Genomic DNA, 56,378 nt, shown 5'->3' with positions numbered 1-56,378 from the left:
AAGGTAGCCGAGCGCATTCGCGCCGAAATCGCCCAACTGCCGTTTGCCGTTGGCAGCGAGGGCAAAGCGATCGAAGTCACCGTCAGCGTCGGCGTGTCGTCGGTGCTGAAAGGGGTGGATACGGTCGCTGCGCTGATGAAACGCGCCGACCTCGCGCTCTACGAGGCCAAGAGCGGCGGCCGCAATCGCGTCGTCGCCAAGGCGGCATAGCCCGGACACCAATTAGCCAGTCAACGCGACAAGGTTACGAATTTACCTTAATCCAAGCGATTTGCGAGGCTTGGTTAAGAAACTGTTGATTTTCATAAGTTGGTGCGCAAATGTGCAGCCCTTAGACGTAACCGGCACGAGGCTAGATCGCCGGTTCGACCCGAAGAATACCCCATGATGCTCAGGTCCGCCGCATCTCCTGGGTCCGTGGGGTCGGCCGGCCGGCGCTGGCACATAGTGGCCTCCTCGTACCGCTGCCAAACGCCGGCCGGCCCCCAATTTCAAAACACATCAGGACTCTGTGTCAGCATCCAGAAAATGCTGGCTTTTTGCCGTGACAGGTAGGCCGCCTTTTGATCAGCACGCTGGGGGCGGTACGCATGTGCCTGCAGCCGATTGACAGAGCCTGTCTTCTATGCAGAAATTGGTTGGACCATTGAGCCATTTTTGGTGACCCGTTGGCATGACCGAATTCGGCCTTTCGCCCATACAGGCAACTGCTCGCGACGACGCGGTGCTCAAGGCCCTGGCCGGCTTTGTGATGCGGGAAGCCCTCGGGCCCGGCCAGAGACTGCCGACCGAACGCATCCTTGCCGAGCGCCTCAAGGTGAGCCGCAACACCGTGCGCGAGGCGCTGACGCGCTGGGAAGGGCTCGGCCTGGTCGAGCGGCGGCAAGGCAGCGGCACTTATCTCAAGGGAGTGGTGTCGCTGGACATGCTGCACATGCCGCTGACGCTGGCCGGCGGCAATGATTTCACCAGCCTGATGCAGACGCTGGAAATCCGCCGCGCGCTGGAGGCGGAAGCAGCCGCCCTTTGCGCCGTTCGCGCCGGCCAGGCAAATCTCGTCGAGATCGGGCGCAAGCTCGACATTATGGAGCAGGCCTTCCACACGCGCGCCGGCATGTCGGCGGAGGAGGACTGGGAATTCCACCAGTCGATCTACCGCGCTTCCGGCAATCCGCTGTTCGAGCAGATCATCGCCGCCATGCACGAGCTGTTCCACCGTTTCTGGGAACATCCGCTCGGCGTGCGCGACTTCGGCCACGCCAGCTTTCCTTACCACCGCACCATCTACGAACGCATCGCCGCGCACGATCCGGAGGGAGCCCGGGCCGAGGCGCTGAAGCTGATCGCCACCGTCGAGGACGATCTGAAACGCGGTGCGGCCAAACTCAAACTCTCAGGCCAGAAATGAACGACCATCCCGCCGGTTTCGAAAACGACTATCTCGCCGAGGCTGCGACGCTTCTCGCCCATGACGAGCCTTTTCCCGGCGGTGCGGTGGTGCCGCCGATCTACCAGACTTCGCTCTTCACCTTCGCCAATTATGCCGAGATGGCCGACACATTCGCCGGCAGGCGACGCCAGCCGATCTATTCGCGTGGCGACAACCCGACGGTCATGGAGTTCGAGGCGCGTGTCGCGGCTCTCGAAGGCGCGGAAGCCGCGCGCGGCTTTTCCAGCGGCATGGCGGCGATCAGCGCCACGGTGCTTGCTTTCGTCGGTGCCGGCGAGCGCATGGTTGTCGTGCGCAATTGCTACGGCGATGCCTACCGGCTGTTCGAACGGCTGTTGCCTCGGCTCAACATCAAGGTCGACTATGTCGACGGTTCCGATCCGGACGCGGTCGCCGCAGCACTTCCCGGCGCCAAGCTGCTCTACCTGGAAAGCCCGACGTCGATGATGTTCGAGCTCCAGGACATAACGCATCTGGCACGGCTGGCCAAAGAGCAGGGCATCGTCACCTCGATCGACAATTCCTGGGCGACGCCGGTGTTCCAGAAGCCGATTTCACACGGTGTCGACCTGGTGCTGCATTCTGCCTCGAAATATCTCGGCGGCCACAGCGACACAGTCGCCGGCGTGGTGGCCGGTTCGGCTGCCCATATCCGACACATCAACGAGCAGACCTATTCCTATCTCGGCGGCAAGCTTTCGCCTTTCGAGGCCTGGCTGTTGCTGCGCGGGCTGCGCACATTGCCGCTGCGGTTGCCGCACCACATGAAGAGCGGGCTGACCATCGCCGAGCGGTTGAAGGCGCATGGCCATGTCGAGCGGGTCAACCACCCGGCCTATTCCAACCATCCAGGCAAGGCGACGCTTGCCGGCTATGCCGGGCTGTTCTCATTCGAAGTGACGGAAGACGTCGACATCCCGGCTTTCGTCGATGCGCTGAAACTCTTTCGCATCGGCGTCAGCTGGGGCGGCCATGAGAGCCTGGTCGTTCCGGCAAAGGCCTCGCTCGAGCAGACGCCGGGCCTGAATTCGATGGCGCGCTTCGGCGTCAGCCCGCGAACCATCCGCTTCAGTGTCGGATTGGAAAGTGTCGAAGACCTGTGGGCGGATGTCGCCCAGGCCTTCGACAGAGCAAAAAGATAAAAGGAGCCGTTCAAAATGGGAGTGCTGAACATGAAAAAACTGAGCATCCTTCTTGGTGCCGTCGCGGGTCTCGCGATTTCCGCCGGCAGCGTGCTGGCCGATTCCACCATCAAGATGGTCGAGGTCATTACCAGCCCGCCGCGTACCGAATTCCTCAAGAAGCAAATCGCCGAGTTCGAGACGGCCAATCCGGGCGTCAAGGTCGAGCTCGTGTCGCTGCCTTGGGGCCAGGCGTTCGAGAAGTTCCTCACCATGGTGCAGGCCGGCGACACGCCCGACATCGTCGAGATGCCGGAACGCTGGATGGGCCTCTACGCGACCAACGGCCAGCTCGAGGACCTCGGGCCATACATGGCCAAATGGGACGATGCCAAAACGCTGGGCGAGCGCGCCAAGCAGTTCGGCTCGACGGTCGACAACAAGCAGTACATGATCCCTTACGGCTATTACCTGAACGCGCTGTTCTGGAACAAGAAGCTGTTCAAGGAGGCCGGCCTGGACGGTCCGCCGTCGACGCTCGACGAATTCGTCGAGGACTCCAAGAAGATCTCGGCGATACCGGGCAAATACGGCTACTGCCTGCGCGGTGGCCCGGGCGCCTTCAACGGCATGCACATGTTCATGAACATTGCCGCTGGTAAGGGCGGCTATTTCAACGAGGACGGCACCTCGACCATCAACGAGGAAGGCTCGGTCAAGGGCCTGCAGATGCTCGCCGACATGTACAAGAATGGCCTGGCGCCGAAAGATGCGGTGAGCTGGGGTTTTAACGAGACCGTCACCGGCTTCTATAGTGGCACCTGCGCCATGCTGAACCAGGATCCCGACGCGCTGCTCGGCATCGCCGACAAGATGAGCGCCGACGACTTCGCCGTGGCGCCGATGCCGGTCGGGCCGAGCGGCAAATCCTATCCGACGCTCGGTTATGCCGGCTGGGCGATGTTCGCCAATTCCCAGCACAAGGACGATGCCTGGAAGCTGATGGCGACGCTGTTGTCGCCCAAGGACAATCTGGAATGGGCAAAGGAAGTCGGCGTCATTCCGATCCACAACGGCGCCGACCAGGACGCTCACTTCAGGACCGAGCAGTTCAAGGGCTGGTTCGAAGAACTGAACAACGGCGACAAATACGAGATGGTGACGCCGCCGACGCATCTGGAAAACCTCGGCAATTTCGTCGACCAGGTGGCGATCAAGAATTTTCAGGAAGTGCTGCTTGGCCAGAAGGCGGCCAAGGACGTGGCCGACGAATGGGCCAAGTTCCTGACCAAGGAACAGCAGGACTGGCTGGCCAAGAACAAGAAATAGCTTTTCTTCCTTCTCCCCGTTCACGGGGAGAAGGTGTCACAAAGTGACGGATGAGGGGCGGCGCCAACCCGTCGTGGCTCGTGCTGGCTCTCATCTGCCTGCCCGTCCTCCGCAGCAGCTGCGCTGCAGCTGCGGAGGGTGGACCGGCATCTTTTCCCGTAAACTGGGAGAAGGGCGCTGTCCTCGACGCTGCTTCAGGAGACAATCCAGCACCAATGACCTATGCCGTGTCCGAAATACGATCCGCCGGCAGACCGCGAAAGAAGCGGCTATCCCATGCCGCGATCGAGCCCTGGCTCTATCTCAGCCCGGCTATCGTGCTGCTGGTCGTCGTGCTCCTGGTGCCGCTGGTCATCGGTATCGGCTACTCGTTCCGCAAGTTCTCGGCATTCAAATCCGAATATGTCGGGCTTGGGCAGTATCAGGCGATGCTGTCGGATCCCGTGCTCGCGCAGGCGCTCGTCAACACGCTGTGGTGGACGGCAGCCAGCCTGTTCTTCCAGTTCTTCCTCGGCCTTGGCCTGGCGCTGCTGCTCGACATGCCGTTCCGGGGCAGAAAGATCGTGCAGGCGGTGGTGTTCCTGCCCTGGGCGGTGCCGTCCTTCCTGTCAGGCCTGACCTGGGCCTGGCTGTTCAATCCGATCATCGGGCCGCTGCCCCACTGGCTCTATGCATTGGGGCTGAAAGCCGAGCCGACCAACGTGCTCTCCGATCCCTCGACAGCCATGTGGGGGCCGATCGTCGCCAATGTCTGGTTCGGCATTCCCTTTTTTGCCATCACACTTTTGGCGGCGTTGAAGTCGATACCCTCGGAATTGCATGAGGCGGCGGCGATCGACGGCGCCTCGCCGTGGCAGCGCTTCACCAAGGTGACGCTGCCGTTCCTGGCGCCGACCATCGTCATCACCGTCATGCTGCGCACGATATGGATCGCCACCTTCGCCGACCTGATCTTCGTCATGACCGAAGGCGGGCCTGCCGGTTCGACCGCCACAGTGCCGGTCTATATCTACGTCAGCGCGTTCAAGTCGCTGGACAAGGGCTATGCCTCCGCAGTGGCGGTGCTGCTGCTTGTGCTGCTCATCGTCTATGCGATTGCACTGATCGGCATACGCCGCTCGCTGGTGAGGCACGTCTGATGATTGCAGGACGCTCCGTCTCCTCGCGCGTTCTCGGCGGCATCGGCCTCTACGGCGCCATCGGCGCCTATATGGCCTTCGCGCTGTTCCCGATCTTCTGGACGTTGAAGATCTCGGTCACGCCGGAGCGGCTGCTCTACTCCGAAGGCATCACTTTCTGGCCGTCGCAAACGACGCTGCAGAACTTCGTCACCGTGCTCGAAGCCACCGATTTCCCGCGCTACTTCCTGAACAGCGTTATCGTTTCGGTGTCGACGGCGGCCTTCGTAACGGTCATTGCCACGCTGGCCGGCTACGCCATGTCGCGATTTTCCTTCCGCGGCAAGGCGACCCTGGCCATTCTGCTTCTGCTCACCCAGACTTTTCCGCTGGTGATGGTCATTCCGCCGATCTACCGCATCATGGGGCAGATCGGCCTCATCAACAGCTTGACCGGCCTCGTCATCATCTACACCGCCTTCAATACGGCCTTTGCAACCTTCCTGATGCAGTCGTTCTTCGATGGCATTCCGCGAGACCTGGAAGAGGCGGCGATGATCGACGGCTGCACGCGCCTGCAGGCGATGCGCAAGGTGATCGTGCCGCTGACGCTGCCCGGCATGGGCGCGACGCTCGGCTTCGTCTTTACCGCCGCCTGGAGTGAGTTGCTGTTTGCGCTGATGCTGATTTCCAGCGACGACCAGAAGACCTTCGCGGTCGGCCTGCTCACCTATATCGGCAAATTCGCGGTCGACTGGGGACAGATGATGGCCGCTTCCATCCTGGCGCTGATCCCGGTCTGCATGTTCTTTGCCTTCCTGCAACGCTACCTCGTCACCGGCCTTACCGCTGGTGCCGTCAAGGGATAGATCGATGGCCTCCGTCACTCTCGACAAAGTCCGCAAAGACTATGGAGCCGTGCGCGTCCTGCACGCGGTCGATCTCGAAATCGCCGACGGCGAGTTCGTCGTCCTGGTTGGGCCATCCGGCTGCGGGAAATCGACCCTGCTGCGCATGATCGCCGGGCTGGAGGAGGTCTCCGACGGCGAAATCCATATTGGCGAGCGCCTGGTCAACGACATCGCGCCAAAGGACCGCGACATTGCCATGGTATTCCAGTCCTACGCGCTCTATCCGCATATGGACGTGTCGAAGAACATGGGTTTCAGCCTGATGCTGAGGAAGGCCGGCAAGCCGGCGATCGATGCAAGGGTGGACGGTGCCGCCAAGCGGCTCGGGCTCGATGCGCTTCTGCAACGCTTGCCGCGGCAATTGTCCGGCGGCCAGCGTCAGCGCGTCGCCATGGGCCGGGCCATCGTCCGCGACCCGAAAGTCTTTCTCTTCGACGAGCCGCTTTCGAACCTCGATGCCAAGCTGCGCGTCCATATGCGTGCCGAGATCAAGGCGCTGCACCAGCAATTGAAGACCACTTCGGTCTATGTCACCCATGACCAGATCGAAGCAATGACAATGGCCGACCGTATCGTCGTCATGCATGACGGCCTCGTCCAGCAAGTCGGTGCGCCGCTCGATCTGTATGACCGGCCGGTCAACATGTTCGTCGCCGGGTTCATCGGCTCGCCCGGCATGAATTTCCTGCCTGCCGTGGTTGAAAAGACCGCCAAGTCGGATGCCGGACTGGCCGACGGCCAGAAGCTGCGGCTGCCGGACGGGTTGCCGCTCAGGGATGGCGATGCGATCACCGTCGGCTTACGGCCGGAGCATATCCGGCTTGCCGACAATGGCGCGCTGAAAGGCGAGGTGGGCGTAGTGGAGCCGCTCGGCCTGTCGACTCAATTCTACACCAAGCTTGCCGGCCAGCAGGTGTGCGTCTTCGCCATGGGTCGGGCCAGTGTGAAACCGGGTGAGGCCGTGCGCCTGTCGGCCGACCCGGCGTCGCTGCATCTGTTCGATCCGGCAAGCGGTGATCGCATCGGCTAGTCCTGCATCCCCGAAACGAAAAACGCCGCCCGGAAGGCGGCGTTTCGGTACTGCGAGAGAAAACCGGATTACTTGATCTTGGTTTCCTTGAACTCGACGTGCTTCTTGGCGACCGGGTCGTATTTGCGGAACGACAGCTTGTCCGTCTTGGTGCGGCTGTTCTTGCTGGTCACGTAGAAGAAACCGGTGTCGGCGGTCGACAGAAGCTTGATCTTGATGTTTGCGGCTTTGGCCATGATGTTCGTCCGTTAATGTTCGTGGAGTTTTGGCCGCTGGAGCACGGGGAAACACCCGGACGCGGGAAACTTGCCGCGACACATAAAGAACGCGCCCGGAAAGTCAACCCTTGTCCAGGTTCAAGCGTCTTCCGTGACTGGCAGCGCCTTCTTCCAGTCTCCAGTCGTGTTCCACCAGCGGTTCGGGTTGGCGCGGTCGTCGAGACCCTTGGAGCGGCTGGCAAGCAGCGGCTGAATGCGGATCACCGGCTCCTGATAACTGTGAACCTGGTAAATCGCTTCGACGACGCGAGCGGCGAGCTTCTGGTCGTCGGGCAGTTCGAACGACACCTCGACAGTGCCCGGCCGCCTGCGCAATTCCGTCTCGGCGCCGGCGGCGGCACCTTCAAGCGGCCGGTAGCGTTCGATGCCGTCCGCTGACTGAAAGGCATTGCTGTCATATTTGCCCATTCTGAGCGGCGCGATCGCGACCACCGCCTCCATGATGCGGTCGACATCGGCGGCCGGTGCCTGAAAGGTCACCAGCAGCAGCAATTCCATCCGCAGCGATTTCGTCTCAAAGCCACTGTCGATCATCCGAGGTCTCCCTGCTTATGCACTTTGAGGGAGCATATACGCGAGCGCTCCTGACATGGTGGTGTCAGTAGTTAGTCAGCAGTGGGAGCAATGTCGGCAGCGGGCCCACTCAGAGGATTTTGCGGAGCAGCCTGGTGCCAACCAGCACGATATAGCAGGCGAAGAACAGGCCGAGCGCCCAACCGAAGCCCGACGGCCCGAAAGCATCCATGCCGATGCCGATTGCCTGCGGGCCAAGCACCATGCCGACACCGTAGCAAAGCACGAAGGCGGCGTTGGCGGAGGCCAGTTCGTGGCCGGAAAGCTGGGAACCGAGATGCGCCAGACCGATCGTGTACATGGCGGCGACCACGCCGCCCCAGACGAACAGAAGCGCTGCCATCAAGTGCCAATTCTGCGCGAAGAACGGCATAAAGACGGTGCCGACAAGCCCGACCGTGGCACAGGCCATCAGCAGATAGCGGCGGTCGCTGACGCGGTCGCTGATCATGCCGATCGGGATCTGCAACAGCACGTTGCCGAGCCCGATCATAGTGAGCAAAAGAGCTGCGTCGGCCTCGGAGTAGCCGATGCGGTTGCCGTAGACCGGGAACAGCGCAAAGCCGCCGGTCTCGACCGCACCGAACACCAGCACGGCCGCGGTCGCCGTCGGCACCAGCCAGATATAACGCAGGAAATTGCTGGTTTCGCCGTCGGCGACGATCGTCGGGCTCTCGTTGCGTGCTGCCAGAACCGGTATGGCAGCGAGCGTCACCAAAGCGATGGTGACGCCGAAGGGCAGGAAGCCGCTGCTGCCGAGATGAGCGAACAGCCATGGCCCGGCGGCAAAGCCGAGAGACAGCACGGTGGCATAGATGCCGAGGACCAGTCCGCGCCGGTGTGGCGGCGCCGAGGTGCTGATCCAGAATTCTGAGAGGATGAACAGCACCGTCAGCGCGACGTGCAGCAGGACGCGCAGCGGAAACCACATCCAGAAAGCTGGCGCGAAATGGAAACCGACAAAGGCCAGCGCCCCGGCGACGATCATGGCAAGCATCGTCCAGGCGACCCCGAACCGCATGGCAAGCGGGGTGGCGAGCGGCGCGCCGGCGATCGAGGCGAGGCCGGCGACCGCGGTATTGAGACCGATCATCGACGCCGAATGACCACGCGTTTCCAGGATGACGCTGAGCAGCGGCATGCCGAGGCCGATGGCGATGCCGACGACGCTGATCGAAGAGATCGCCGCGACCATCGGCAGCCAGTGTACGCGTTCCTCGCTCTGCGGCTGGGTATCGACTGTCATGGAATGCCTGGCTGCTCTAGAGAATTTCGCGGACGAAGCGATTGCGGACAAGCCGATAGAACGGCACGGGACCGCCGGGCCTCAGCAGCGGATCCTGGGCGAGCCGCGTTTCCAGCTCCTCCAGGACCGTGCGCGTGATGTCTGGAACGTCGGCTTGACTGGCCTTGGCCAGCGGCAGCCAAACGACGTCTTCCAACTCGTTGGTCGGACCGCCACCCGGCAGTTCCACGGCGACGTCGTCGCGCCATGCGGCGAGAAAGCGCGTATCGAAGCGGCGCACCCGGTTGGGCGGCGTGATGGCGCGTGCGACGAAGCGCAGCGCTTGCAGTGATGGAATAACACTGTGTTCGACAAAGCCCTGCCAGTCGCGCTTGGCGGTCGCGAAGGCGCCTTTTTGGCCAATCAGCAGCCCGGCCTCCTCATAGGTTTCGCGGATCGCCGACAAAGCAATGGCACGGGCGCGGGCAGCGCTGGTGCGGCCGATGCCCGCGGTCAATCTCGCTTCTTCGTCAGGGTGCAATGCAGTGGCTACGGGGATACGGCTGTCGGCCGGATCGGTGCGGCCACCGGGAAACACGAATTTTCCAGGCATGAAGGCGTGGCGGGCATGGCGACGGCCCATCAGCACCAGCAACTCACCGTCCTTGCGGTCGAGCAGGATCAGCGTCGCGGCGTCACGGGGGCGTATTGGCTGGCTGTCGAGCGCGATTGCGCTTCGCTCAACCTTGTCGACTTCCGCCTTGGTCATGCCGTCCATGCGCTCGACCTAGCGGAATCTTCTCTCATGCGAAAGTGGGCTTCATCCATAGCCGATTGCGCCAGTGATGGCTTCAAGCCTCGGGATGCGACTCGATCAGGTCTTCTTCGCCACCAAAGCCGTGCATATAAAATGCCCATTGCAGGCCGATGACAGCGCCCTTGACCGGCTGCAGCAGGACGACGGCTAGAATGATGGTCAATGGCACCCAGATTGCGATGTGCTGCCAGGTGGAGAGGGTCGAGGTCGCCTCGACACCCATGAAAGCGCCGAGCACGATGTGGCCGACGATGACCACCACAAGATAGGCCGGCAGATCGTCGGCGCGATGGTGATGGAGCTCGTCGTCGCAATGATCGCATTTGTCGACGGTCTTGACGAAGGCGCGAAACAGCTTTCCCTCGCCGCAATGCGGGCAGCGGCCAAGCATGCCGCGCTTCATTGCCGTCCATAGCGGCCGGGCGGTCCGGCCGGAGTGATGCTCGCCGCCGAAAACCAGTTCTTCCACCTGCAGTTCTTTTGGCATCACCGTCTCCTGCCGCGCGAGCCGGTACGCGATTGCGACGCCCGGGCGCGGCCTTTGGCCTTGTGGAACGACCGTTTGGAGCCGGGCAGCGGCTTTGGTTCGGTCAGCATCTCGAAACGCATCGCGCCGGCCATCGGCGCCACCTCGATCAGGCGAACCTCGACGCGGTCGGCAAGCTGATAGCCCTTGCCGGTGCGTTCTCCGAAAAGCGATCGGGCAGTTTCGTCGTATATATAGTAGTCGCCGCCCAGCGTTGAAACCGGAATGAAGCCATCCGCGCCGTACTGCGGCAATTGGACAAACAGTCCCGATTTGGTGACGCCCGAGATGCGGGCGTCGAAACGGTCGTCGATGCGCTCGGCGAGATAGGCGGCGATCAGCCGGTCGACCGTGTCTCTCTCGGCGGCCATCGCGCGGCGCTCGGTCGCCGAGATCAGTGCTGAGACCTCTTCCAGCCGTTCCGCCTCGTCCTGCGTCAGGCCGCCCGGACCAAGGCCGAGTGCGGCAATCAGCCCACGATGCACGATCAGGTCGGCATACCGGCGGATCGGCGAGGTGAAATGCGCGTAGCGCTTCAGGTTGAGGCCGAAATGGCCGATATTGGCAGGCGAATATTCGGCCTGGCTCTGCGAGCGCAGCACCACTTCGTTGACCAGTCCCTCATTATCGGCGCCGCGCACGCGAGCGAGGATGCCGTTGAACTGGTTCGGCCGCATCTGCGCACCGCGCGCCAGCGACAGGCCGAGCGTCTGCAGGAATTCGCGCAGCGATTCCTGCTTGGCGAGCGAGGGCGCATCGTGGATGCGGTAGACCAGCGCCTGCCGCTTCGCCTCCAGCGTCTCGGCGGCGGCGACATTGGCCTGGATCATGAACTCTTCGATCAGCTTGTGCGCGTCGAGCCGCTCCGGCACGACGACCTTGTCGACGGTGCCGTCCTGCTTGAGCAGGATCTTGCGCTCCGGCAGATCGAGCTCGAGCGGCTGGCGCGTGTCGCGGCCGCGCTTCAGGATCGCGTAAGCGTCCCATAGCGGCCTCAGCACCGCATCGAGGATCGGGCCAGTCGTGTCGTCCGGTGCGCCGTCGATCGCCGCTTGCGCCTGCTGATACGCGAGTTTCGCCGCCGACTTCATCATGATGCGATGGAAGGAGTGCCTGAGTTTGTGGCCATCAGCCGAGAAAGTCATGCGCACCGCTATCGCCGGACGATCCTGGGCCTCGCGCAGCGAACAGAGGTCGTTCGAGATGCGCTCCGGCAGCATCGGCACGACACGATCGGGGAAATAGACCGAATTGCCGCGCTTCAGCGCTTCGCGGTCGAGCGCCGTGCCATAGCGCACATAGGCGGCGACATCGGCAATGGCGACGGTGACGATCACGCCGCCGGCGTTCGTCTCGTCGGTGTCGGGCATGGCGAACACCGCGTCGTCATGATCCTTGGCGTCGGCCGGATCGATGGTGAGCAGCGGCAGCTCGCGCCAATCCTCGCGGCCGGCAAGCGTCGCCGGCTTGACCGCCTCTGCCTCGGCGATGACGTCGGCGGGCAAAATATGCGGAATGTCGTGCGCGTGGATGGCGATCATCGAGACCGCCTTTTCGCTGGTCAAGGAGCCCAATACCGCCAGCACCTTGGCTCTCGGCAGCCCGTAACGGGAGGCCCGCGCCGGCTCGACCTCGACCAGGTCGCCATTCTTGGCGCCGTTCTGGAATTCCTTGTCGACGACCAGCTCCGGCTGGCGCCTTTCCACCGGCTCGATGCGGAACGTGCCGTCCTTCAGCACACGGAAAACGCCGAGAACCGCATCGGTGCGCTTCTCGAAGATCTTCATCACCCGGCCCGTATAGGCCGGGCCTGCCGGATCGTCGGTTGGAAAGGTCTTGGCCAAAACCCGGTCGCCGATGCCAGGCGTCGGGCCATTGCCGCCGCGCGACACGCGGATCGCTATGACCGGAGGTTCGCCATTGCCGATCGCTTCGGTCGGATGCGCCAGCAGCACGCCGTCGGCGTCGCGGCTAAAGATGTCGAGCACCGCGACGTGGGGCAGGGCCCCGACGCGGGCAAGCCGCTTGCGCTCCTTGGTCAGCAGGCCTTCGTCCTGCAAATCGCGCAACATGTCCTTCAGCCAGATACGGTCTTCGCCGCGCAGCGCGAACGCCTTGGCGATGTCGCGTTTTCCGGCGCGGTCCGGATTTTCTGCGATGTAACGCAGTATCTCGTCACGCGAAGGCCGGTAATTGTCCCTGACCTTGGCACGGGTATCGGCGGTGCGCAGATCGCCGTGGCTTCTTCCGGAGACTTTGCGCGCCAACCCGTCCTATCCCTTTTTCCTGGCCGCCGGTTTTTTGGCCGCTGCCGCTTTCTTCACAGGCGCGGCCGCTTTGCGGAACGGCTTTCTGCCGCCATTGCCGCCCTTGGCTTCCTTTTCCGCAATCAGCGCCACCGCATCCTCGACCGTCACCGATTGCGGATCCTTGCCCTTCGGCAGCGTCGCGTTGACCTTGCCGAAATTCACATAAGGCCCGTATTTGCCGTCACGCACGACGATCTTGCCGCCGCCGGCAGGATGCTCGCCAAGCTCCTTCAGAGCAGCGGGCGTGCCCCCATTGCGGCCGCCCTTGCCTTTCAATTGCTTCTCGGCGATCACCGAGACGGCGCGATTGAGGCCGATCGAGAACACGTCCTCGATGCTGTCGAGATTGGCGTAGGTGCCGTCATGCAGCACGAACGGCCCGTAGCGCCCCAGCCCGGCCGAAATCATCTTGCCGGATTCCGGATGCTTGCCGACGTCGCGCGGCAGCGACAGCAGGGCGAGCGCCTTTTCGTGATCGATCGAATCGACAGTCCAGCCCTTGGGCAGGCTGGAGCGCTTGGCATCCTTGCCGTCGCCGCGCTGGATATAGGGGCCGAACCGGCCATTGCGCAGCGTGATCTCCTCGGCGGTATAGGGATCCTTGCCGAGCACCTTGGTGCCGTCTTCGCCGCTGCCGTTCTCGCCATTGGGATTGGCTGCGTCGCCGAGCTGGCGGGTGAAGGAGCATTCGGGATAGTTCGAGCAGCCGACGAAGGCGCCGAATTTGCCGAGCTTGAGCGACAGGTTGCCGGTGCCGCATTTCGGACATATGCGGGGGTTGGAGCCATCCTCGCGCGTGGGAAACACCAGCGGCGCCAGTTCCTCGTTCAACGCATCGAGGACGTCGGTGACGCGCAACTCCTTGATGTCGGCGACGGCGCCGGAAAAATCCTTCCAGAAATCGCGCAGCACATCCTTCCAGGCTAGCTTGCCGTCGGAGATTTCGTCGAGTTTCTCCTCGAGCGAAGCGGTGAAGTCGTACTCGACATAACGCTCGAAGAAGCTTTCGAGGAAAGCCGACAATAGCCGGCCCTTGGCCTGCGGCACCAGCTTGCGCTTGTCGATGGTGACGTAATCGCGATCCTCGAGCGTCTTCAGGATCGCCGTATAGGTCGACGGCCGGCCAATGCCCAGTTCTTCCAGCTTCTTGATCAGCGACGCCTCGGAATAGCGCGGCGGAGGCTCAGTGGTGCGCTGGGTGGCGTTGATCGACTCGCGGGTGAGCTGCTCGCCGGCGCGGATCTCGGGCAGGCGGCGGCTTTCCTCGTCTTCCGAATCTTCTTCCTTCTGCTCGATGTAAGCGGCTAGGAAGCCGTCGAAGCGAATGACCGAGCCGACAGCACGAAGCTCGGCGGTACGCGAACCGTTGATCGCCTCAATCTCGACCGTGGTGCGCTCGATCTCGGCCGGCTGCATCTGGCTGGCGATGGCGCGTTTCCAGATCATCTCGTAAAGCCGCGCCTGGTCGGCGTCGAGATACTGCCTGACGGAAGCCGGCGTGCGCATGAAATCGGTCGGACGGATCGCTTCGTGCGCCTCCTGGGCATTCTTGGCCTTGGCGGAATAGACGCGCGGCTTTTCAGGCAGGTATTTAGGGCCGAATTCCTTGGCAATCGCATCGCGTGCGGCAGAGATCGCCTCCGGCGCCATCTGCACGCCGTCGGTTCGCATATAGGTGATCAGGCCGGTGGTCTCGCCGCCGATCTCCATGCCCTCATAAAGCCGCTGCGCCACCTGCATGGTGCGGTTGGCCGAAAAGCCGAGACCCGATGAGGCTGCCTGCTGCAGCGTCGAGGTGGTGAAGGGCGGGCCGGGATTGCGCCTGGTCGGCTTGGCTTCGACCGACACTGCCTTGAAGCTGGCGCCTTCGAGCATCGCTTTGATGTCGTCGGCCTGCGCCTTGTTGGAAATGTCGAGCTTTTGCAGCTTCTTGCGCTCGAAGGCGGTCAGCCGCGCCTCGAAATTTTCCTTGCGCGGCGTGCCGAGGATGGCGGCGACCTGCCAGTATTCCTCGCGAATGAAGCGCTCGATCTCGGATTCGCGGTCGCAGACCAGACGCAGTGCCACCGACTGGACGCGGCCGGCCGAGCGGGCGCCGGGCAGCTTGCGCCACAGCACCGGCGACAGCGTGAAGCCGACCAGATAGTCGAGCGCGCGGCGGGCGAGATAGGCATCGACCAGCGGCGCATCGATCTGGCGCGGATTGGCCATCGCCTCCAGCACCGACGCCTTGGTGATGGCATTGAAGACGACGCGGCTGACCGGCTTGTCCTTCAACGCGCGCTTCTGTTTCAGCACTTCCAGGACATGCCAGGAGATCGCTTCGCCCTCACGGTCCGGATCGGTGGCGAGGATCAGCCCGTCGGCGTCCTTGACTGCCTTGGCGATATCGGCGAGACGCTTTCCAGACGCGGTGTCGACGGCCCAGGACATGGCAAAGTCCTCATCCGGGCGCACCGAGCCATCCTTGGCCGGTAGATCGCGGACATGGCCGAACGAGGCCAGAACCTTGTAGTTCTTGCCCAGGTACTTGTTAATTGTCTTCGCCTTGGCCGGCGATTCGACGACGACGACGTCCATACGGTCTCATATCAGTTGTGATGCGGCAGAAGAATTCCGCTGCGCGCGACGAAATCTCATTCAATGTGTCGCTCACATGGCCGCGCTTTTGCATCCGGTCAAGGCCAAGCAGTCAAAATGCGGCCCTGCACCGAATGCGCAACCCAACGGCGCGCCTTGCGATTTCCGCAATCCTGGACAAGGGAAATGGGCAGCCTATCGCTGGACAAACCCGGCAATTGATCCTGGAGAACGGGACAAACTCTCCCGCGGATATAAGAGAAACATCGAGCACGCGCCAGCCCTGCTTGAACAGACGCTGTGAACTGCGCGCGCGGAACAACGCGCTTCGTTTGATCAACGCTGCCTGGCGGCCCTTTCTTCCCGGGCTGTTTTCCATAGATCCAGGCGAGGGCGACGACTTGCTGGGGCCACGCGATGGTGATTGGCGGATGGCCGTTGTCGCGGCTATATGGCTGCGCAGTCATCGGGAGACGGAAATGGCATTGGACGTCGGCTATGTCAGCGCGATCGGGGCGGGAGCGATTTCGTTCCTGTCACCTTGCGTGCTGCCGTTGGTACCGCCCTATCTGTGCTACATGGCCGGCGTGTCGGTCGACGATTTCCGCGGCGAAGCCGGCATTGCGGCAAAGGCTGGCGCGCGAGGCGCGCTGGTTAATTCCTCCATCGCCTTCGTGCTCGGCTTCTCGACCGTCTTCGTCGCGCTGGGCGCCGGCGCCTCCACTATCGGCCATCTGCTACGGGTCTGGCAGGAGCCGCTGGCAATGGCGGCCGGAGTGCTGATCATCCTGATGGGGCTGAATTTCCTCGGCGTATTGCGCATCCCTTTGCTTTCACGCGAGGCGCGCTTCCAGTCACAAGGCAAGCCGGCCAGCCTGATCGCCGCTTACGTCATGGGCTTGGCCTTTGCCTTTGGCTGGACGCCCTGCATCGGCCCGGTGCTGGGGCCGATCCTGACGCTTGCCGGCGGCCGCGAGACGGTGGGCGAGGGCGCGCTGCTGCTTGCCGCCTACTCGCTCGGCCTCGGCATACCGTTCCTGGTCGCGGCGCTGTTTTCCGGCGCCTTCATGCGCTTTCTCGGGAAATTCCGCGTCCATCTCGGCCGCGTCGAAAAAGCCATTGGCGCGCTGCTGGTCGTGGCCGGCGTGTTTTTCCTGACCGGCGGCGTGCAGGCGGCGTCCTATTGGTTGCTCGAGAATTTTCCGGTGCTGGGGCAATTGGGATAGGTTTGCCGCCCGGCCGAGGCGCGAGGCCGTAACTGCGGCACAAGGTACCACAGCTACGTGGTCCGTTCAGCCTCCGAAATAGCTTGGCTGGTCGATATCGACGATGAGCCCGGGTCCGCTCGGCGCCCAGCCCAGCAGCGCGCGGGTTCGCTCGCTTGAAGTCGGGACATCCATCGCCGCGAACATCGTGAACCAGCCAAAATGATCGCCGGCCTCTTCGGCGGACTTGGCGACGACCGGCACGTTCAGGCGCCGGCCGATCACGCCAGCGATGTCCTTGAACGGCACGCCTTCTTCGGCGATCGCGTGATAGCGCCCGCCACCGGCGCCATGCTCGAGCGCAAGCCGGTAGATGCGGGCGGCATCGAACCGATGCACGGCGGGCCAGCGATTGAGCCCTTCGCCGACATAGGCCGACACGCCCTTCTTGCGAGCAAGGTCGATGAGGATCGGAACAAAGGCGTGGTCGCCCTGGCCATGGACCGACGGCGGAAGGCGGACAACCGACGCGCACACCCCGCGTGCCGCCAGCGCGGCGGCTGTCGCTTCGGAGGCGCGGGGATACGAAGCGGAAGCGGGGACAGGCGCATCTTCCTCCGTCGCGATACGGCCCCGCGCCTGGAGCGCGGTTCCGGAGGTGACGAGCAGGGGGCGCTCGGAGCCTTCGAGTGCACCGCCCATCGCCTCGATGGCGCGCCGGTCCATTTCGCAGTTTTGCGCGAACTTCGAAAAGTCATGGTTGAACCCGGTGTGGATCACCGCATCGGCGGCTGCCGCACCCCTGCGCAGGTTCTCCAGGTCTTCGAGGTCGCCTCGATGCACCTCGGCTCCAGTCGCGGCAAGCGACTTGGCCGACGCCTCCGAGCGGGCGAGGCCGAGCACCTGATGGCCGGCACCGATGAGTTCTTGAACGACGGCAGAACCGACGAATCCGGTCGCTCCGGTAAGGAAAACACGCATCACGACTTCTCCTTGTTCATTTCTGACCACGACCATGTTCGCGGCCCGGTGGCGTCGTGATAGGCGCTTGAGAAAATACGATCTATGCGGCAAAGTCCGTATTATCTTCGCAATCGTCCGGAATGACCCATGGATCCCCTTTCAGATGTGCTCTCGCTGCTGAAGCCGCGAAACTATATGTCGGCCGGCTTCGATGCAGGTGGTGAATGGTCGATCCAGTTCCCCGACCAGCAGCAAAGCATCAAGACGGGAGCGGTGGTCTCGGGCCGGTGCTGGCTTTCGCTGGAGGGCGTTGCCGACGCAGTGCACCTTGAGACGGGGGACTGTTTCCTGCTGCCGAGCGGACGGCCTTTCCGCCTTGCAAGCGACATGGGCCTGGCGCCTGTTGAAGCCGTCAAGATTTTTCCGCCAGCGCGAGCCGGCGGTGTCGTGACCCACAATGGCGGCGGTGATTTCTTTCTGGTCAGCAGCCGCTTCGCGCTTGGCGGCAATCATGCCGGCATCCTGTTGCGGATGCTGCCAGCCATTGTGCATATCCGCAAAGAGTCGGACCAGTCTGCGCTGCGCTGGTCGGTGGAGCGGATGATGCAGGAGCTGCGCGAGCCACAACCGGGCGGCTTTCTGGTGATCCGGCACCTCGCCCACATGATGCTGGTTCAGGCGCTGCGGCTGCATCTTTCGGAAGGATTGAAAGGTGGCATCGGCTGGCTCTTTGCCCTGGCGGACAAACAGATGGGCGCGGCGATCAGCGCCATGCATGACGATCCGGCGCATGGCTGGACGTTACAGGAGCTGGCGGAACGGGCCGGCATGTCGCGATCGACCTTTGCGCTTAGATTCAAGGAGACGGTCGGCGCATCGCCCATGGACTATTTGACGCGCTGGCGAATGCTGCTGGCCGGCGACCGGCTGACGAATTCCAGCGATCCCGTCGCCGTCATCGCGCTGTCGCTCGGTTACGAATCCGAAAGCGCCTTCAGCACAGCCTTCAAGCGGGTCATGAACTGTTCGCCACGGCAAAACGGTCGTGGCCGAGCCCCCGGCTTCGCATCACGCAACGAGGCGGAAGCCGCCTGAGCCGATCGGCTTGAGCGTCTCGCGGGTTGGAGGTTCCACCGTCTCACCGGAATTTAACCGCATTGGTGCAGCATGGCGCCGGTGCTACTAACGCTTCGATTCCAGACTCCTTTCAACGGTTGCTGTCCCCATGAGCCAGAGATCCTGCCTGTCCATCATCCTCGCTGCCGGTGAAGGCACGCGCATGAAGAGTGCGGTGCCGAAAGTGCTGCACACAATCGCCGGCCTGCCGATGGTTGCCCACGTCGTCAAGGCGGCTGAAGCCGCCGGCAGCGGTGATCTGGCGCTGGTGATCGGCCATGGCGCCGACGAGATGCGCAAGGCGGCACTCAAGTTCGCGCCGAAGGTCGAGACTTTTGTTCAGGAAAAGCGCCTCGGCACCGCGCACGCCGTGCTTGCCGCGCGGGCAGTGATATCAAGGGGTTATGATGACATCCTGGTGATGTTTGGCGACACGCCGTTAATCGATCCGGAAGCACTGGCGGCGGCGCGGCTGAAGCTGGCCGAAGGTGCGGCTGTCGTCGTGGTCGGCTTCCGTACGGAAAATCCTTCGGGCTACGGCCGGCTTATCGAAAAGGCCGGCAAGCTCGTCGCCATCCGCGAGGAGAAGGACTGTTCGGACGAGGAGAAGAAAATCACCTTCTGCAATGGCGGGCTGATGGCGGTCGCCGGCAGGCATGCGCTGAAGCTGCTCGATCAAGTCGGCAGCAAGAACGCCAAGGGCGAGTATTATCTCACCGACATCGTCGAGATCGCCGCTGCGCAAGGACTTGATGTCGTCGCCATCGAAGCCAGTTTCGAAAATGCGCTCGGCATCAACAACCGCGCCGAGCTTGCCCAGGCGGAAGGCATCTGGCAGGCGCGCCGGCGGCATGAAGCGATGCTTTCCGGCGTGACGCTGATTGCGCCAGAAACCGTGTTCTTCTCGCACGACACCGATATCGGGGCCGATACGATCATCGAGCCCAATGTCTGGTTCGGGCCGGGCGTGAAAATCGCCACGGGCGCCAAGATCCATGCCTTCAGCCATATCGAAGGCGCAACCATCGCGTCGAATTGCGATGTCGGGCCGTTCGCGCGGCTGCGGCCCGGGGCCGATCTGAGAAACAAAGCCAAGGTCGGCAATTTCTGCGAGGTAAAGCAAGCGATCGTCGAGGAGGGCGCCAAGGTCAACCACCTGACCTATATCGGCGATGCCCGCATCGGCGCAGGCGCCAATATCGGCGCCGGCACCATCACCTGCAATTATGACGGTTATTCGAAATTCTTCACCGATATCGGCGAGGGCGCCTTCATCGGCTCGAATTCCTCGCTGGTGGCGCCGGTGTCGATCGGCAAGGGCGGCTACATCGCCTCGGGCAGCGTCATCACCGAAAGCGTGCCCGACGATGCACTGGCCTTCGGCCGTGCCCGCCAGCGGACTCTGCCCGGCAAGGGCAAGGAGTTGCGCGAACGGTTCGCTTCGGCCGCGGCTGCCCACAAAAAAGGATAGCCTAACGGAACTCAGCGACAAGCTGGATTTCCCCAACGATTGCATCGTTGAAGGCGGACAGGTCTTCGGCCGGGATCCAGTATTCCAGATGCGCCCGGCTGCCGGCATGCTGGACGCTGTAACGGTCCAGAAAGCTGCGGCGCACCTCGAAACGGGTCACGAAACCTGATCCGCTCGCGGGCACATTCCAGTCTCGGGCGATCTGGGTGGCATAGGCCTCGCTCGTTACCGGATAGAAGATCGGCTGATCGGCAAGTCGAGGAGGAAAGGCGCGCATCCCTGAACTCTGGATCAACTCCAGTTCGCGTGGCCCAACCGGACGCCAAAGTGTCACCGTGTCAATTCGTTCGTTCATGGCCGCATCATGTCTTTGACTGATTTCAGGAGCCTTTGAGGCGAGATAGGATATATGAGCGGAGAAACTGAGCAATTGCAGTAACCGGATTGCAAGAGCGCTCTGTGATGGTGCATCTGTGCAGGATAGTCCGGCTGATACCGGACGAAATGGAATGTGATTTTTCGCGGTAGCCAGGCAGTCTCTAAATAGTGCCGGGTTTGAAGTCAGAGTCGGGGGAAGCGCCATGTGCGGTATCGTTGGAATAGTCGGTAACTCGCCGGTCGCGCCGCTTATCGTCGATGCGCTGAAAAGGCTCGAATATCGCGGCTATGATTCGGCCGGCGTCGCGACCATCGATCATGGCCATCTCGCCCGTCGCCGTGCCGAAGGCAAGCTGATCAATCTCGAGCGCCGGCTGAAGGACGAACCGCTCGGTGGCACGATCGGCATCGGCCACACGCGCTGGGCAACGCATGGCGTGCCGAACGAGACCAATGCGCATCCGCATTTTTCCGACGGGCTCGCCATCGTCCATAACGGCATTATCGAGAATTTCGCCGAATTGCGCGATGAGTTGATCCGCGACGGCTATACGTTTTCCTCGCAGACCGACACCGAGGTCGTCGCCCATCTGGTGGCGCGCGAACTGGCCAGGGGCCTGAAGCCGGTCGAGGCCGCGCATCAGGCGCTGAAGCGGCTGGAAGGCGCCTTTGCGCTGGCCATCATGTTTAAGGGCGACGAGGATCTGATCGTCGGCGCCCGCAATGGCCCGCCGCTGGCCGTCGGACATGGCGATGGCGAGATGTTCCTGGGCTCCGACGCCATCGCGCTTGCCCCGTTCACCAACTCGATCACCTATCTGGAAGACGGCGACTGGGCGGTAGTGCGCCGCAACGACGTTGCCATCTTCGACATGGACGGCAACAAGGTCGACCGCAAACGCCAGCAGTCGCTCAGCACGAGCTTCATGGTCGACAAGGGCAACCGGCGCCATTTCATGGAAAAGGAAATCCACGAACAGCCGGAAGTGATCTCGCACACGCTGGCACATTATGTGGATTTCGTCGGTGGCGTCTCGAAGCCGCTCGACCTGCCATTCGATTTCGCCAAGATCGACCGGCTGGCGATTTCGGCCTGTGGCACCGCTTATCTCGCCGGGTTGATCAGCAAATACTGGTTCGAGCGCTATGCGCGGCTGCCGGTCGACATCGATGTCGCCTCGGAGTTCCGCTACCGCGAGATGCCGCTGTCGAAGACCGATGCCGCCTTCTTTATCTCGCAATCGGGCGAGACGGCGGACACACTGGCGTCGCTGCGCTACTGCCGCAAGGCCGGCATGAAGATCGGTGTTGTGGTCAATGTGCGCGAATCGACCATGGCGCGCGAATCCGACGTCATCCTGCCGACACTGGCCGGCCCGGAGATCGGCGTCGCCTCGACCAAGGCGTTCACCTGCCAGCTCTCCGTGCTGGCTTCGCTGGCGGTGCGAGCTGGTATGGCGCGTGGAACCATTTCGCCCGAGCAGGAGAAGACACTGGTGCGCGCGCTATCCGAAGCGCCGCGTTACGCCAACCAGGTGCTGAAGCTCGATGGGCAGATCGAAAAGATCGCTCGCGACCTCTCGCACTACAAGAATGTACTTTACCTCGGCCGCGACACCAATTTTCCGCTGGCCATGGAAGGCGCGCTGAAGCTCAAGGAAATTTCCTATATCCACGCCGAAGGCTATGCCGCCGGCGAGCTGAAGCACGGGCCGATCGCACTGATCGATGAGAACATGCCTGTCATCGTCATCGCCCCGCACGACCGCATCTTCGAAAAGACGGTGTCGAACATGCAAGAGGTGGCGGCGCGCGGCGGCAAGATCATCCTGATCACCGACAGCAAGGGCGCTGCACACGCTACGGTGAAGACGATGGAGACGATCGTTTTGCCGGACGTGCCGGAAATCATCTCGCCGATCATCTACGCGCTGCCGATCCAGATGCTCGCCTATTTCACCGCCGTGTTCATGGGCACGGACGTCGACCAGCCTCGCAACCTGGCGAAATCGGTAACGGTGGAATAGGTCTCGTTTAAAAACTTCGCAATTCCAAAGCGCCTTCGGGTTCAGTAGTGTCGCGTTGCAAACACACGCTGCGGTGAACCATGTCGGATGCTCTCAAGACCTCAGGCATGACCCGGCTGAGAAACTATTTCCTGACCGGCTTCGTCGTTTGCGCGCCATTGGCGATCACCGCCTACATTGCCTGGTCGCTTATCGGCTGGGTCGATTCCTGGGTGAAACCCTACATCCCGGTACGCTACAATCCGGACACCTACCTGCCGTTTCCAGTGCCGGGTTTTGGGCTGATCGTTGCCCTGATCCTCATCACCTTTATCGGTTTCCTGACAGCCAATATCGTCGGTCGCGCCATCGTCAACTTCGGCGAGCGCCTGCTTGGCCGCATGCCGCTGGTGCGCGGCATCTACGGCTCGCTGAAGCAGATTTTCGAGACCGTGCTGTCGAACAAGGGCGACATGTTCCGCCAGGTCGGGTTGGTCGAATATCCGCGCAAGGGGGTCTGGTCGCTGGTCTTCGTCGCCAGCGAGAAGGAAACCGAGATCAACCAGAAGCTCGACCAGCAAGGCGATCCGCTGATTGCGGTGTTCATGCCGTGTACGCCTAACCCGACTACGGGCTTTCTGATGTATGTACCGAAATCCGACATCGTGCTGCTCGACATGACGATCGAGGACGGAGCCAAGCTGATCGTTTCGGCCGGCCTGGTGGCGCCGGCGGTCAAAATGGTGACGGTGAACGGCGAGCAGATCCACGGCGCGCTCGCCAATCCGCCGCTCGACGCGATGCCTCAGCCGGCGCGCAGGAGCCGCACGGCCTCGTCGCGGCCGAATAGATAGAGCAGCAGGCGCAGCGCCGTGCCGCGTTCGGACTGCAGTTCCGGATCACGCGACAGGATCAGCCGCGCATCGTCGCGGGCGGCCTCGAGCAGGTCGGCATGCGCCTCGATGCGCGCCACCTGGAAGCCCGGCGTGCCGGATTGGCGGGTGCCGAGCAACTCGCCTTCGCCGCGCAGCTTCAGATCCTCTTCGGCGATGCGGAAGCCGTCCTCGGTCTCGCGCATCACCGACAGCCGGCGTTTGGCCGTCTCGCCAATCGGGTCCTTGTAGAGCAGCACGCAGGACGACGGCTTGTCGCCGCGCCCGACCCGGCCGCGCAATTGGTGCAACTGGGCAAGGCCAAAACGCTCGGCATGCTCGATGACCATGATTGTTGCGTCAGGCACATCGACGCCGACCTCGATCACCGTGGTGGCGATCAGGATGCGCGTTTCACCCTGCTTGAAGGCGCGCATCGCCTCGTCCTTGTCGGCGCCCTTCATGCGGCCATGCACCAGGCCAATCCGATCACCGAACAGCGGCTTCAGCGAGGCAAAACGGTCCTCGGCCGACATCAGCTTGATCTCCTCGGATTCCTCAACCAGCGGACAGATCCAGTAGATTTTCTGGCCATCGGCGACAGCGTCGAGCATGCGGCCGATCAGCTCGTCGAGCCGTTCAAGCGGCAAGGTGACGGTGCGGATCGGCTGGCGGCCGGCCGGCTTTTCCGTCAGCTTCGACACGTCCATGTCGCCGAAGGCAGTCAGCACCAGCGTCCGCGGTATCGGCGTTGCCGTCATCACCAGCATGTCGGGCGCATCGCCCTTGGCAGTGATGGCAAGGCGCTGGTGGACGCCGAAACGGTGCTGCTCGTCGACGACGGCGAACACGAGGTCATGGAACGTCACCGTTTGCTGGAACAGCGCATGGGTGCCGACGACGATGTCGATGTCGCCATTGGCCAGCCCGGTCAGCGTGTCGGCGCGCTCGCGGCCGTTTTCGCGGCCGGTGAGGATGGCGACGCGCAAGCCGGACCGTTCCGCCAACGGCGCAATCGTTGCCAGATGCTGGCGCGCCAGGATTTCGGTCGGCGCCATCAATGCCGCCTGGCCGCCGGCCTCGACGGCACGCGCCATGGCAAGCNATGGCAAGCAGCGCGACCACCGTCTTGCCGGAGCCGACATCGCCCTGCAAAAGGCGCAGCATGCGTTCGGGGTCGCCGAGATCGGCGTTGATTTCGGCAAGCGCCATTTCCTGCGACATGGTCAGCGAATAAGGGAGTGCCGCGCGCAATTGTTCGACTATGCGGCCGTCGCCAACGAGTGGCCGGCCCGATAATCGGCGGACCTTGGCCCGGACCAGCGCCAGCGATACCTGGCCGGCCAAGAACTCGTCATAGGCAAGGCGCCGCCACGCCGCGCCGTCGACCGAGACGTCGATCGGGTCGGCAGGATTGTGGACCCGGGTGAGCGCATCGCCGAAAGCAGGAAAGGCGTGGCGGCGCCGGAACTCGCCGTCCTGCCATTCGGGCAGCACCGGCAGGCGGGCCAGCGCTTGGCCAATCGCCCGGCGCAGCACCTTGCCCGAGAGCCCGGCGGTCAGCGGATAGACCGGCTCGACCAATGGGAGGTTTTCTGCGTCGCCGGCAAGTGCGATATGGTCGGGATGAACCATGGTCGGGCGGCCGTTGAACCATTCCATGCGGCCCGAGACGACGACATGCTCGCCTACGGGCATCGCTTTTTCGAGATAGGCGGCATGGGCATGGAAGAAGGTCAGCGCGATCTCGCCAGTGTCGTCATGGGCGTAGACCCGGTAGGGTACCGACCTGTTGCCACGCGGCGGCGGCTGGTGGCGGTCGATGCGCACATCGAGCGTGACGATTGCGCCCTCGGCCGAACCGGCGATGCCCGGCCGGTTGCGGCGATCGATGACAGTATGCGGCAGCACGAACAAGAGGTCGCCGGCGCGCGCTGCCCGGTCGCCGAGATCCGCCGCCACGACTTTCTCGATCAATACGCCAACCTTCGACCCGACGCCGGCAAGCGAGGTGATCGGGACAAACAGCGGATCGAGGAGGGAGGGACGCATGATGTCAGCTTATGTTGCGCCGGCCGGAGCGCAAGGCTGACACCGCCTTCTATCCACGCTATATGCGCCGCCTGGGCAAGGATGTTGCACGATGACCGGAACGACTCGATCAAGCGAGGGGCTCGATACCCGCCGCCGCAAGCTTCTGTTTCGTTCGTGGCACCGCGGCATGCGCGAGATGGACCTGATACTCGGCAGCTTCGCCGATGCCGAGATCGGCGCCTTGACCGGCGACGAAATCGACCAATATGAGAGGCTTCTCGACATTCCCGACACCGAATTCCTGCCTATCGTCACCGGCGAGCGCCCGGTTCCGACGGATATAGATTGTGCCGTCCTGCAAAAAATCCTGGCTTCGCGCCGGGACATGACCTTCTGAACAACGTGTAGCCATGAGCCTTATCCCTACGATCGGTCTGCCGAAAGGCCGCGCCGGCCAGTTCATTGTCGATGGCGTCGCCGACGGCTACGAAGCCTTTGCGCTGGTGCAGGCTGCGCACGAGATCGCCCCTGACAAGCCGGTGCTTTTCGTGGCACGCGACGGCCAGCGTCTGCCGGCGATCGTCGAGGCGCTTGCCTTTGCCGCGCCGGGCCTGCCGGTGCTGGAACTGCCGGCCTGGGATTGCCTGCCTTACGACCGCGTCTCGCCCGGCGCCGATGCCGCCGCAAGGCGGCTCGATGCGCTGGCAGCAATGATTGCGCTGGCGAAGAGGCCGCACCGCGCCGTCATTCTCACCACCGCGAATGCGTTGCTTCAGCGCATTCCGCCGGCGGAACTCGTCGAGGCGCAGACCTTTCACGCCAAGCCCGGTAACCAGATCGACATGAACGTACTGGTGTCGCGGCTGGAGACTTCCGGCTTCGAGCGGGTACCGACGGTGCGCGGCATCGGCGAATTTGCAGTGCGGGGCGGCATCCTCGATCTCTTCGCGCCCGGATGGGCGGAGGCGCTGCGCCTCGATTTCTTCGGCGATACGCTGGAATCGATCCGCGTCTTCGACACCGCAACACAGAGAACCACCGGCCAGCGCAAGTCGATGGCGTTGCAGGCGATGAGCGAGGTGGCGCTGACGCCGGAAACCATCAGCCGCTTCCGCCGTGCCTATATCGAAGCCTTTGGCGCACCCTCGCGCGACGATGGGCTCTATGCGGCGGTCAGCGAGGGCAGGCGGTTTGCCGGCATGGAGCACTGGCTGCCGTTCTTCCATGAGCGGCTGGAAACCGTCTTCGACTATCTACCCGACGCGCCTGTGGTTTTCGACCATCTGGCGCATGAGGCACTGGCCGAGCGCCACACTCTGATCCTCGACCACTACGAAGCGCGCAAGAAGCAGGCCGACGGCGCCTTGAAGGACGCGGTGCCCTACAAGCCGGTGCCGCCGGATCTGCTCTATCTGTCGCCAGAGAACCTGATTGCCTCGCTTGGCCCGCGCGAAGCAATAGACTTCACGTCGTTCGATGCGCCCGATGCCGGTGCGAAAAAGGTGTTCCATGCCGGCTCGCGCCACGGCCGCAGCTTCGTCGAGGAACGCGCCGACCCTAGCGCCAACGTTTTCGACGTCGTCGTAAAACACATTTCCGACGAGCGCGCTGCACGCCGCCGCGTCATCGTCGCCGGCTGGACCGAGGGTTCGCTCGACCGGCTTGGTCAGATCCTGGCCGAGCATCATCTTGGCAATCTGAAGCCGGTGGCGACGCTTGCCGAAGCCGAAAGGCTTGAGCCGGGGCAGGCGGGACTGGCCGTGCTACCGCTCGAATCCGGCTTCGAGACGGAGAAACTGGTCGTTGTCGCCGAGCAGGACATTCTCGGCGACCGGCTGATCCGACGCTCGAAGCGCAAGAAGCGCGCGTCCGACTTCATCGCCGAGGCTTCGGCGTTGTCCTCGGGCGATATTGTCGTCCATTCCGATCATGGCATTGGCCGTTTCATCGGGTTGCGTACCATCGAGGCGGTTGGTGCGCCTCACGATTGCCTCGAAATCCACTATGCCGGCGATGATCGGCTGTTCCTGCCTGTGGAAAACATCGAGCTGCTGTCGCGCTATGGCTCGGATTCGGCCGAGGCGACGCTCGACAAGCTTGGCGGCGGCGCCTGGCAATCGCGCAAGGCGCGGCTGAAGAAGCGCCTGCTCGACATGGCCGGGCAGCTGATCCGCATCGCCGCCGAGCGGCAGATGCGGGCCGCACCGGCGCTGGTGCCGGCGGAAGGCCTCTATGGCGAGTTTGCAGCGCGTTTTCCCTATGAGGAGACCGATGACCAGCAGACGGCGATCGATTCGGTCATGGATGATCTAGGCGCCGGAAAGCCGATGGACCGGCTGATCTGCGGCGATGTCGGCTTCGGCAAGACCGAAGTTGCACTTCGCGCCGCCTTCATCGCGGCGATGGAAGGCGTTCAGGTGGCGGTGGTGGTGCCGACGACATTGTTGTCGCGCCAGCATTTCAAGACCTTCTCGCAGCGCTTCTCGGGCCTGCCGATCCGTGTCGCCCAGGCCTCGCGGCTGGTCGGCGCCAAGGAACTGGCCGAGGCCAAGAAGGGCATCGCCGAAGGTCAGGTTGACATTGTCGTCGGCACGCACGCGCTGCTCGGCTCCTCGATCTCGTTCAAGAATCTGGGCCTGCTGATCATCGACGAGGAGCAGCATTTCGGCGTCAAGCACAAGGAACGGCTGAAAGACCTGAAGACCGACGTCCACGTCCTGACTTTGTCGGCGACGCCGATCCCGCGAACGTTGCAGCTTGCCTTGACCGGCGTGCGCGAGCTGTCGCTGATCGCTACGCCGCCGGTCGACCGCATGGCGGTGCGCACCTTCATCTCGCCCTTCGATCCGCTGGTCATCCGCGAAACGTTGCTGCGCGAGCGCTACCGTGGCGGCCATTCCTTCTATGTCGTGCCGCGCATCAGCGATCTCGCGGAAATCCATGATTTTCTGCGCGAATCCGTGCCTGAGCTGAAAGTGGCGGTGGCGCATGGCCAGATGCCGCCGGGCGAACTCGACGACATCATGAACGCCTTCTATGACGGCCAGTACGATGTGCTTTTGTCGACCACCATCGTCGAATCCGGCCTCGATATCCCGACCGCCAACACGCTGATAGTGCACCGCGCCGATATGTTCGGACTGTCGCAGCTCTATCAGCTGCGCGGCCGTGTCGGCCGTTCGAAGGTGCGCGCCTACGCGCTGTTCACACTGCCCGCCAACCGCAAGCTCACCGATACAGCCGAGCGTCGGCTGAAAGTGCTGCAGTCGCTCGATACGCTCGGCGCCGGTTTCCAACTGGCTAGCCACGACCTCGATATCCGCGGCGCCGGCAATCTGCTCGGCGAAGAGCAGTCGGGCCACATCAAGGAGGTTGGTTTCGAGCTCTACCAACAGATGCTGGAGGAGGCGGTGGCCGAAGTGAAGGATTCCGGCGAGGTGCAGGACGGCGGCTGGTCGCCGCAGATCGCCGTCGGCACAGCGGTGATGATCCCGGAAAGCTATGTCCCGGACCTGCAGCTCAGGCTGGCGCTCTATCGCCGTCTTGGCGATCTCGAAAATACGGCAGAGATCGATGCTTTCGGCGCCGAGCTGATCGACCGGTTCGGGACGCTGCCGGAAGAGGTAAAACATCTGTTGAAGATCGTCTTCATCAAGGCGCTTTGCCGCAAGGCCAACGTCGAGAAGCTCGACGCCGGGCCGAAAGGCGTCGTCATCCATTTCCGCAAGCGGGAATTCCCCAATCCGGTCGGGCTGGTCAAGCTCATCGGCGAACAGGGCTCGCTGGCCAAGATCCGGCCCGACCAGAGCGTCGTCTTCAGCCGCGACTGGCCGACCCCCGAAAAGCGGCTGGCAGGCTCGGCGGTTGTCATGACGCAGTTGGCACGGCTGGTGGAGAAGGCGGCGGCATAGCAGGGTGTCGCTGGTGCTCTGGGCACAGCCGCACCGGCACTTTCACCGTGCCGTGCCCATTCGCCACGCGGCCAATTCCGGTCTAGAATAGGAAATCGGCTTCGTGTATGGAGCCGCGACCCCATATTGGGCGGATTGGCGGGCGATGGCGTCCGTGCGAAAGAGCGTTGGGTGCTTCGATGACGAAATGGTCGCCGAATTCGTGGAGAGCTAAGCCGATCCAGCAGGTTCCTGCCTATCCGGACCTTGTCGCGCTGAGGAACACGGAAGCCCAGCTCGCCACCTTTCCGCCGTTGGTTTTTGCAGGTGAGGCGCGCAAGCTGAAGAAGCAGCTTGCAGCCGTCGCTGCCGGGGACGCATTCCTTCTGCAGGGTGGCGATTGCGCCGAGAGCTTCGCCGAGCATGGCGCCGACAATATCCGCGACTTCTTCCGCGTCTTTTTGCAGATGTCGGTGGTACTGACCTTCGCCGGCGCGCAGCCGGTGGTGAAGGTCGGCCGTGTCGCCGGCCAGTTCGCCAAGCCGCGCTCGTCCGACAATGAGACCAAGGGCGGTGTGACGCTGCCCAGCTATCGCGGCGACATCATCAATGGCATCGAGTTCGATGCCAAGTCGCGCATTCCCGATCCTGCGCGGCAGGAGATGGCGTACCGCCAGTCGGCGGCGACGCTCAACCTGTTGCGCGCCTTCGCCCAGGGCGGCTACGCCAGCCTGGAGAACGTGCATCAATGGATGCTCGGCTTCGTGTCCGACAGCCCGCAGGGCGAGAAATACGAGTCGCTCGCCAACCGCATCACCGAGACGATGGACTTCATGAAGGCCGTCGGCATCACCTCGGAGACCAATTACGCACTGCGCGAGACCGATTTCTACACCAGCCACGAAGCGCTGCTGCTCGGTTATGAAGAGGCGCTGACCCGCGTCGATTCGACTTCGGGCGACTGGTACGCCACCTCCGGCCACATGATCTGGATCGGCGATCGCACGCGCCAACCCGACCACGCGCATGTCGAATACTGCCGTGGCATCAAGAACCCGCTCGGCCTGAAATGTGGCCCGTCGCTGACGCCGGACGGCCTGTTGCAGCTCATCGACCTGCTCAATCCGGAGAATGAGCCTGGCCGGCTGACGCTGATTGCCCGCTTCGGTTCCGATAAGGTCGCCGAACATCTGCCCAAACTGGTGCGCGCGGTGCAGAAGGAAGGCCGCAGCGTGGTGTGGTCTTCCGATCCGATGCATGGCAACACCATCGAGGCCGCCGGCTACAAGACACGGCCGTTCGACCGCATCCTGAAGGAGGTGCAGACCTTCTTCGAGGTGCATCGCGCCGAAGGCACGCATCCCGGCGGCATCCACATCGAGATGACCGGCAAAAACGTCACCGAATGCACCGGTGGTGCCCGCGCCATCACCGCCGAAGAACTGCAGGATCGCTACCACACCCATTGCGACCCGCGCCTCAACGCTGACCAGGCGATCGAGCTGGCCTTCCTGGTATCCGATCTGCTCAAGAAGACCCATCCGGTCCAGCACAAGCAGGCCGTCAACGGCTGATGCGATCTGAACTTTGATGTATTGGAAAAGCGCCGGAGAAATCCGGCGCTTTTTGTATTCAATCCGGCGGGTGTCGCATTTGCTCGTGCCTAACGCGCGCAAAACTGGAATCCTGCCAAGCGATGGCAATTGCATTGGGAGGCCGAGATGGCTGACAGTCACAGCGGATCATGCTTGTGCGGGGCAGTGCGGTTGCAGACGCGAGGACCGCTACGCGGCGTTATCTACTGCCATTGCTCGCAGTGCCGAAAGCAGAGCGGGCATTTTTATGCCGCGACCAATGTTGCCGATCGCGACATCACAATCGCCGGCGCAGAGAACGTCACCTGGTACGAGGCATCTTCGTTCGCCGCGCGCGGCTTCTGCAAGATATGCGGCTCTCTGCTGTTCTGGAAGCCGATGGAGGGTGGCTACGTTTCGGTCATGGCCGGCCTGTTCGACGCGCCAACCGGACTTCAAGGGGAATGTCATATCTTTGTCGGCGACAAGGGCGACTATTACGCGATCGACGACGGGCTGCCGCAGTTCGAGAAGTCGACGCCGTCGATCAAGGTAGCAGACGGCTGATTTTTGAAGAGGCCGCCTTATTCCCTTGATCCAGCCATTGCGCTATCCCCTGCCGGTGATTCCGAAGGGTTTTGGCATGCAGCGGCTGATCGACGCTTTTTACAATTCGGTGCGGGCGTTTCGCAAACTGGCCGCCGGCGAGGAGGCCTTCCAGCTGGAACTGGTCCTGCTTGTGCTTGCGCTGCCGCTCGGCTGGTTCCTTTCAGAATCGTGGCGCGGCTATGCCCTGCTGATCGGTGCGGTGCTGCTCATGATCATGATCGAAGTGCTGAACACCGGCATTGAGGCGGCATGCGACGCGTTCAGCCGCGAATTCAACATCGACATCCAGCTAGCCAAGGATTGCGGTTCGCTGGCGGTGCTGATTTCGGTGGTGATCGTCGCCGGCGTCTGGGGCGTCGCAGTCATCGAGCGCATCGTTGGGGTACCGATCTGAGGTTTCAGGCACCACATGCCGGTTAATCGAGGAGACCGATATGGCCGATACCGCCGGATTTCTGCTGCTTGAACGTGAGGGCCTGCCGGACGATCTGCGCTGGCTGGTGGAAAAATATCCGCGCGAGGACTGGCAGGCGCATGCCAACATCCACGGCATGGCCAATATGTGGCTGCAGCGGCACGACATGTTCCGCGACCTTGGCGGCATGCTCACCAACGGCATTGGCGATTATCGTGAGGGCAGGCTGAACGCGCCGGAATTCGCACGCTGGTTCGCGCCGCGCCTCAATCATTTCCTCGGCAATCTCGATGGCCACCACAATGTCGAGGACCATCACTATTTCCCGGTCTTCGCCAGGGCCGAGACTCGTCTGAAGCGCGGCTTCGAAATCCTGGATGCCGACCACCACACAATCCATGAGGGACTGGAGCGCAATGCCGAGGCGGCAAATGCCTTCATCGGCACGCTTCAGGAGAGCGAGGACAAACAGCGCTTCGCCGCCGATGCCTATGCCGACGAGAACAGCCGGCTGATCGCCATGTTGACCCGGCATCTTGCCGACGAGGAAGACCTGATCATTCCGCTGATCCTCGAGAAGGGCGACCGCGCGCTCGGCATTGATTGACGATCAGCTTCCCTTGCGAAGCTCCTTCTTGGCGAGGACGTGCGACGCCAGCCAGCCGAGGATGGCCACAACGAGACCGATGACCAGGGCGATCAGCAACCGCTCGTGGCGGGCCAGCGCCTGGCCGACGATGCGCTCCGCGCCCAGCCCGAAGACATAACCGACAGTGCAGAACAGTGCCGCCCAGACTACCGACGAGATGGCGTTGAGGATGACGAAGCGCGCTGCGGCGATGCCCGACAGCCCGGCTGCGATACCACCGACCAGGCGCAGGCCATAGATGTAGCGGTTCGACAGCACGAAAATGTTGGGATGAGAGGTGACAAGGCGGTAGGCGTGGCTGAACCCTGGCCGGGCTCGGAGTCCGATCACGAATTTATGGTCGGCGAAGCTCCGTCCCAGGATGAAAAAGAACGTGTCGCCACCGAAGGCGCCGAGCGCCGCCGCGAGGAAGGCCTGCCACGGGACGAAGACATGCTGATGCGCAAAGAAACCGCCAAGGATGGCGGCGCTTTCGCCCTCGGCGACGCAGCCCAGAAAAACCGCGACCAGCCCATATTGCTCAATGAGACGATGAATGGCTTCCGTCATGAAGACGTCCGCTGCTTCGACAGAATCTCGTCGATGCGCTTCACCTGCTCGGCCAGCCGGGCGATCTCGTCTCGCATGCCGATGATCTGGCTGTGGCGCAGTTCGTCGAGCTTTTCATGCAACGCCATGATCTCGATCTCGGCCTTGAGATTAACCTCATAGTCGTGGGCGGCGTCGATACGATCGCGCTCGGTCTGGCGGTTCTGCGCCATCATGATCACTGGCGCCTGCAGGGCAGCAACCATGGAAAGCACGAGATTGAGGAAGATGAAAGGATAGGGATCGAAGGCGGCGCGCGACAAGAGCCAGACATTGCCTGCCGTCCACAGGATCAGGAAGCCAATGAATGTCAGGATGAAGGACCACGAACCGCCGATCCGGGCGATGGTGTCAGCCAGGCGGTCGCCAAACGTCTGGTGAAAGGCGACGGCCTTGTTGGTGTCCTTGGAGATCGTGGTGCGCTCGAGCGTTGATTGCAGCACCCGGCTTTCGAGCGCGCTGAGGCCGTCCGGCTTTCGCTTCAGCCAGCGGTTTGCCAGGTCCTCGATCGTTTTGTTCATCGTCGCCTCCGTCGTCAGCGATAGAGGTAGAAGCTGCCGGTTCATACGGGAAGTGGTAGATTGACGCGATGGGGTCAGGAAACAATGGTGGATTTTCAGAAGATTCGCGCCCGTGCGGCGAAACGCAAAGGCGGTGAGGCAGCGCTGACGTCGCTGCTGGGCCCTACGCCCGACAATGCCGCGCTGGCAAAGATTGCGGATGACCGGATCCTGTCGACCATGGCCGAACGGGTCTTTGCCGCCGGCTTCGTCTGGCGCGTCATCGAGCAGAAATGGCCAGGTTTCGAGGAAGCATTTCTTGGCTTCGAGCCGAAGCGGCTGCTGTTCCAGCCTGACGATTTCTGGCACGATCTCACCGCCGACAAGCGCATCGTGCGCAATCCGCAGAAGATCAAGTCGGTACGCGACAACGCAGCCTTCGTCGAGCGCGTGTCGAAGGAGCATGGCAGCTTCGGCAAGTTCCTCGCCGACTGGCCGGCCGGCGATCAGGTCGGGCTGATGGCTTATCTCGGCAAGCACGGGAGCCGGCTCGGCGGCAATACCGGCCAGTATTTTCTGCGCTGGCTGGAGTGGGACGCCTTCATCGTCTCGGCCGACATGGCGGCAGCGCTGCGCGACGCCGGGCTCGACATCGCGCAGAGCCCGACATCGAAGAAGGACCTAGACAAGATCCAGGTGCAGATCAACGCCTGGGCGGCGGAGACCGAGCTGCCGCGCCGACACATTTCGCGCATTCTGGCAATGTCGATCGGCGAGAACCATCCGCCGGAGGCGCTACGCGAATATATGGGCGAATAGGACCGATTGTTTGGTCCAAACGAACGCCATTGCCCGACGAATTTTGCCGCGCTAAACCCACAGGCATGATCGACAAGACCGCTCCAGACATATTGCGCATCGCCGTCGCCCAGCTCAATCCGACGGTCGGCGACGTCGCCGGCAATCTTGCCAAGGCGCGCGAGGCGAGGGCGGATGCCGCCCGCCAGGGCGCCGATCTCGTGCTGTTCACCGAGCTTTTCCTGGCCGGCTATCCGCCTGAGGATCTGGTGCTGAAGCCCGCCTTCCTGAAGGCCTGCGAGCGGGCTGCCGAGGACTTCGCCGGCGATACCGCCGATGGCGGCCCGGGCGTCATCATCGGCACGCCGCTGAAGCGCAAGACCGGCACGCACAATTCGATCATCTTTGCCGATGGCGGCAAGATCCTTGCCGAACGCTACAAGCTCGATCTGCCGAATTACGGTGAGTTCGACGAGAAGCGCGTCTTCCAGGCCGGACCCGAGATCCAAGGGCCGGTCAATTTCCGCGGCGTGCGGGTGGGAGTGCCGATCTGTGAAGATATCTGGGGCGCGGTTGCCGTCTGCGAGACGCTGGCCGAAAGCGGCGCGGAAATCCTGCTGGTCCCGAACGGCTCGCCCTATTACCGCGGCAAGGTCGACGTCCGCCACCAGATCGTCATCCGCCAGGTCATCGAATGCGGACTGCCGATTATCTATGCCAACCAGCTTGGCGGCCAGGACGAGCTGATCTTCGACGGCGCGTCGTTTGCCATAGGCTCTGACAAGACGCTGGCCTTCCAGATGAGCCAGTTCGAGGAGACGGTCAACGTCACCACCTGGAAGCGAAAGAATGACGTCTGGGTCTGCTCTGACGGACCGATGTCGAAAATCCCGGAGAAGGAGGAGGCCGACTATCGCGCCTGCATGTTGGGCCTGCGCGACTACGTCAACAAGAACGGCTTCAAGAATGTCGTGCTCGGCCTTTCCGGCGGCATCGATTCGGCGATCTGCGCGGCACTTGCCGTCGATGCGCTCGGCGAGGAACGGCTGCGCGCCGTGATGATGCCTTACCGCTACACTTCGACGGACTCGCTCAAGGACGCCGAGGACTGCGCCCGCGCGCTCGGCTGCCGCTACGATATCGTGCCGATCTTCGAGCCGGTCGAGGGCTTCCTGCACACACTGACGCAGCTTTTCGAGGGCACCAAGGAAGGCATCACCGAGGAAAACCTGCAGAGCCGGGCCCGTGGCACCATCCTGATGGCGATTTCCAACAAGTTCGGCTCGATGGTGGTCACTACCGGCAACAAGAGCGAGATGTCGGTAGGCTACGCCACGCTCTATGGCGACATGAATGGCGGCTTCAACCCGATAAAGGACCTCTACAAGATGCAGGTCTATGCGTTGTCGCGCTGGCGCAACGCGCATGTGCCGCCGGGCGCGCTAGGCCCGTCCGGCGAGGTGATCCCGAACAATATCATCGACAAGGCGCCCTCGGCGGAACTGCGCGAGAACCAGACCGACCAGGATTCGCTGCCGCCCTATCCAGTGCTCGACGACATATTGGAGTGTCTGGTCGAGAACGAGATGGGTGTCGACGAGATCGTTGCGCGCGGCCATGACCGGGCGACGGTGACGCGCGTCGAGCACCTGCTTTACGTCGCCGAATACAAGCGCCGGCAGGCAGCGCCCGGCGTGAAGATCACCAGGAAGAATTTTGGCCGCGACCGCCGCTATCCTATTACCAACCGGTTCAGGGATGGCGGGTAGGCGATTGGCTGCATAACGGTTTAGCCATGGCCAACTTTGAAATCAGCTTCGACCTGTCGCAGATCGACTTCCGGGCGACGTCCGACATTTTGAAGGAGAGCTATTGGGGCAGCGGCCGCAGCGATGAACTGCACCGCCGCGCCTTTGCCAACTCACTGTGCGTCGGCGCCTATGTCGGCGGCAATCAGGTCGGCTTTGGCCGGGCGATCACCGACCGTACGGTATTTGCCTATCTCGCCGACATCATTGTCTGGCCCGGGTATCGCGGGCAAGGCATCGGGACCCGGCTTGTCCAGGCGCTTATCGACCACCCGGATTGCAAGACTGTCACCCACTGGAGCCTGTCTACCAACGATGCCCACGCGGTCTACGAGAAGCTCGGCTTCAGGCCTTCCACCGACGGCCGCTATATGCGCTTCGACCGTATCCCGGCAACCTGAACAGAGGCAGCGCACAACCCGCGATTGTTGCAAAATCGTCTCACTGGTTGGACCAGATGCGCTTTCGACCATCTACTGACTTGGCGCGGCGTTGAGGCGTCTCTATAAACGCCTTTCCGCGATCCCCTAGGGGAGGACCGAAATGCCAGGATTTGACATCGTTATGCGAGGCCGCGAAGCCTAGGTCTCAATCGGCGAGCCAGAAGGTTCTTACCTTTGCGGCGAAGTCGAGCTGAGAACAGGCGTTCGTCGATGCCGGTCGCCGCCCGTATTCGGGCGAGCCGCCAATGTGCCGAACCTCCGCATTCCCTGGGTGCTAATTCGCCCGACGCGGTTTTTTCAATTTCGACCTTTCCGGGATCGGGCTCGTTGCGCCCGAATGACATCATGGCTCGTTTTCGAATAGATTTGCGCGCGGGCGCCTTTCGCAGCGTTCTTGGTTTTACGCTCAGTCATTGGCGGCGCCAGCCGTGGCGGCTTTCGCTGATCATGGCCACATTCCTGCTGTCGACCCTGGCCGACGTGCTGACGCCACTCTATTCCGGCCGGCTGGTCGACGCCGTTGCCAGCAGTGCCACTGCCGACGATGTCGCATGGAATGCCGCGACGGCTGCCTTTTCGATGCTGGTGGCCCTGGCGCTCACCGGTGTCGTGCTGCGCAATCTCGCCTTCATGGCCATCGTCGAACTGACCCTGAAGATGATGGCCGACATCGCCGCCGATGCCTTCCACCGCGTCCAGCGCTTCTCCACCGACTGGCACGCAAACAGCTTCGCCGGATCGACGGTGCGCAAGATAACGCGCGGCATGTGGGCGCTCGACCTGCTCAACGACACGATCCTGATCGCGCTGCTGCCGTCGGTCGTCATGCTTGTCGGCTCGACGCTGTTGCTCGGCTGGTTCTGGCCGCTGATGGGCGCGGTCGTCGCGACGGGCTCGGTGCTGTTCATCGGCGTAACGACGATGCTGTCGCTCGGCTATGTCGCCCCCGCGGCAAGGCTTGCCAATGCGTGGGATACGCGGCTTGGCGGCTCGCTGGCCGATGCGGTGAGCTGCAACGCCGTGGTCAAGGGTTTTGGCGCCGAGGAGCGCGAGGAGACACGGCTTGCCGACGTCGTCGCCAAATGGCGCGCACGCACGCGGCGCACCTGGGTGCGCGGCACCGTCAACGGCACCACGCAAGGCACGATGCTGCTGCTTTTGAGGGCAGCGGTCATCGGCTTTTCCCTGCTTTTGTGGTCGTGGGGGCAGGCGAGCGCCGGCGACGTCGCCTTCGTGCTGACCTCATTCTTCGTGCTGCAAGGCTATCTGCGTGACATCGGCACGCATATCCGCAATCTGCAGCGCTCGATCAATGACATGGAGGAACTGGTCGACTTCCAGTCCGAACCACTCGGCATCGAGGATCGGCCCGGAGCCAAGCCGATCCGGATCACCGATGGCCGTATCACCTTCGACAATGTCACGTTCCACTACGGTAGCCACCGCTTGCCGCTTTATCGGGACTTTTCGGTGGATATCGCTCCGGGCGGGCGGGTCGGGCTGGTTGGCCATTCGGGCTCCGGCAAGACCACGTTCGTCAAGCTGATCCAGCGCCTCTATGACGTGACTGCGGGCAATATCCTGATCGACGGCCAGGATATTGCCAATGTCGCGCAGGCGTCGCTGCGCGCACAGATCGCGATTGTCCAGCAGGAGCCGATCCTGTTCCACCGGTCGCTGGCTGAAAACATCGCCTATGCCCGGCCGAGCGCCACGCAGGCCGAGATCGAGCACGCGGCGCGCTTGGCCAGCGCGCATGACTTCATCGCCGATTTGCCGAAAGGCTATGGCACGTTGGTCGGCGAGCGTGGCGTAAAGCTGTCGGGCGGCGAGCGTCAGCGTGTTGCAATCGCACGCGCCTTCCTCGCCGATGCGCGCATCCTCATCCTGGACGAGGCAACGTCGAGCCTCGATTCGGAATCGGAGGTGCTGATCCAGCAGGCGATGGAGCGCTTGATGGTCGGCCGCACGACGCTGGTCATCGCCCACCGGCTGTCGACCGTGCGCGCGCTGGACAGGCTTCTGGTGTTCGATCGCGGCCGCATTGTCGAGGAGGGATCGCATGACCAACTGATCCGGCTGCAAGGCGGCATCTACCGCCGGCTGTTCGAACGTCAGGCGCTTGAGCTGACCAAAGGCCTGGTGATCTGACGGTTACGGCGCGGCGCGTCTTAATGGACGCGCGGCGCTGCCGTCTTTTCTTCGTCTTCGTCATGTTCTATGTCTGCCGCAGAGCGCGGGGGCGCGTCTTGTCAACAGCAAAACCATCCGGTACGCCCCGCTCATGACAGTTACCGTCCGTTTCGCCCCGTCACCGACCGGCCGCATCCATATCGGCAATGCGCGCACCGCTTTGTTCAACTGGCTGTTCGCCATCAAGAACAAGGGCCGCTTCATCCAGCGCTTCGACGATACCGACGTTGCCCGTTCGACGCAGGAATTTTCCGACGCCATCCTTTATGACCTGCATTGGCTTGGCATCTTCCCCGATGCCACGGAGTATCAGTCGCGGCGGGTCGAAATCTATGATGCCGCACTGGAAAGGCTGAAGGAGGCCCGCCTCGTCTATGCCTGCTATGAGACGCCTGAAGAGCTCGACCTGAGGCGCAAGGTGCGCCGCACGCGTGGCCTGCCGCCAGTCTATGGCCGCGAGGCGCTGACGCTGGCACCCGAGCAGGTCGCGGAATATGAGGCCGATGGCCGGCGGCCGCACTGGCGCTTTCTGCTGCCCAACTTTAGCAGCGATCCGCTGCAGCCGGAGCGCACCGAAATCCACTGGAACGACATGGTGCGCGGCGAGGAGACCGTCGACCTCGCCTCGCTTTCAGATCCCGTTCTGCGGCGCGAGGACGGCACCTATCTCTACACACTGCCTTCGGTGATCGACGACATCGACATGGGCGTCAGCCATGTCATTCGTGGCGACGACCACGTCACCAATACCGGCGTCCAGATAGCCCTGTTCCGGGCGCTCAGCGCCGAGCCGCCGGTGTTCGGCCACCACAATCTTCTGACAACAGCATCAGGCGAGGGGCTTTCCAAGCGCACCGGCGCGCTGTCCATACAGAGCCTGCGTGAGAGCGGCATAGAGCCAATGGCGGTCGCTTCGCTGGCGGTACTCGTCGGTACCTCGGAAAACGTCGTGGCGGTGCCGACGATGGCTGAACTTGCCGAGCGCTTCGATCCGGCGGCAACATCGAAATCCGCCGCCAAATTCGATCCGGACGAGCTCTTCGTGCTCAACCGCACGCTGCTGCACCACATGCCCTTTTCCGAGGCGCGCGACCGGCTGATCGTGCTCGGCATCTCTGGCGAACAGGCCGAGCCTTTCTGGCTGGCGGTGCGCGGCAATCTCGACAGGCTGGCCGATGCGGCGATCTGGTGGCGCACACTTCGCGACGGTCCAGAGGAGCCGGCGGAGTTTTCCGACGATGACCGCGACTTTCTTCGCCAGGCGTTCGAACTGCTGCCGGAGGAGCCTTGGAACGGCACCGTCTGGAAAGACTGGACCGGCAAAATCCGAGCGGCGAGCGGCCGTAAGGGCAAGGCGCTGTTCATGCCGCTGAGGCTGGCGCTTACGGGACAGCCTTCGGGTCCGGAGCTTGCAGATCTGTTGCCGCTGCTGGGTCGGGAAGGAACGTTGGCCCGACGACCCTGACCTTGCGCTGTTCGGGCGGCGGCAGGGACGTCAGCGAAGGCACGGGTTTGACGGCAAGGCGTCTGATCGCCTCACGGTCGAGGCCGCCTTCCGCGTTGGCCAAGGTCTCCGGGTCGGCGCCCGGATCAGGCCTGGCAACCGGCACCGGAATGAACGGAGTGGTCTCCACGTTCGCTTCGGATCGTTCCGGGCTGGGCGGGTTGCCGGCGATGATTTCGAAATTCTGCGCGGCATTGCAGCCGCATGCCGGCGGCCGTGGCATGTCGGACTGCTTGTAGAGGTAGGCCGTCGGCAGTTCGATATAAGGCCTGCCGGTCACCGAAGACGTCATGGACGCCGAATCGCTGTTCATGCCGCGCGTGTAGAAAACCTGCATCTCGGTGCCGGGGCAGCTCGATTCGCAATTCTTCTGGTCGCGCTCGAAATCGCCGAGCGAGGCAGCATTCGACATCGGGAAGAAATAACCGTCGCAGGTCCGCACACACATGGTGCGGAATTCTCCTCGCGGCTGGCCCATGTCGGCGTTGTTGAGCAGGGTGCGGATGTTGCCCGGCTGACTTAGCTCTTCAGCCTGGCTGGGCTCTTCACGCTGGTCGGGCGCATCGGATTCACTGCCCAAAAGCTGCTCGAGCAGGTTTCCGTTGCCGTTTTCATCGCTGGCTTCGCGAACCGGTGCGGGCTTTGATGGCGCCGCTTCGTCGCGGCAGCCATTGGCGTCAAGCGAGGTCAATATGCGCGCGCGATCGCGTCGCGAACCACCGCTGTCAAGCTCAGCGCGCTTGGCCTGCAAGTCGTCGAGATTGGCAGCCATGCGATCGATGGTGGCGTCGAGTGCCGCGCATACGTTGGCGTTGCGGCGAGACAGCGAAAAGCCGCAGCCGGCGCTGCTGGATTGGCTGACGGCCTTTGAAATCTGCTGGCGCTGCCGGGCGATCGCGTCGTCATATTTCCTGAGCAAGGCCGGTTTGCCGCCGCCACCACGAGAAGCGGCAGCAAGATCGGCTTCAAGCTGGCGGCAGAGGCGGGAGGCGGCCTGCGCCTGAGTGACGGCGATGTCGCACAGTAGCAGGGCACCGAGCAGCGCGGCGGCCCGCGTCAGCTTCCAACGTGCGCCCGTCATCGCTCCGGAACTCCGCCTGTCTGCCGTTCTGAAAGCTACCGCGCTTGCGGTTAAGCGTTTGTTTAGCATATCGCTGATTCCGGCTTCAGCCCAAATCGGCGATGGCTTGCGCCTTGTGCGCGGCTTCGACCACAACCAGCGCGTCATATCGACCACGCCGCACGGCATACTCGGACATTGTCAGGACCGCGACACCCTGGCGTTGCACGAAAAAGGCGTATTCGCCCAGAAGAATGCCTGGATCCAGCAATGCCCGGAGGCTTGGCATGACCGCGATTACCCGTCGAGCCGCAGTGCAATTTGGTCTTTTGTGCCTGGCGATGCCGGTTGCCATGGCGCAGGAAAAGCCCATCACGCCGGATTGGGGCACCAAATTGGTCGAAGCCGCCCGTGAGCAGATCGGCGTCACCACGCTCTACGATCCGACCTATACACGCCTGGCCTATCCGGGCGGGGACGTTGAGCCCGAGCGGGGTGTGTGCACGGATGTCGTGATCCGTGCCTATCGCCGCGCCTTCGATCTCGATCTGCAAGAATTGGTGCATGAGGATATGCGGGCCAATTTTGCCGCCTATCCGAAGGCTTGGGGCCTGAAAGCGCCCGACCGCAACATCGACCACCGCCGTGTGCCCAATCTTGCGGTCTATTTTGAGCGGCGCGGTGCTGCCTTGCCCGTCAGCCAAGACCCCGCCGACTATCGGCCTGGGGATCTCGTCGCCCAGATGCTGCCCGGCAATCTGTCGCATATTGCCATCGTGTCGTCCAATCGCTCCACTGTGGTGCCGACAAGAGGGCTGGTCATTCACAATATCGGTGGCGGCGCCAGGGAAGAGGACACTTTGTTTGCCTTCAGGCAGACAGGGCATTTCCGGTTCGGGCCAATCTGAGAAAGCCCACGGCTAGCCCAGATCGACGATGGCTTGCGCCTTATGCGCGGCTTCGACCACGGCCAGTGCCGTCATATTGACGACGCCGCGCGAGGTGACCGACGGCGTCAATATGTGCGCCGGGCTGTCGGTGCCGAGCAGGATCGGGCCGACATGCAGCGCGTCCATCATCGTGCGCAGCGCGGTCAGCGTGATGTTCGCCGAATCGAGATTGGGGAACACCAGCAGATTGGCTTCGCCCTTCAGCCGCGAATGCGGATAGACGCGCTGGCGCAGCTGCTCCGATAGCGCCGAGTCGGCATGCATCTCGCCGTCGCATTGCAGGTCGGGCGCGATGCGCGCCAAGATCGCCGCCGCCTGCCGCATCTTCATGGCGCTTGGCGAATCGCGGGAGCCAAAATCCGAATGCGACAGCAGCGCTGCCTTGGGCTCGATGCCGAAACGCTGAATCTCCTCGGCCGCCAAAACGGTCATCTCAGCAATCTCCTCGGCGGTCGGATCGACGGAGACATGGGTGTCGGTGAGGAAAATGATGCCGCGCTGCGAAATCAGCATGGAAAGCGTCGACAGGTCGCGATCCTTGATGCCGGCGCGCGGCCCGATGATCAGCGTCACGTTGCGCAAATGGCGCTCGAAACGGCCTTCGAGGCCGCAGACCATGGCGTCGGCGTCGCCGCGCTTCAGGGCAAGGGCGGCGATCACCGTATTGTCGGTGCGCACCATGGTGCGCGCCGCTTCCGTCGTCACGCCACGGCGGCCGGCAAGCTCGATCAAGAGATCGACATAATGGCGGTAACGCGGATCGTCTTCCGGGTTGATCAAGCCGAAATCGACGCCGGGCTTGATGCGCAGCCCATAGCGTTTCAACCGCACCTCGATGACGTGCGGGCGGCCGATCAGGATCGGTTCGGCAATGCCTTCCTCGAGCACGACCTGCGCGGCGCGAAGCACGCGCTCGTCCTCGCCGTCGGCATAAATGACGCGCTTGGCGCTCGACGTCTTGGCCATCGAGAATACCGGCTTCATGACTAGGCCGGAGCGGAAGACGAAGCGGTTCAGCTTGTCGATATAGGCGGCGAAATCGGTGATCGGACGGGTCGCGACGCCGCTCTCGCAGGCTGCCTTGGCGACGGCAGGGGCGATGCGCAGGATCAGTCGCGGGTCGAAAGGCGAGGGGATCAGGAACTCCGGACCGAAGATCGGCGTCTCGCCGGAATAGGCACGCGCGGCAACGTCGGATGGCTCTTCGCGGGCGAGCGCTGCAATCGCTCGCACGGCGGCCATCTTCATCTCTTCGTTGATGGCGCTTGCGCCGCAATCCAGCGCGCCACGGAAGATGTAAGGAAAACAGAGTACGTTATTGACTTGATTGGGGAAATCGGAGCGGCCCGTGCAGATCATCGCGTCGGGCCGTGCTGCCCGTGCCGCTTCCGGCATGATCTCGGGATTGGGGTTGGCCAGCGCCAGGATCAGCGGCTTGGGCGCCATGTGATGGAGCAGTTCCGGTTTCAGTACGCGGGCGGCTGACAGGCCGAGAAACACGTCGGCGCCGGGCAGAACGTCGGCCAGCGTACGCGCCTCGGTGTCCTTCACATAGGGGTCTTTCCAGCGGTCCATCTCCTCGACGCGGCCCTTATGGGCGACCCCGAACCGGTCGGTGACCCAGATGTTTTCGACCCGCGCGCCGAGCGAGACCAGAAGGTTGAGGCAGGCAAGAGCGGCAGCGCCGGCGCCCGACGTGACGATCTTGATGTCGGAAATGGACTTGCCGGCGAATTCCAGCCCATTGAGCACAGCGGCGGCGACGATGATGGCGGTGCCGTGCTGGTCGTCGTGGAAGACCGGTATGCCCATGCGGGCTTTCAACTGCTCCTCGACTTCGAAGCATTCCGGCGCCTTGATGTCCTCAAGGTTGATGCCGCCGAAGGTTGGTTCCAGCGCGGAGATCGTCTCGACCATGCGCTCGATGCCCGGTGCGTCGATCTCGATGTCGAAGACATCGATGCCGGCGAACTTCTTGAACAGTACGGCCTTGCCTTCCATCACGGGCTTGGAGGCGAGCGGTCCGATATTGCCGAGGCCCAGCACCGCCGAACCGTTGGTGACGACGCCAACAAGATTAGCGCGGGCGGTATAGTCGGCGGCGGTTGCCGGATCGTCGCGGATTTCAAGACAGGGCGCCGCGACGCCCGGCGAATAGGCAAGCGCCAGGTCGCGCTGGTTGCCGAGCGGCTTCGTCGCCTGGATTTCAAGCTTTCCGGGCCGGGGGTGCTTGTGGAAGTAGAGCGCTGCTTCGTCGAGGTCGGATCGCGCCGCCTTCTTGCTTTCGCCTGTCATGACGGCCGCCTCCTCGGTTCAGTCCGTTTGGTGTTTCGAGTCTCTTAGCATGCAGCCGCGGCTTTTCGAGAGGTGATATGTCGCAAGTGCGACGCTTATGGCTTCACGCCGCCGTCGGGCCGTCTGGTCTGCCATTGAGATGTCGGGACGACAGGCGGGTGCTGCGGCGAGCTGCGCCGCCGAATGTCTGCTCGGGTGGTTTGCGGATGATTAGGTATTCTTTCGCTAGTCCGCTGTGGCGCTGTTGCTCTCATAAAGTACACGAAAGAAACTCTTAGAATAGCGGTCGTACCACGCGGCAGCCCACTCACCGACAAGTCGCTCTGTCGACGACACCCTACGCCGGTAGTCGACTGTTCGGCGGACACCTCCTTCCTCAAGATCAATGTCCAGGTGGGTAAGCTTTGGGGTCGCATCCGAAAACCTGAGATACATATATGCAAACACGGCGATGTGACGTTTTCCCATTGACAAGCAACGATTTTCAATCGCCACCACGGCAGACTGGACTGTCGCGAAATCCTCTAGCCTAACCGCTCGTTCTAGACGAACGAAGTCAAGGAACAATCTCCTGTCGGCAATTGCAAGGCTGCCGTCGGCCGTGGTTCGAACCCCGTGTGACAGCAGTTTTTGCTTAACAAAGCGATAGATAGAAGACGCCATCCGCCGGTCTCATTTTCGATTGCGAGGCAGGACATAGCATGCGGACTAACCCTAGTCCTTGTGAACTGAGTGCCGTTTTGAGCATAATGTCGCCGTGTCTCGGGCTGGCCTGAGGGCGCCCGTAACGGGTCGAAAGCGGTCAGGGGAAACCCGTATTTCTGTCTCGCTCCTGCCATTCAGGAAGTCCGGCCGCTCTTATCCGCTCGATACGGCGGATGGCATGACTAATTGATTTGGCCGCATATGGCAGGTTTTCAGGAGTTTGCAGGTGGCGAAAGTAGCTACGCGCTGCCGCAAGCGATGTGCGCCAAATCTCTTCAGAGGCGTATTCCGTGTCCACAGCTATGATCCATGCTCTTCCGACAGGATGCGATGCCCGTACTTGCCGCGTCGCCAATCTCACAGCTTTAGAATAGTCGCATAGGGTTACGCAAAGGGTGTAAGACCGACGCTACGCTCCCGTCCAAAGACGGCTCCGCAGCGACTGCACCTCTTCCCGCGAAAGGGGCGCGCTCTCGTCTGACAGGAAGAACAGAACCTCCGAGATGCCATCGTCCGCAAAGTTGAAGTCGTCGCTCATGATCAGCGCATCGGCAATGTAGGCGGCTGCTTGGATCGGTAGGATGCCGTCTGCCAGCTGACCAACCAGCACGTCTACATGTCGACGATTAATGATCGTATTTGGCCCGTCAGTGATGATGACATGCCCCACGCAGCCGGGCTTGGATGCGGCGGCTACGCATTCGTTCACTTCGGCTTCAATCTCCCGCCAAAGCTCGTCGGGTGGTTTCTCGCCGTTGAGGAAGGATATGAGGGACGAGTGTTGCATTGCGGACCTTATGCTTACGGCTCCAACGTCCGCAATGGGTGGTAGTGGGTCAGTTTGAAGTCAAAAGGGACAGCCTGAATTGCCATGTGCTATGTCTCCGGTATGAAGACCTATGATTTTGATCCTATCGAGTTCGCCAAATTAGAGTTCCTATTGGCTCACGCCGTTAGTTTTCTCCATCAAGAGCGGAGCAAGGCCGAACTCGATCAATTCCGGGCCAAATTCTTCCCAATTGTTCATGATGCATATTATCAGGTTTTGGGATCCAAGATTGACGGACGCCAGTATGAGGCAATCTCTGAATCTGATCCTTGGGCTCCGGAGTTGCCTCCGGAGCGGGTTATCGAACTCCTAGCTGAGATATTCAAAGCTTAGATTTCAAACCGACCCACTACCCAATGGGTCGCTTCCCGCCGTTACCAGCGGGTGCCAAGCCTTGGATTCCGCCATTAGAACGCGCTGACGTAGAGGCCGCCGTCGACCGGTATGTTCTGCCCGGTCAGGTAGCCGGCGTGAACCGAGCAGAGGAAGGCGCAGATCTGGCCGAATTCCTCCGGCGTGCCGAGTCGCTTGGCCGGAACGTTGGCCGCGGCCTTGGCTTTGCGCGCGGCGGCGGCGGCCGGGTCTTCGGGTGTGCCGGCCTCATGCGGGCCGCGCAGCCGGTCGGTATCGAGTTTTCCCGGCAGCATGTTGTTGATCGTCACATTGCGGTCGATCACCGTCCGCGCGACGCCTGCCAGGAACGACGTGAGGCCAGCGCGGGCTCCGGACGACAGGTCGAGGCCGGGGATAGGAACATAGACCGACAGCGAGGTGATGTTGACGATGCGGCCGAAGCCGCGCGCCGCCATGCCGTCGATCACGGCCTGAACCAGCTCGACCGGCGTCACCATGTTCTGGGTGACGCCTTCGAGGATCTTTTCCCGATCGAGCGCACGGAAATCGCGAAGCGGCGGACCGCCATTGTTGTTGACGAGGATGTCGGGATCGGGGCAGGCGGCAAGCAGCGCCTTCTGGACGTCGGGTTTGGATACGTCGCCGACGATCTCGGTCACGCTGACGCCGAATTTCTCGCGCAGTTCAGCGGCGGTTTTGGCCAGCACGTCGGCGTTGCGGCCGTTGACGACCAGATCGCAGCCTGCCTCGGCCAGCGCCATGGCGCAACCGCGTCCCAGCCCCTTGCTCGAGGCGCAGACTATGGCCTTCTTGCCGCGAATACCGAGGTCCATGGTGATTTTCTCCTCTGATTGCCGCGGCAACCTACCCGTATGGCTGGACCAATCGCAACCGTCATACGGTTGTTGCATGAATCGGGGCATAGCCTCACGCGAAAGCAACGGTGACAAATGATGTCCGGCGCAGAGCCCCGCACTTTCCGCAGCATGTTCATCTCCGACGTCCATCTCGGATCGAAGGCGGCCAAGGCCGAGTTCCTGATCGATTTCCTGCGCCATCACGATGCCGATATCATCTATCTCGTCGGCGATATCGTTGACGGCTGGCGCTTGAGACGGAGCTGGCACTGGCCGCAGAGCCACAATGACGTGGTCCAGAAATTGCTGCGCAAGGCGCGCAAGGGCGCCAGCATCACCTACATCGCCGGCAACCATGACGAGTTCGCGCGGCAGTTCCAAGGTGTGCATTTCGGCGGCATTGTCGTCGCCGATCGCGCCATCCACGAGACCGCCGATGGCAAACGCCTTCTTGTCATCCACGGCGACCAGTTCGACACCGTCGTCCACAATGCGCGCTGGCTGGCCTATCTAGGCGACTATGCCTATGACGCGGCGATGCTGGTCAATCGCGTCATCACGCGCCTGCGCCAAGTGCTCGGCCTGCCTTACTGGTCGTTCTCGTCCTGGGCCAAGGTCAAGGTCAAGAAGGCGGTGAATTTCATCGGCTCGTTCCAGACCGTGCTGACCGAGGAGGCGCGCCGCTCGCATGTCGACGGCGTGATCTGCGGGCACATCCACCATGCCGCGATCGAAAGCTACGAGGACGTGCAGTACATCAACACCGGCGACTGGGTGGAGAGCTGCACGGCGGTGGTCGAGCATTTTGACGGCCGGATGGAGATACTGCATTGGGCGCATGTCCTGCCGGAGACTCCGGTCGGCAGCGAGGTGCTCGTGCCGATCGACATCAAGGGCAGGGCAGTCCAGGCGGCTTGACCAAACCCGGCCTCACCTCGCTTTAATCGGTTAGTCCAGCGGTTTCATCCACTTTTTCGCCGTGTTATGCAGCGGCTGGTGTGGTGGGCCGACCCGGCTGAATGCCGTGCCGACGGATCGCCTGTTAATGTCCTCGCTGCCGCCGCTTTCGCCCGAACAGCTCGTCAAGCCACGCCATTTCGAACTGCGCATGAGCTTGATCTTCTTCACGCTCTTCGTTCCGCTCGGAACGCATGTGCCGTATTTCCCGCTCTGGCTGCAGGCGAAGGGGTTCCATGCCGAGCAGATAGCCGTGATCCTCGCTGCGCCGATGTTCCTGCGCGTGGCGACGACGCCTTTTCTTACCGCTCTGGCAGACAAAGCGAGCGACCGCGCCAATGTCTATGTCGCGCTGGTCGCCGCATCGCTGATCCTGTCCGCCGGCTACCTCCTGCCGCCGACCTACGCCACGGTACTTGCCGTGTCCCTGGCGCTGACCGTCGTCTGGACGCCGCATTCGCCGATTGCCGATTCGCTTGCCCTTTCAGGTGTTCGCCGCTTCGGCTCGAACTACGCCGGCATGCGCAAATGGGGCTCGATCTCCTATCTCTGTGCCAATCTCGCCGGCGGTTTCATCCTGTCGGCAAGCGGTGCGCAGGCTGTTCCGGTGATCATCTTCGCGGCACTGTGTGCCGCGCTAGCCGCCGGACTGATTGCGCCGCGCCTCGGCCGTCCGCGCCGCGCCTCGCCGCTTTCGGCCGCCGATATCCAGCAATCGGCACCGAAACTCCTCAACCGGTACTTCCTCTACTTTTCGACCGGCGTCGGCGTCATCACCGCCAGCCACGCGTTTCTCTACGGCTTCGTGTCGATATACTGGAAGTCGATCGGCATCAGCGATTCGGTTGTCGGGCTGCTGTGGGGGTGGGGCGTCGTCGCCGAGATATGCATGTTCGTCGTCTTCACCCGGGCTTTCGCCTCCTTCTCGGTCGTCTCGATCATGCTGATTGCCGGGATAGGCGCGATCGTGCGCTGGATTGCTTTCCCCCTGATCTGGCCGCTCGGGCTTGGCGTTGGCGGGTTCTTCGCGATCCAGACACTGCACGCCGTCTCGGTGGCGCTGGTGCTGATCGGCCTGCAAAAGATGATCGGTGAGACAATCGCGGAAGAACGCACCGGGGCGGCGCAAGGCATCGCCTATTTCTCCAACGGCTTCTTCATGGCGGTGGCAACGCTGATTTCAGGTCCTCTTTACGATCGCTTCGGCGCGAATGGCTTCTTTGCGATGATCCCCATCGCCCTGACGGGCCTGGCGCTGATCGGGCTTGCCGCGCGTTCAGCCCCACAGCGCTGGCTCGGGCGGTGACACCAGCGAACCTTGGTAGACGAGACCTGGAACGCGGTCGCAGGCTAGCAGCAACGGACCGTCGAGATCGACGAAATCGGCATCCTGCGCCAACAGCACGGCCGGCGCCATCGCAAGCGATGTGCCGACCATGCAGCCGACCATGACGCCAAGACCCAGTTCGCGGGCGCGGTCGCGAAGCACGAGTGCTGCGGTCAGGCCACCCGATGTGCCGAGCTTGATGTTGATGGCGTCGTAGAGGCCGACAAGCGCGTCGAGGTCCTTCGCCTCGTGCACGCTTTCGTCGGCGCAGATCGGCACCGGATGCGCGATGTGGCGAAGAATACCGTCATGTCCCGCCCGCAGCGGCTGTTCGATCAAGGCGATACCGTGCTCGGCGGCAAAGGCGAGGTTTGCGACGATATTGTCGTCATTCCAGCCCTCATTGGCGTCGAGAATGATTCGGCTGTCGGGTGCCGCCGCCGTCACTGCACGGATGCGGGCGATGTCGTTGTCGCCGCCGATCTTGACCTTGAGCAGCGGGCGCTGGGCGTTGGCGCGGGCTTGCGCCGCCATCGCCTCGGGCTCGGCGAGCGACAGTGTGTACGCCGTCTCAAGCGCCCGTAACGGAACGGTTCGTATCATATGCGCCACCGGTGTTCCGCTGATCTTCGATTCCAGGTCCCAGAGCGCGCAATCGATGGCATTGCGTGCCGCACCCGCAGGCATGGCACCGAGCAGGGCGGTGCGGCTGATGCCGCCCGCGATCTCACCGCGCATCGCCTCGATCGCGTCGCGCACACCCTCCACGGTCTCGCCATAGCGCTTGTAAGGGACACATTCGCCGCGCCCGGTATGGCCGTCTTCGCTGATGGCGCAGGAAATCACCTCAGCCTCGGTCTTCGAGCCGCGCGAAATGGTGAAGGTCCCGGCAATAGGAAAGCGCTCGGCCTCGACCGAAATGACACGCGCCATATTTTTCTGCTCCGGCTGTGCAACAAGGAGGATATCGGCAAATCGACAGGTCGGCCCCGTCAGGCTAAACAGGACGCCATGTTGACCATCCGCAAACGCGACGCAAGCGGCCCTGCCAAGGAGCCCGACCACCAGCCGCGCATCGCGATCGGCGAGGAGGGCGGCGTTCTCGGCTGCGCTTTCTCGGGAAGCTGGACGACACGCACCGTGGCGCTGGTCGATGCCGAGATGCGCAAGATCGAGCAGCGCAGCGGCTTCAAGACGCTGGCGCTCGACCTCTCACAAATCGAGAAGATGGACACTGCCGGAGCATGGCTGATCGACCGCCTGGTCAGCAGCTTCGAAAAGAAGGGCGTCGAGATCACGATGCAGGGGCAGAGCGAGATCGCCTCGATCCTGCTTGGCGCCGTCGGGGACGCCGTTCGACGCGAGCCCGAATCAGGTCCGGCAAAGCCGCCCAACTTCATCATTCGCGGGCTCGAGGCGGTTGGCCGGCGCGTTTATGAGATGCGCGACGATTTCCTGGCCGCAATGAACATCCTCGGCGCCACGATACGCGGCTCGCAGATGAAGCTTGGCCGCGGCCATGCCGTCAACATGGCGGCGATCTTCAACCAGATCGATCGCATGGGCGTTGGCGCCATACCGGTGGTTGTGCTGATGTCGGCCATTGTCGGTGCGATCGTCGCCCAGCAAGGCGCCTATCAGCTCAGCTATTTCGGCGCCGATATCTTCGTCGTCGACCTGGTCGGCGTGCTGATCCTGCGCGAGCTCGGCGTGCTGATGACGGCGATCATGATCGCCGGCCGCTCCGGTAGCGCGATCACCGCCGAGATCGGCTCGATGAAGATGCGCGAGGAGGTCGATGCGCTGAAAGTGATCGGCCTCAATCCAATCGGCGTGCTGGTGTTTCCGCGGCTGGTCGCGCTGGTCGTAGCGCTACCTTGCCTGACGATCATCGCCAACTTTGCCGCGCTGGGCGGCGGCATTTTGGCTGCATGGCTCTACTCCGATATTGCACCGGCAGCGTTCATTGACCGGCTGCGTGTCGCAATCGACCTCAGCACCATCTTTGCCGGCCTGATCAAGGCGCCTTTCATGGCCATGATCATCGGCATAATTGCCTCGGTCGAGGGCATGAAGGTTGGCGGCAGCGCCGAATCGCTTGGCCAGCATGTGACCGCCTCAGTGGTGAAGTCGATCTTCGTGGTCATTATCCTCGATGGGCTTTTCGCCATGTTCTATGCAGCGATCGAGTTCTGACATGGCGCTGCCGGGCACAAACACGACCAAGGTGGCGGAGAAAGCCAAAGAGGACGAGATCGTGCTGTCGGCGCACGACGTCACGGTGTCGTTCGCCGACCAAGTCGTTCTCGACAAATTGTCGCTCGACATCTGGCGCGGGGAGATTCTCGGCTTCGTCGGTGCCTCCGGTGCCGGCAAATCTGTTCTCTTGCGCACCATCCTTGGCCTGACGCGCAAGCAATCGGGAACAATCAAACTGTTCGGCGTCGACGTCGAGAAGGCAAGCGAAAGGGAGCGCCTTCGCATCGACATGCGGCTTGGCGTGCTGTTCCAGCACGGCGCGCTTTTTTCGGCGCTGACCGTCCTCGAAAACGTCCAGGTGCCGATGCGCGAATATCTCGATTTGCCGAAGAAGCTGATGGACGAACTGGCCATGCTCAAGGTCGAGCTGGTCGGACTGCCGCCGGACGCGGCGCAGAAATTCCCTTCCGAGCTTTCCGGCGGCATGATCAAGCGTGCTGCGCTGGCGCGCGCTCTGGCGCTCGACCCGGATATCGTCTTCCTCGACGAACCGACTTCCGGCCTTGACCCGATCAGCGCGGCTGAGTTCGACGAATTGGTCGTCAAGCTGCGCGATACGATGGATTTGACCGTGTATATGGTCACGCACGATCTCGACACGCTGTTTACCGCGTGCGACCGCGTGGCGGTGCTTGGCAAAAAGAAAGTGCTGGTCGAGGGCACGATCGACGACATGCTCAGGAGCGAGGAACCCTGGGTAAAATCCTATTTCCGCGGAAAACGCGCCCGGCAACTTGATCTTGCGGCGCGCGCATAGCCATAAGTGAGCAATGGAAACCAGGGCCAACTACGTCATTGTCGGCATTTTCACGCTGGCCGCCATCCTCGCGGCTTTCGCTTTCGTCTATTGGACGGCGGCGATCGGCGACAAGGGTGAGACGACCATATTGCGCGTGCGCATTCCAGGGTCGGCTTCGGGACTCGGCCGTGGCAGCTTCGTACTGTTCAACGGCGTCAAGGTCGGCGACGTGCGCCGTGTCTATATCGACGTCGACAATCCGACCGCTGCCATCGCCGACACCGAAATAGACCGCAATACGCCGATCACCAAGTCGACGCAGGCCGATATCGGGCTTGCCGGCCTCACCGGGCAGGCCAATATCGAGCTCAAGGGCGCCGACCCCAAGGAGCCAAAACTCCTCGACGAGGCGGAAAAGGAAGGCCGTGTCGCTGAGATCGTTGCCAACCCGTCGGCGGTCACCAATCTGCTGCAGACGGCGCAGAACATCTTCACCCGCGCCGACAAGGTCCTTTCGGAGCTCGAAGGCTTCACCAAGGACGTTCGCGGGCCGCTGACGCAGACGGTCAACAATGTCCAGACCTTCTCCGATGCACTGGCCAGGAATTCGGACGGGGTCGACAAGTTCCTGGCCAGCGTCAGCTCGCTGGCGGACGAATTGAAGGGTGTTTCGGGCAAGCTCGACGGCACTCTGAAGGCGGCGGAAGGGCTACTCAACGCCGTCGACAAGGACCAGATCAAGAGCATCGTCGCCAATGTCGACACGGTCACTTCCAACCTCAAGGAAACCAGCAAGCAGTTCGACACGGTCATCAAGAACGTCGACACTGCGGTCGGCTCGATCAACGACTTCGCCCAGAAGACGCAAGGCACGCTGGCCAAGGTCGACGGCGTTCTCGACGGCATCGATCCGGCTGAGGTTCGCACCGCGCTGGCCAACATCCAGAAGGCCAGCGAAAACGCCAACGAGGCTGCCGCCGACATCGCCAAGGTGACCAACAAGTTCGCCAACCGAGCCGACGACATCGATGAAACCATCAAAGACGCGCACCAGCTCGCAGGACGCCTCAACGATGCCTCGGTGCGAGTCGACGGTATTCTTGCCAAGGTCGACAAACTGCTCGGCTCCGGCCAGGCCGACGGCGTCATGGCCGACGCGAGAGCGACGCTGAAATCGTTCAAGCAGGTCGCCGACACGCTGAACGCCCGTCTCGGTACCATCACCGACAATCTGGCGCGATTCTCGGGACAGGGGCTGCAAAACGTCGAAGCGCTGGTCCAGGACAGCCGTCGTTCGATCACCCGCATCGAGGAGGCGGTAACCGATCTGAGCCGCAACCCGCAGCGGATCCTGTCCGGCGGCGAGGGCGAGGTCCGGCAGTTCGACGGCAGGGTGCGCCGTTGACTTCGGCCTCCGCCCACAGCAAGAACATAGCTTGCAGATACGCGTTGTTTCCACGATCCGGGGGGGATCGCGTTTGAAGTCGATCAGTTCAGGCAGCATCAGATCGAGTGGGTTGAAGAGCGGGGCGGTGTTGCTGGCGCTTGCGCTTGCAAGCTGCGCGGCCTTGCCTGGCGGCGGACCGGCACCGCTGGACACGTTCGAGCTTTCGGCGCCGTCGCTGGAAGCGCGTGCCCACAGCCGTCGCCAGATCCTCATCGCCCAGCCGTCGGCGCTCAAGGCGCTGGACAGCCAGAACATCGTCATCAAGCCATCGCCGCGATCGATCCAGTATCTCAAGGGCGCGCAATGGGCCGACCGGCTGCCGATGATCGTACAAGCGCGGCTGGCAGAGACGTTCCAGCGCTCGGGCAGCTTCACCGGCGTCGGTAAGCCGGGCGAGGGGCTGGCAATCGACTATCAGGTGATCGTCGAGATCCGCTCGTTCGAGGTGCGTGTCGATGGCGGCCAACATGCCGAGGTCGAGCTGTTCGTGCGCCTGTTGAACGACCGCAACGGCGAAGTGCGCGCTTCGAAGACGTTTAGCGCCATCGCGCCCGTTTCGGGCAGCGGCAACCAGGCCTATGTCGGCGCGCTCGACGCGGCGTTCGGTGATGCGGCCGGGCAAATCGTCCGCTGGACGGACACTGTGATCTGACGCGGCCGGAACTGCCGGGCGCAGCTAGGATCAAACTCAATCATCTGACTGCCCCAATGGCCGAGATGGGTGGTAGGTTGCCGTTCGGCTCATCTGCCAGGACGAGCACGTTGCGCCAAAGAAGGCGAAGGCGTTGTGCGTCGGCTAGCGAGCTTCGTAACAGTTGCTCAACCGGACACGACAAGTGCCGACGGTCCAATTGATCGCTGATAGTAATCCGTCCTGGCCATGCTAAAATTTAACGTCCCCGACGTCGCCAAATCGGGGAATTGCGACCAGTTGACGACGCGGGAGGTCGACGGACAAACCACGAACAGACCACAGGGAGGAAGCAATGTTTCGGACACTAATTCATCTTGCATTCTTGACAGCGTCAATTGTTGCCCTGCCATCTTACGCGGCCATGGCCGACGACACACAGATTGCGCGCGGCGAATATCTGGCTACGATTGCCGGCTGCAGCGACTGCCACACACCCGGTTACTTCTTCGGGAAGCCCGACATGTCGCGCTTTCTTGGCGGTTCAGATGTGGGCTTCGAGATTCCTGGTCTTGGTGTCTTTGTCGCCCGCAATATCACGCCTGACAAGGAGACCGGTATCGGAAGCTGGACCCCGGAGCAGATCGTCACCGCGATCCAGACCGGCGAACGGCCGGACGGCCGTATGCTGGCGCCGATCATGCCTTGGCGCGATTTTGCGCATCTCACCGCGGATGACGCCATGGCTATCGCGGCATTCCTCCAAAGTGTGAAGCCGGTCAGCCATCAGGTTCCCGGCCCGTTCAAACCCGGGGAAACGGTGTCGGCTTTCATGATGCGGATTATGCCGCCGGGGGAAGCCGCAGCCGCTGTAACGAAGTAGGGCGGCTTTGATCGGAACGAGATTTTTCTCGCCGAATAGTGGGTGAATGTACCGCCTTGGAGATGGTGAGGCCCGATATCGGAACGGCAAAAATGGGTCGAATTCGGTCGTTCAGAGTGTTTGGTTTTTGACCCTAGAGCATTCTGCCCAATGGTGTTAGTTGGCACCGCAGAAATGCGGCTAAACAACAGATAGAGCAGGATGCCTCGTCATTTGAACGCATCCTGGGGTGTCGCTTCATGCGTTGATAGGATCAAGATCAGCACGGCGCGAAAAAGGCGGGAATTTCCCGCCTTTTTCATGTTCCATTGTCGTCTGATCAATGCAAGCGGCCGCTGGCGTGGGCCAGCATGGTGTAGACCTTGCCGGTATCCGACGTCAGGTAGGTCTGCGCCATGATGTTGTCGCGGTCGTTGCGCGACACGTCTTTGAGCAGCTTTTCGAAATCGTCGCAGTAACGATCGACAGCAGCGCGGAACTCCGCCTCCGACTGATATTTGCGGCGGATCTCGTCGAACGTCTGCTGGCCCTTCAGCGTGTAAAGACGGCGCGTGAAGACGTCGCGCTCGCCGCGCCGGTATCGGTTCCACAGCTCGATCGAGGCATCGTGATCGATGGCTCGGGCGATATCGACGGAGAGCGAGTTCAGCGATTCCACGACATGAAGCGGCGAACGCGGAGCGGGAGCCGGACGCGGCGCTTCGGCAGGCGCCGCCGGCTTGGCGTCGTCTTCGCGCGATGCACCGGTCAGGAGGTCGCGCACCCAGCCGCCTTGCGGCGTGCGGCCGTTGGGGTCGCGCTG

52 protein-coding genes and 1 pseudogene (1 of these 53 running past the window's edge) are annotated in these 56,378 nt (G+C 62.5%); 33 read left to right on the top strand and 20 right to left on the bottom strand.

Features of this window, described 5'->3' with window-relative positions; all coding sequences use genetic code 11:
* From X760_RS59315 to ugpC, 7 genes are all read left to right on the top strand, one after another.
* A protein-coding gene (locus X760_RS59315; RefSeq protein ID WP_023720114.1) for a PleD family two-component system response regulator crosses the window boundary here: on the top strand, window positions 1-210 show its 3' portion. Its footprint begins 1,164 nt before the window's first position; the window shows 210 of its 1,374 coding nt (coding positions 1,165-1,374); the start codon falls outside the window, past its left edge; its stop codon occupies window positions 208-210.
* A 463-nt stretch (window positions 211-673) separates the two neighbouring features.
* Window positions 674-1,408 (top strand): FadR/GntR family transcriptional regulator, encoded by a 735-nt coding sequence (locus X760_RS59310; RefSeq protein WP_023720113.1) that lies wholly within the window; start codon window positions 674-676, stop codon window positions 1,406-1,408.
* On the top strand, window positions 1,405-2,592 hold the full coding sequence (locus tag X760_RS59305) for a PLP-dependent transferase (RefSeq protein ID WP_023720112.1): 1,188 nt from the start codon (window positions 1,405-1,407) through the stop codon (window positions 2,590-2,592). Before X760_RS59310 ends, X760_RS59305 begins: the two co-directional genes overlap by 4 nt.
* 30 nt (window positions 2,593-2,622) lie before the next feature.
* Window positions 2,623-3,900: a sugar ABC transporter substrate-binding protein gene (locus tag X760_RS59300; RefSeq protein ID WP_023720111.1), complete on the top strand. Its 1,278-nt coding sequence runs from the start codon at window positions 2,623-2,625 to the stop codon at window positions 3,898-3,900.
* A gap of 215 nt (window positions 3,901-4,115) precedes the next feature.
* Window positions 4,116-5,039: a sugar ABC transporter permease gene (locus X760_RS59295; protein WP_023720110.1), complete on the top strand. Its 924-nt coding sequence runs from the start codon at window positions 4,116-4,118 to the stop codon at window positions 5,037-5,039.
* A complete protein-coding gene (locus X760_RS59290) occupies window positions 5,039-5,887 on the top strand; it encodes a carbohydrate ABC transporter permease (protein ID WP_023720109.1) in 849 nt (282 codons plus the stop codon). Before X760_RS59295 ends, X760_RS59290 begins: the two co-directional genes overlap by 1 nt.
* 4 nt (window positions 5,888-5,891) lie before the next feature.
* Window positions 5,892-6,959 carry a sn-glycerol-3-phosphate ABC transporter ATP-binding protein UgpC gene (gene ugpC, locus X760_RS59285; RefSeq protein WP_023720108.1) on the top strand — a complete coding sequence of 356 codons (1,068 nt, stop codon included), beginning with the start codon at window positions 5,892-5,894 and terminating at the stop codon, window positions 6,957-6,959.
* 68 nt (window positions 6,960-7,027) lie between these two features.
* On the opposite strand, the gene rpmG is transcribed toward ugpC, so the two are convergent.
* From rpmG to topA, 7 genes are all read right to left on the bottom strand, one after another.
* On the bottom strand, window positions 7,028-7,195 hold the full coding sequence (rpmG, locus tag X760_RS59280) for a 50S ribosomal protein L33 (RefSeq protein WP_006201775.1): 168 nt from the start codon (window positions 7,193-7,195) through the stop codon (window positions 7,028-7,030).
* 120 nt (window positions 7,196-7,315) lie between these two features.
* Window positions 7,316-7,771 carry a hypothetical protein gene (locus X760_RS59275; RefSeq protein ID WP_023720107.1) on the bottom strand — a complete coding sequence of 152 codons (456 nt, stop codon included), beginning with the start codon at window positions 7,769-7,771 and terminating at the stop codon, window positions 7,316-7,318.
* Window positions 7,772-7,880: 109 nt separating this feature from the next.
* Window positions 7,881-9,056 carry an MFS transporter gene (locus X760_RS59270; RefSeq protein ID WP_023720106.1) on the bottom strand — a complete coding sequence of 392 codons (1,176 nt, stop codon included), beginning with the start codon at window positions 9,054-9,056 and terminating at the stop codon, window positions 7,881-7,883.
* A gap of 16 nt (window positions 9,057-9,072) precedes the next feature.
* Complete coding sequence (locus X760_RS59265; RefSeq protein ID WP_023720105.1) at window positions 9,073-9,813, bottom strand: NUDIX domain-containing protein; 741 nt, start codon at window positions 9,811-9,813, stop codon at window positions 9,073-9,075.
* Window positions 9,814-9,886: 73 nt separating this feature from the next.
* Entirely contained in the window at window positions 9,887-10,339 is a 453-nt protein-coding gene (locus tag X760_RS59260) for a DUF983 domain-containing protein (RefSeq protein ID WP_031194322.1), read from the bottom strand.
* Window positions 10,339-12,609, bottom strand: coding sequence for a ribonuclease R (gene rnr / locus X760_RS59255; RefSeq protein WP_245278628.1), 2,271 nt, complete (start codon window positions 12,607-12,609; stop codon window positions 10,339-10,341). Before rnr ends, X760_RS59260 begins: the two co-directional genes overlap by 1 nt.
* A gap of 42 nt (window positions 12,610-12,651) precedes the next feature.
* Entirely contained in the window at window positions 12,652-15,267 is a 2,616-nt protein-coding gene (topA, locus tag X760_RS59250) for a type I DNA topoisomerase (protein ID WP_023720102.1), read from the bottom strand.
* A 76-nt stretch (window positions 15,268-15,343) separates the two neighbouring features.
* Between topA and X760_RS76420 the strand changes: the two genes are divergently transcribed.
* Both X760_RS76420 and X760_RS59245 read left to right on the top strand, forming a co-directional pair.
* The gene (locus X760_RS76420; RefSeq protein WP_023720101.1) at window positions 15,344-15,571 is read left to right on the top strand and encodes a hypothetical protein; all 228 of its coding nucleotides are present in this window, start codon (window positions 15,344-15,346) and stop codon (window positions 15,569-15,571) included.
* 175 nt (window positions 15,572-15,746) lie between these two features.
* Window positions 15,747-16,493 (top strand): cytochrome c biogenesis CcdA family protein, encoded by a 747-nt coding sequence (locus tag X760_RS59245; RefSeq protein ID WP_023720100.1) that lies wholly within the window; start codon window positions 15,747-15,749, stop codon window positions 16,491-16,493.
* Between the two features lie 66 nt (window positions 16,494-16,559).
* On the opposite strand, the gene X760_RS59240 is transcribed toward X760_RS59245, so the two are convergent.
* Window positions 16,560-17,453 carry an SDR family oxidoreductase gene (locus X760_RS59240; protein ID WP_023720099.1) on the bottom strand — a complete coding sequence of 298 codons (894 nt, stop codon included), beginning with the start codon at window positions 17,451-17,453 and terminating at the stop codon, window positions 16,560-16,562.
* A 129-nt stretch (window positions 17,454-17,582) separates the two neighbouring features.
* On the opposite strand from X760_RS59240, the gene X760_RS59235 reads away from it, so the two are divergent.
* Both X760_RS59235 and glmU read left to right on the top strand, forming a co-directional pair.
* Window positions 17,583-18,530 (top strand): AraC family transcriptional regulator, encoded by a 948-nt coding sequence (locus X760_RS59235; RefSeq protein ID WP_023720098.1) that lies wholly within the window; start codon window positions 17,583-17,585, stop codon window positions 18,528-18,530.
* Window positions 18,531-18,660: 130 nt separating this feature from the next.
* Entirely contained in the window at window positions 18,661-20,022 is a 1,362-nt protein-coding gene (glmU, locus tag X760_RS59230; RefSeq protein ID WP_023720097.1) for a bifunctional UDP-N-acetylglucosamine diphosphorylase/glucosamine-1-phosphate N-acetyltransferase GlmU, read from the top strand.
* Window position 20,023: 1 nt separating this feature from the next.
* Here glmU and X760_RS59225 read toward each other — a convergent pair whose 3' ends face one another.
* The gene (locus X760_RS59225) at window positions 20,024-20,377 is read right to left on the bottom strand and encodes a hypothetical protein (protein ID WP_031194321.1); all 354 of its coding nucleotides are present in this window, start codon (window positions 20,375-20,377) and stop codon (window positions 20,024-20,026) included.
* A 226-nt stretch (window positions 20,378-20,603) separates the two neighbouring features.
* Between X760_RS59225 and glmS the strand changes: the two genes are divergently transcribed.
* On the top strand, window positions 20,604-22,427 hold the full coding sequence (gene glmS / locus X760_RS59220) for a glutamine--fructose-6-phosphate transaminase (isomerizing) (protein WP_023720095.1): 1,824 nt from the start codon (window positions 20,604-20,606) through the stop codon (window positions 22,425-22,427).
* An 80-nt stretch (window positions 22,428-22,507) separates the two neighbouring features.
* Complete coding sequence (locus X760_RS59215; RefSeq protein ID WP_031194320.1) at window positions 22,508-23,260, top strand: DUF502 domain-containing protein; 753 nt, start codon at window positions 22,508-22,510, stop codon at window positions 23,258-23,260.
* Here X760_RS59215 and recG read toward each other — a convergent pair.
* Window positions 23,212-25,330, bottom strand: a pseudogene (recG, locus tag X760_RS59210) (ATP-dependent DNA helicase RecG). The gene X760_RS59215 and the pseudogene recG sit on opposite strands and share 49 nt — an antisense overlap.
* Before the next feature lie 91 nt (window positions 25,331-25,421).
* On the opposite strand from recG, the gene X760_RS59205 reads away from it, so the two are divergent.
* The 6 genes from X760_RS59205 (at window position 25,422) to X760_RS59180 (ending at window position 32,407) form a co-directional block, all read left to right on the top strand.
* On the top strand, window positions 25,422-25,709 hold the full coding sequence (locus X760_RS59205) for a succinate dehydrogenase assembly factor 2 (RefSeq protein WP_023720093.1): 288 nt from the start codon (window positions 25,422-25,424) through the stop codon (window positions 25,707-25,709).
* Window positions 25,710-25,722: 13 nt separating this feature from the next.
* Window positions 25,723-29,223, top strand: coding sequence for a transcription-repair coupling factor (mfd, locus tag X760_RS59200; RefSeq protein ID WP_023720092.1), 3,501 nt, complete (start codon window positions 25,723-25,725; stop codon window positions 29,221-29,223).
* Window positions 29,224-29,402: 179 nt separating this feature from the next.
* Window positions 29,403-30,776 (top strand): 3-deoxy-7-phosphoheptulonate synthase class II, encoded by a 1,374-nt coding sequence (locus X760_RS59195; RefSeq protein ID WP_023720091.1) that lies wholly within the window; start codon window positions 29,403-29,405, stop codon window positions 30,774-30,776.
* Window positions 30,777-30,923: 147 nt separating this feature from the next.
* Entirely contained in the window at window positions 30,924-31,343 is a 420-nt protein-coding gene (locus X760_RS59190; RefSeq protein ID WP_023720090.1) for a GFA family protein, read from the top strand.
* A 76-nt stretch (window positions 31,344-31,419) separates the two neighbouring features.
* Entirely contained in the window at window positions 31,420-31,779 is a 360-nt protein-coding gene (locus X760_RS59185; RefSeq protein ID WP_023720089.1) for a diacylglycerol kinase, read from the top strand.
* A gap of 40 nt (window positions 31,780-31,819) precedes the next feature.
* Entirely contained in the window at window positions 31,820-32,407 is a 588-nt protein-coding gene (locus X760_RS59180) for a hemerythrin domain-containing protein (RefSeq protein ID WP_023720088.1), read from the top strand.
* Between the two features lie 3 nt (window positions 32,408-32,410).
* Here X760_RS59180 and X760_RS59175 read toward each other — a convergent pair whose 3' ends face one another.
* Together X760_RS59175 and X760_RS59170 are read right to left on the bottom strand one after the other, a co-directional pair.
* The gene (locus tag X760_RS59175; RefSeq protein WP_023720087.1) at window positions 32,411-32,998 is read right to left on the bottom strand and encodes a DedA family protein; all 588 of its coding nucleotides are present in this window, start codon (window positions 32,996-32,998) and stop codon (window positions 32,411-32,413) included.
* Complete coding sequence (locus X760_RS59170) at window positions 32,995-33,558, bottom strand: DUF1003 domain-containing protein (RefSeq protein ID WP_023720086.1); 564 nt, start codon at window positions 33,556-33,558, stop codon at window positions 32,995-32,997. The genes X760_RS59175 and X760_RS59170 overlap by 4 nt, the downstream gene beginning before the upstream one ends.
* A gap of 84 nt (window positions 33,559-33,642) precedes the next feature.
* Between X760_RS59170 and X760_RS59165 the strand changes: the two genes are divergently transcribed.
* The 5 genes from X760_RS59165 to gltX all read left to right on the top strand — a co-directional run bounded on the left by X760_RS59165 (window position 33,643) and on the right by gltX (window position 40,244).
* Window positions 33,643-34,356 (top strand): DNA-3-methyladenine glycosylase I, encoded by a 714-nt coding sequence (locus tag X760_RS59165; protein ID WP_023720085.1) that lies wholly within the window; start codon window positions 33,643-33,645, stop codon window positions 34,354-34,356.
* Between the two features lie 65 nt (window positions 34,357-34,421).
* Entirely contained in the window at window positions 34,422-36,104 is a 1,683-nt protein-coding gene (locus X760_RS59160; protein WP_023720084.1) for an NAD+ synthase, read from the top strand.
* 26 nt (window positions 36,105-36,130) lie between these two features.
* Window positions 36,131-36,544 (top strand): GNAT family N-acetyltransferase, encoded by a 414-nt coding sequence (locus tag X760_RS59155; protein WP_023720083.1) that lies wholly within the window; start codon window positions 36,131-36,133, stop codon window positions 36,542-36,544.
* Between the two features lie 387 nt (window positions 36,545-36,931).
* Complete coding sequence (locus tag X760_RS59150; protein WP_023720082.1) at window positions 36,932-38,737, top strand: ABC transporter ATP-binding protein; 1,806 nt, start codon at window positions 36,932-36,934, stop codon at window positions 38,735-38,737.
* A 133-nt stretch (window positions 38,738-38,870) separates the two neighbouring features.
* Window positions 38,871-40,244 carry a glutamate--tRNA ligase gene (gene gltX, locus X760_RS59145; protein WP_023720081.1) on the top strand — a complete coding sequence of 458 codons (1,374 nt, stop codon included), beginning with the start codon at window positions 38,871-38,873 and terminating at the stop codon, window positions 40,242-40,244.
* On the opposite strand, the gene X760_RS59140 is transcribed toward gltX, so the two are convergent.
* Window positions 40,162-41,364, bottom strand: coding sequence for a DUF2865 domain-containing protein (locus X760_RS59140; RefSeq protein ID WP_023720080.1), 1,203 nt, complete (start codon window positions 41,362-41,364; stop codon window positions 40,162-40,164). The two genes, gltX and X760_RS59140, sit on opposite strands and share 83 nt — an antisense overlap.
* Before the next feature lie 85 nt (window positions 41,365-41,449).
* Window positions 41,450-41,632, bottom strand: a complete 183-nt coding sequence (locus X760_RS59135; protein ID WP_023720079.1) for a hypothetical protein — start codon at window positions 41,630-41,632, stop codon at window positions 41,450-41,452.
* Between X760_RS59135 and X760_RS59130 the strand changes: the two genes are divergently transcribed.
* Window positions 41,631-42,251 (top strand): DUF1287 domain-containing protein, encoded by a 621-nt coding sequence (locus tag X760_RS59130; protein ID WP_051409694.1) that lies wholly within the window; start codon window positions 41,631-41,633, stop codon window positions 42,249-42,251. The two genes, X760_RS59135 and X760_RS59130, sit on opposite strands and share 2 nt — an antisense overlap.
* A gap of 12 nt (window positions 42,252-42,263) precedes the next feature.
* Here X760_RS59130 and X760_RS59125 read toward each other — a convergent pair whose 3' ends face one another.
* The 3 genes from X760_RS59125 to X760_RS59115 form a co-directional block, all read right to left on the bottom strand.
* Complete coding sequence (locus X760_RS59125; protein WP_023720077.1) at window positions 42,264-44,588, bottom strand: NADP-dependent malic enzyme; 2,325 nt, start codon at window positions 44,586-44,588, stop codon at window positions 42,264-42,266.
* An 802-nt stretch (window positions 44,589-45,390) separates the two neighbouring features.
* Complete coding sequence (locus X760_RS76415) at window positions 45,391-45,591, bottom strand: hypothetical protein (RefSeq protein WP_156948105.1); 201 nt, start codon at window positions 45,589-45,591, stop codon at window positions 45,391-45,393.
* Window positions 45,592-45,702: 111 nt separating this feature from the next.
* Window positions 45,703-46,080, bottom strand: coding sequence for a hypothetical protein (locus X760_RS59115; RefSeq protein WP_023720075.1), 378 nt, complete (start codon window positions 46,078-46,080; stop codon window positions 45,703-45,705).
* Window positions 46,081-46,164: 84 nt separating this feature from the next.
* On the opposite strand from X760_RS59115, the gene X760_RS59110 reads away from it, so the two are divergent.
* Window positions 46,165-46,455, top strand: coding sequence for a hypothetical protein (locus X760_RS59110; RefSeq protein ID WP_031194317.1), 291 nt, complete (start codon window positions 46,165-46,167; stop codon window positions 46,453-46,455).
* Window positions 46,456-46,529: 74 nt separating this feature from the next.
* On the opposite strand, the gene X760_RS59105 is transcribed toward X760_RS59110, so the two are convergent.
* A complete protein-coding gene (locus tag X760_RS59105) occupies window positions 46,530-47,309 on the bottom strand; it encodes an SDR family oxidoreductase (protein WP_023720073.1) in 780 nt (259 codons plus the stop codon).
* Between the two features lie 120 nt (window positions 47,310-47,429).
* Between X760_RS59105 and X760_RS59100 the strand changes: the two genes are divergently transcribed.
* Window positions 47,430-48,251: a UDP-2,3-diacylglucosamine diphosphatase gene (locus X760_RS59100; protein ID WP_023720072.1), complete on the top strand. Its 822-nt coding sequence runs from the start codon at window positions 47,430-47,432 to the stop codon at window positions 48,249-48,251.
* Window positions 48,252-48,378: 127 nt separating this feature from the next.
* Window positions 48,379-49,596, top strand: a complete 1,218-nt coding sequence (locus tag X760_RS59095) for an MFS transporter (protein WP_031194316.1) — start codon at window positions 48,379-48,381, stop codon at window positions 49,594-49,596.
* On the opposite strand, the gene dgcA is transcribed toward X760_RS59095, so the two are convergent.
* Window positions 49,567-50,550, bottom strand: coding sequence for an N-acetyl-D-Glu racemase DgcA (gene dgcA / locus X760_RS59090; protein ID WP_023720070.1), 984 nt, complete (start codon window positions 50,548-50,550; stop codon window positions 49,567-49,569). The genes X760_RS59095 and dgcA overlap by 30 nt on opposite strands.
* Before the next feature lie 78 nt (window positions 50,551-50,628).
* Here dgcA and X760_RS59085 point away from each other — a divergent pair, with 78 nt between their 5' ends.
* The 5 genes from X760_RS59085 (at window position 50,629) to X760_RS59065 (ending at window position 55,576) form a co-directional block, all read left to right on the top strand.
* Window positions 50,629-51,813, top strand: a complete 1,185-nt coding sequence (locus tag X760_RS59085) for an ABC transporter permease (RefSeq protein WP_023720069.1) — start codon at window positions 50,629-50,631, stop codon at window positions 51,811-51,813.
* 1 nt (window position 51,814) lies between these two features.
* The gene (locus X760_RS59080) at window positions 51,815-52,633 is read left to right on the top strand and encodes an ABC transporter ATP-binding protein (protein WP_023720068.1); all 819 of its coding nucleotides are present in this window, start codon (window positions 51,815-51,817) and stop codon (window positions 52,631-52,633) included.
* A 13-nt stretch (window positions 52,634-52,646) separates the two neighbouring features.
* Window positions 52,647-54,020: an MlaD family protein gene (locus tag X760_RS59075; RefSeq protein ID WP_023720067.1), complete on the top strand. Its 1,374-nt coding sequence runs from the start codon at window positions 52,647-52,649 to the stop codon at window positions 54,018-54,020.
* An 82-nt stretch (window positions 54,021-54,102) separates the two neighbouring features.
* Window positions 54,103-54,714, top strand: a complete 612-nt coding sequence (locus X760_RS59070) for an ABC-type transport auxiliary lipoprotein family protein (RefSeq protein ID WP_245278627.1) — start codon at window positions 54,103-54,105, stop codon at window positions 54,712-54,714.
* A gap of 403 nt (window positions 54,715-55,117) precedes the next feature.
* Complete coding sequence (locus tag X760_RS59065; RefSeq protein ID WP_245278625.1) at window positions 55,118-55,576, top strand: cytochrome c; 459 nt, start codon at window positions 55,118-55,120, stop codon at window positions 55,574-55,576.
* A gap of 319 nt (window positions 55,577-55,895) precedes the next feature.
* Here the strand turns inward: X760_RS59065 and X760_RS59060 are convergent.
* The coding region (locus X760_RS59060; protein WP_036245051.1) for a hypothetical protein at window positions 55,896-56,378 on the bottom strand (483 nt) is incomplete at its 5' end.

This window comes from Mesorhizobium sp. LSHC420B00 (assembly GCF_000503055.1).
GTDB lineage: Bacteria > Pseudomonadota > Alphaproteobacteria > Rhizobiales > Rhizobiaceae > Mesorhizobium.
Note: the sequence above shows the minus strand (reverse complement) of the source record. Positions and strands in the feature narration are given on the sequence as shown.

What these genes read in the sequence shown, in the direction of transcription:
- X760_RS59310 (WP_023720113.1), top strand. Translation starts at nt 674, where the DNA reads ATGACCGAATTCGGCCTTTCGCCCATACAGGCAACTGCTCGCGACGAC.
- X760_RS59305 (WP_023720112.1), top strand. Translation starts at nt 1,405, where the DNA reads ATGAACGACCATCCCGCCGGTTTCGAAAACGACTATCTCGCCGAGGCT.
- X760_RS59300 (WP_023720111.1), top strand. Translation starts at nt 2,623, where the DNA reads ATGAAAAAACTGAGCATCCTTCTTGGTGCCGTCGCGGGTCTCGCGATT.
- X760_RS59295 (WP_023720110.1), top strand. Translation starts at nt 4,116, where the DNA reads ATGACCTATGCCGTGTCCGAAATACGATCCGCCGGCAGACCGCGAAAG.
- X760_RS59290 (WP_023720109.1), top strand. Translation starts at nt 5,039, where the DNA reads ATGATTGCAGGACGCTCCGTCTCCTCGCGCGTTCTCGGCGGCATCGGC.
- ugpC (WP_023720108.1), top strand. Translation starts at nt 5,892, where the DNA reads ATGGCCTCCGTCACTCTCGACAAAGTCCGCAAAGACTATGGAGCCGTG.
- rpmG (WP_006201775.1), bottom strand. Translation starts at nt 7,195, where the DNA reads ATGGCCAAAGCCGCAAACATCAAGATCAAGCTTCTGTCGACCGCCGAC.
- X760_RS59275 (WP_023720107.1), bottom strand. Translation starts at nt 7,771, where the DNA reads ATGATCGACAGTGGCTTTGAGACGAAATCGCTGCGGATGGAATTGCTG.
- X760_RS59270 (WP_023720106.1), bottom strand. Translation starts at nt 9,056, where the DNA reads ATGACAGTCGATACCCAGCCGCAGAGCGAGGAACGCGTACACTGGCTG.
- X760_RS59265 (WP_023720105.1), bottom strand. Translation starts at nt 9,813, where the DNA reads ATGGACGGCATGACCAAGGCGGAAGTCGACAAGGTTGAGCGAAGCGCA.
- X760_RS59260 (WP_031194322.1), bottom strand. Translation starts at nt 10,339, where the DNA reads ATGCCAAAAGAACTGCAGGTGGAAGAACTGGTTTTCGGCGGCGAGCAT.
- topA (WP_023720102.1), bottom strand. Translation starts at nt 15,267, where the DNA reads ATGGACGTCGTCGTCGTCGAATCGCCGGCCAAGGCGAAGACAATTAAC.
- X760_RS76420 (WP_023720101.1), top strand. Translation starts at nt 15,344, where the DNA reads ATGGCCGCGCTTTTGCATCCGGTCAAGGCCAAGCAGTCAAAATGCGGC.
- X760_RS59245 (WP_023720100.1), top strand. Translation starts at nt 15,747, where the DNA reads ATGGCATTGGACGTCGGCTATGTCAGCGCGATCGGGGCGGGAGCGATT.
- X760_RS59240 (WP_023720099.1), bottom strand. Translation starts at nt 17,453, where the DNA reads ATGCGTGTTTTCCTTACCGGAGCGACCGGATTCGTCGGTTCTGCCGTC.
- X760_RS59235 (WP_023720098.1), top strand. Translation starts at nt 17,583, where the DNA reads ATGGATCCCCTTTCAGATGTGCTCTCGCTGCTGAAGCCGCGAAACTAT.
- glmU (WP_023720097.1), top strand. Translation starts at nt 18,661, where the DNA reads ATGAGCCAGAGATCCTGCCTGTCCATCATCCTCGCTGCCGGTGAAGGC.
- X760_RS59225 (WP_031194321.1), bottom strand. Translation starts at nt 20,377, where the DNA reads ATGAACGAACGAATTGACACGGTGACACTTTGGCGTCCGGTTGGGCCA.
- glmS (WP_023720095.1), top strand. Translation starts at nt 20,604, where the DNA reads ATGTGCGGTATCGTTGGAATAGTCGGTAACTCGCCGGTCGCGCCGCTT.
- X760_RS59215 (WP_031194320.1), top strand. Translation starts at nt 22,508, where the DNA reads ATGTCGGATGCTCTCAAGACCTCAGGCATGACCCGGCTGAGAAACTAT.
- X760_RS59205 (WP_023720093.1), top strand. Translation starts at nt 25,422, where the DNA reads ATGACCGGAACGACTCGATCAAGCGAGGGGCTCGATACCCGCCGCCGC.
- mfd (WP_023720092.1), top strand. Translation starts at nt 25,723, where the DNA reads ATGAGCCTTATCCCTACGATCGGTCTGCCGAAAGGCCGCGCCGGCCAG.
- X760_RS59195 (WP_023720091.1), top strand. Translation starts at nt 29,403, where the DNA reads ATGACGAAATGGTCGCCGAATTCGTGGAGAGCTAAGCCGATCCAGCAG.
- X760_RS59190 (WP_023720090.1), top strand. Translation starts at nt 30,924, where the DNA reads ATGGCTGACAGTCACAGCGGATCATGCTTGTGCGGGGCAGTGCGGTTG.
- X760_RS59185 (WP_023720089.1), top strand. Translation starts at nt 31,420, where the DNA reads ATGCAGCGGCTGATCGACGCTTTTTACAATTCGGTGCGGGCGTTTCGC.
- X760_RS59180 (WP_023720088.1), top strand. Translation starts at nt 31,820, where the DNA reads ATGGCCGATACCGCCGGATTTCTGCTGCTTGAACGTGAGGGCCTGCCG.
- X760_RS59175 (WP_023720087.1), bottom strand. Translation starts at nt 32,998, where the DNA reads ATGACGGAAGCCATTCATCGTCTCATTGAGCAATATGGGCTGGTCGCG.
- X760_RS59170 (WP_023720086.1), bottom strand. Translation starts at nt 33,558, where the DNA reads ATGAACAAAACGATCGAGGACCTGGCAAACCGCTGGCTGAAGCGAAAG.
- X760_RS59165 (WP_023720085.1), top strand. Translation starts at nt 33,643, where the DNA reads ATGGTGGATTTTCAGAAGATTCGCGCCCGTGCGGCGAAACGCAAAGGC.
- X760_RS59160 (WP_023720084.1), top strand. Translation starts at nt 34,422, where the DNA reads ATGATCGACAAGACCGCTCCAGACATATTGCGCATCGCCGTCGCCCAG.
- X760_RS59155 (WP_023720083.1), top strand. Translation starts at nt 36,131, where the DNA reads ATGGCCAACTTTGAAATCAGCTTCGACCTGTCGCAGATCGACTTCCGG.
- X760_RS59150 (WP_023720082.1), top strand. Translation starts at nt 36,932, where the DNA reads ATGGCTCGTTTTCGAATAGATTTGCGCGCGGGCGCCTTTCGCAGCGTT.
- gltX (WP_023720081.1), top strand. Translation starts at nt 38,871, where the DNA reads ATGACAGTTACCGTCCGTTTCGCCCCGTCACCGACCGGCCGCATCCAT.
- X760_RS59140 (WP_023720080.1), bottom strand. Translation starts at nt 41,364, where the DNA reads ATGACGGGCGCACGTTGGAAGCTGACGCGGGCCGCCGCGCTGCTCGGT.
- X760_RS59130 (WP_051409694.1), top strand. Translation starts at nt 41,631, where the DNA reads ATGACCGCGATTACCCGTCGAGCCGCAGTGCAATTTGGTCTTTTGTGC.
- X760_RS59135 (WP_023720079.1), bottom strand. Translation starts at nt 41,632, where the DNA reads ATGCCAAGCCTCCGGGCATTGCTGGATCCAGGCATTCTTCTGGGCGAA.
- X760_RS59125 (WP_023720077.1), bottom strand. Translation starts at nt 44,588, where the DNA reads ATGACAGGCGAAAGCAAGAAGGCGGCGCGATCCGACCTCGACGAAGCA.
- X760_RS59115 (WP_023720075.1), bottom strand. Translation starts at nt 46,080, where the DNA reads ATGCAACACTCGTCCCTCATATCCTTCCTCAACGGCGAGAAACCACCC.
- X760_RS59110 (WP_031194317.1), top strand. Translation starts at nt 46,165, where the DNA reads ATGTGCTATGTCTCCGGTATGAAGACCTATGATTTTGATCCTATCGAG.
- X760_RS59105 (WP_023720073.1), bottom strand. Translation starts at nt 47,309, where the DNA reads ATGGACCTCGGTATTCGCGGCAAGAAGGCCATAGTCTGCGCCTCGAGC.
- X760_RS59100 (WP_023720072.1), top strand. Translation starts at nt 47,430, where the DNA reads ATGTCCGGCGCAGAGCCCCGCACTTTCCGCAGCATGTTCATCTCCGAC.
- X760_RS59095 (WP_031194316.1), top strand. Translation starts at nt 48,379, where the DNA reads ATGTCCTCGCTGCCGCCGCTTTCGCCCGAACAGCTCGTCAAGCCACGC.
- dgcA (WP_023720070.1), bottom strand. Translation starts at nt 50,550, where the DNA reads ATGGCGCGTGTCATTTCGGTCGAGGCCGAGCGCTTTCCTATTGCCGGG.
- X760_RS59085 (WP_023720069.1), top strand. Translation starts at nt 50,629, where the DNA reads ATGTTGACCATCCGCAAACGCGACGCAAGCGGCCCTGCCAAGGAGCCC.
- X760_RS59080 (WP_023720068.1), top strand. Translation starts at nt 51,815, where the DNA reads ATGGCGCTGCCGGGCACAAACACGACCAAGGTGGCGGAGAAAGCCAAA.
- X760_RS59075 (WP_023720067.1), top strand. Translation starts at nt 52,647, where the DNA reads ATGGAAACCAGGGCCAACTACGTCATTGTCGGCATTTTCACGCTGGCC.
- X760_RS59065 (WP_245278625.1), top strand. Translation starts at nt 55,118, where the DNA reads ATGGCCGACGACACACAGATTGCGCGCGGCGAATATCTGGCTACGATT.